The sequence below is a fragment of the Flavobacterium bizetiae genome, from assembly GCF_902804475.1.
In the GTDB taxonomy this organism is placed as follows: Bacteria; Bacteroidota; Bacteroidia; order Flavobacteriales; family Flavobacteriaceae; genus Flavobacterium; species Flavobacterium bizetiae.
The window spans coordinates 1-57,671 of sequence record NZ_CADCSU010000084.1 but is presented as its reverse complement, the minus strand read 5'-3'; the positions used below and the strand labels follow the sequence as shown (position 1 = coordinate 57,671).

48 protein-coding genes and 1 tRNA gene (1 of these 49 running past the window's edge) are annotated in these 57,671 nt (G+C 33.7%); 38 read left to right on the top strand and 11 right to left on the bottom strand.

Annotated elements, in window-relative coordinates; all coding sequences use genetic code 11:
* Positions 1-1,303, top strand: partial view of an amidohydrolase family protein gene (locus FLACOL7796_RS10340; RefSeq protein WP_173970716.1) — the 3' portion only. 5 nt of this gene lie to the left of the window's left edge; 1,303 of the gene's 1,308 nt are visible here — the last part of the coding sequence; its start codon lies beyond the left edge, outside the window; it ends in the stop codon at positions 1,301-1,303.
* Between the two features lie 339 nt (positions 1,304-1,642).
* Complete coding sequence (locus FLACOL7796_RS10335; protein ID WP_173970715.1) at positions 1,643-2,959, top strand: ammonium transporter; 1,317 nt, start codon at positions 1,643-1,645, stop codon at positions 2,957-2,959.
* A 437-nt stretch (positions 2,960-3,396) separates the two neighbouring features.
* Here the strand turns inward: FLACOL7796_RS10335 and FLACOL7796_RS10330 are convergent, their stop codons facing one another.
* The 3 genes from FLACOL7796_RS10330 to FLACOL7796_RS10320 form a co-directional block, all read right to left on the bottom strand.
* Positions 3,397-5,490: a protein-disulfide reductase DsbD family protein gene (locus tag FLACOL7796_RS10330; protein ID WP_173970714.1), complete on the bottom strand. Its 2,094-nt coding sequence runs from the start codon at positions 5,488-5,490 to the stop codon at positions 3,397-3,399.
* Positions 5,480-6,799 carry a tRNA lysidine(34) synthetase TilS gene (gene tilS, locus FLACOL7796_RS10325; protein WP_173970713.1) on the bottom strand — a complete coding sequence of 440 codons (1,320 nt, stop codon included), beginning with the start codon at positions 6,797-6,799 and terminating at the stop codon, positions 5,480-5,482. The genes FLACOL7796_RS10330 and tilS overlap by 11 nt, the downstream gene beginning before the upstream one ends.
* 263 nt (positions 6,800-7,062) lie before the next feature.
* Complete coding sequence (locus FLACOL7796_RS10320; RefSeq protein ID WP_173970712.1) at positions 7,063-8,349, bottom strand: anthranilate synthase component I family protein; 1,287 nt, start codon at positions 8,347-8,349, stop codon at positions 7,063-7,065.
* 186 nt (positions 8,350-8,535) lie between these two features.
* On the opposite strand from FLACOL7796_RS10320, the gene FLACOL7796_RS10315 reads away from it, so the two are divergent.
* Positions 8,536-9,435: a DUF4349 domain-containing protein gene (locus FLACOL7796_RS10315; protein ID WP_173970711.1), complete on the top strand. Its 900-nt coding sequence runs from the start codon at positions 8,536-8,538 to the stop codon at positions 9,433-9,435.
* Between the two features lie 209 nt (positions 9,436-9,644).
* On the top strand, positions 9,645-10,019 hold the full coding sequence (locus tag FLACOL7796_RS10310) for a DoxX family membrane protein (protein ID WP_173970710.1): 375 nt from the start codon (positions 9,645-9,647) through the stop codon (positions 10,017-10,019).
* Positions 10,020-10,106: 87 nt separating this feature from the next.
* Here the strand turns inward: FLACOL7796_RS10310 and FLACOL7796_RS10305 are convergent, their stop codons facing one another.
* The 3 genes from FLACOL7796_RS10305 to FLACOL7796_RS10295 form a co-directional block, all read right to left on the bottom strand.
* On the bottom strand, positions 10,107-10,649 hold the full coding sequence (locus FLACOL7796_RS10305; RefSeq protein ID WP_173970709.1) for a lipocalin family protein: 543 nt from the start codon (positions 10,647-10,649) through the stop codon (positions 10,107-10,109).
* Positions 10,650-11,122: 473 nt separating this feature from the next.
* Positions 11,123-12,526 (bottom strand): dihydrolipoyl dehydrogenase, encoded by a 1,404-nt coding sequence (gene lpdA, locus FLACOL7796_RS10300; protein ID WP_173970708.1) that lies wholly within the window; start codon positions 12,524-12,526, stop codon positions 11,123-11,125.
* Between the two features lie 229 nt (positions 12,527-12,755).
* Positions 12,756-13,211 (bottom strand): Lrp/AsnC family transcriptional regulator, encoded by a 456-nt coding sequence (locus tag FLACOL7796_RS10295; RefSeq protein WP_173970707.1) that lies wholly within the window; start codon positions 13,209-13,211, stop codon positions 12,756-12,758.
* Between the two features lie 451 nt (positions 13,212-13,662).
* Here FLACOL7796_RS10295 and FLACOL7796_RS10290 point away from each other — a divergent pair, with 451 nt between their 5' ends.
* Positions 13,663-14,865 carry an aminotransferase class I/II-fold pyridoxal phosphate-dependent enzyme gene (locus FLACOL7796_RS10290; RefSeq protein WP_173970706.1) on the top strand — a complete coding sequence of 401 codons (1,203 nt, stop codon included), beginning with the start codon at positions 13,663-13,665 and terminating at the stop codon, positions 14,863-14,865.
* Positions 14,866-15,092: 227 nt separating this feature from the next.
* On the opposite strand, the gene FLACOL7796_RS10285 is transcribed toward FLACOL7796_RS10290, so the two are convergent.
* Entirely contained in the window at positions 15,093-17,027 is a 1,935-nt protein-coding gene (locus FLACOL7796_RS10285; RefSeq protein ID WP_173970705.1) for an amino acid permease, read from the bottom strand.
* Between the two features lie 286 nt (positions 17,028-17,313).
* On the opposite strand from FLACOL7796_RS10285, the gene gndA reads away from it, so the two are divergent.
* From gndA to pgl, 3 genes are all read left to right on the top strand, one after another.
* Positions 17,314-18,720 carry an NADP-dependent phosphogluconate dehydrogenase gene (gene gndA, locus FLACOL7796_RS10280; RefSeq protein ID WP_173970704.1) on the top strand — a complete coding sequence of 469 codons (1,407 nt, stop codon included), beginning with the start codon at positions 17,314-17,316 and terminating at the stop codon, positions 18,718-18,720.
* A gap of 39 nt (positions 18,721-18,759) precedes the next feature.
* Positions 18,760-20,271 carry a glucose-6-phosphate dehydrogenase gene (gene zwf / locus FLACOL7796_RS10275; RefSeq protein WP_173970703.1) on the top strand — a complete coding sequence of 504 codons (1,512 nt, stop codon included), beginning with the start codon at positions 18,760-18,762 and terminating at the stop codon, positions 20,269-20,271.
* A 77-nt stretch (positions 20,272-20,348) separates the two neighbouring features.
* Complete coding sequence (gene pgl / locus FLACOL7796_RS10270; protein WP_173970702.1) at positions 20,349-21,068, top strand: 6-phosphogluconolactonase; 720 nt, start codon at positions 20,349-20,351, stop codon at positions 21,066-21,068.
* A gap of 261 nt (positions 21,069-21,329) precedes the next feature.
* On the opposite strand, the gene FLACOL7796_RS10265 is transcribed toward pgl, so the two are convergent.
* On the bottom strand, positions 21,330-24,236 hold the full coding sequence (locus tag FLACOL7796_RS10265; protein ID WP_173970701.1) for an FAD-binding and (Fe-S)-binding domain-containing protein: 2,907 nt from the start codon (positions 24,234-24,236) through the stop codon (positions 21,330-21,332).
* Between the two features lie 140 nt (positions 24,237-24,376).
* Between FLACOL7796_RS10265 and FLACOL7796_RS10260 the strand changes: the two genes are divergently transcribed.
* Positions 24,377-24,925 (top strand): hypothetical protein, encoded by a 549-nt coding sequence (locus FLACOL7796_RS10260; protein WP_173970700.1) that lies wholly within the window; start codon positions 24,377-24,379, stop codon positions 24,923-24,925.
* 238 nt (positions 24,926-25,163) lie between these two features.
* On the opposite strand, the gene FLACOL7796_RS10255 is transcribed toward FLACOL7796_RS10260, so the two are convergent.
* The 3 genes from FLACOL7796_RS10255 to FLACOL7796_RS10245 form a co-directional block, all read right to left on the bottom strand.
* Positions 25,164-25,517 carry a hypothetical protein gene (locus tag FLACOL7796_RS10255; RefSeq protein ID WP_173970699.1) on the bottom strand — a complete coding sequence of 118 codons (354 nt, stop codon included), beginning with the start codon at positions 25,515-25,517 and terminating at the stop codon, positions 25,164-25,166.
* Between the two features lie 608 nt (positions 25,518-26,125).
* On the bottom strand, positions 26,126-27,082 hold the full coding sequence (locus FLACOL7796_RS10250; RefSeq protein WP_173970698.1) for a DUF3137 domain-containing protein: 957 nt from the start codon (positions 27,080-27,082) through the stop codon (positions 26,126-26,128).
* Positions 27,082-27,639, bottom strand: coding sequence for a LemA family protein (locus FLACOL7796_RS10245; protein WP_173970697.1), 558 nt, complete (start codon positions 27,637-27,639; stop codon positions 27,082-27,084). The genes FLACOL7796_RS10250 and FLACOL7796_RS10245 overlap by 1 nt, the downstream gene beginning before the upstream one ends.
* Positions 27,640-28,055: 416 nt before the next feature.
* Here FLACOL7796_RS10245 and FLACOL7796_RS10240 point away from each other — a divergent pair, with 416 nt between their 5' ends.
* The 29 genes from FLACOL7796_RS10240 to FLACOL7796_RS10100 form a co-directional block, all read left to right on the top strand.
* On the top strand, positions 28,056-29,627 hold the full coding sequence (locus FLACOL7796_RS10240; protein ID WP_173970696.1) for a glycoside hydrolase family 10 protein: 1,572 nt from the start codon (positions 28,056-28,058) through the stop codon (positions 29,625-29,627).
* Positions 29,614-30,882: an MFS transporter gene (locus tag FLACOL7796_RS10235; RefSeq protein ID WP_173970695.1), complete on the top strand. Its 1,269-nt coding sequence runs from the start codon at positions 29,614-29,616 to the stop codon at positions 30,880-30,882. Before FLACOL7796_RS10240 ends, FLACOL7796_RS10235 begins: the two co-directional genes overlap by 14 nt.
* 21 nt (positions 30,883-30,903) lie before the next feature.
* Positions 30,904-31,245 (top strand): hypothetical protein, encoded by a 342-nt coding sequence (locus tag FLACOL7796_RS10230; protein ID WP_173970694.1) that lies wholly within the window; start codon positions 30,904-30,906, stop codon positions 31,243-31,245.
* 193 nt (positions 31,246-31,438) lie between these two features.
* Positions 31,439-31,888: a GNAT family N-acetyltransferase gene (locus tag FLACOL7796_RS10225; protein ID WP_173970693.1), complete on the top strand. Its 450-nt coding sequence runs from the start codon at positions 31,439-31,441 to the stop codon at positions 31,886-31,888.
* Between the two features lie 10 nt (positions 31,889-31,898).
* Positions 31,899-33,506 carry a glycoside hydrolase family 3 protein gene (locus FLACOL7796_RS10220; protein WP_394367908.1) on the top strand — a complete coding sequence of 536 codons (1,608 nt, stop codon included), beginning with the start codon at positions 31,899-31,901 and terminating at the stop codon, positions 33,504-33,506.
* Positions 33,507-33,631: 125 nt separating this feature from the next.
* Complete coding sequence (locus FLACOL7796_RS10215) at positions 33,632-34,270, top strand: peroxiredoxin (protein WP_089048990.1); 639 nt, start codon at positions 33,632-33,634, stop codon at positions 34,268-34,270.
* 171 nt (positions 34,271-34,441) lie between these two features.
* Positions 34,442-34,750 carry a thioredoxin family protein gene (locus FLACOL7796_RS10210; RefSeq protein WP_007805605.1) on the top strand — a complete coding sequence of 103 codons (309 nt, stop codon included), beginning with the start codon at positions 34,442-34,444 and terminating at the stop codon, positions 34,748-34,750.
* A 114-nt stretch (positions 34,751-34,864) separates the two neighbouring features.
* Positions 34,865-35,122 carry a DUF6952 family protein gene (locus tag FLACOL7796_RS10205; RefSeq protein ID WP_017495510.1) on the top strand — a complete coding sequence of 86 codons (258 nt, stop codon included), beginning with the start codon at positions 34,865-34,867 and terminating at the stop codon, positions 35,120-35,122.
* A 329-nt stretch (positions 35,123-35,451) separates the two neighbouring features.
* Entirely contained in the window at positions 35,452-35,949 is a 498-nt protein-coding gene (gene tpx, locus FLACOL7796_RS10200) for a thiol peroxidase (protein ID WP_173970691.1), read from the top strand.
* Positions 35,950-35,958: 9 nt separating this feature from the next.
* Positions 35,959-36,333: a diacylglycerol kinase family protein gene (locus FLACOL7796_RS10195; RefSeq protein ID WP_173970690.1), complete on the top strand. Its 375-nt coding sequence runs from the start codon at positions 35,959-35,961 to the stop codon at positions 36,331-36,333.
* Positions 36,334-36,350: 17 nt separating this feature from the next.
* Positions 36,351-38,798 carry a DNA translocase FtsK gene (locus tag FLACOL7796_RS10190; protein WP_173970689.1) on the top strand — a complete coding sequence of 816 codons (2,448 nt, stop codon included), beginning with the start codon at positions 36,351-36,353 and terminating at the stop codon, positions 38,796-38,798.
* 5 nt (positions 38,799-38,803) lie between these two features.
* Positions 38,804-39,496, top strand: coding sequence for a LolA family protein (locus tag FLACOL7796_RS10185; protein WP_394367907.1), 693 nt, complete (start codon positions 38,804-38,806; stop codon positions 39,494-39,496).
* An 8-nt stretch (positions 39,497-39,504) separates the two neighbouring features.
* Complete coding sequence (locus FLACOL7796_RS10180) at positions 39,505-40,959, top strand: LptF/LptG family permease (protein ID WP_173970688.1); 1,455 nt, start codon at positions 39,505-39,507, stop codon at positions 40,957-40,959.
* A 2-nt stretch (positions 40,960-40,961) separates the two neighbouring features.
* Positions 40,962-42,095, top strand: coding sequence for a 3,4-dihydroxy-2-butanone-4-phosphate synthase (gene ribB / locus FLACOL7796_RS10175; protein ID WP_173970687.1), 1,134 nt, complete (start codon positions 40,962-40,964; stop codon positions 42,093-42,095).
* A 1-nt stretch (position 42,096) separates the two neighbouring features.
* Complete coding sequence (locus FLACOL7796_RS10170; protein ID WP_173970686.1) at positions 42,097-42,495, top strand: acyl-CoA thioesterase; 399 nt, start codon at positions 42,097-42,099, stop codon at positions 42,493-42,495.
* Between the two features lie 139 nt (positions 42,496-42,634).
* Positions 42,635-42,719 (top strand) — tRNA-Ser (locus FLACOL7796_RS10165).
* A gap of 272 nt (positions 42,720-42,991) precedes the next feature.
* The gene (locus FLACOL7796_RS10160) at positions 42,992-44,236 is read left to right on the top strand and encodes a site-specific integrase (protein ID WP_173970685.1); all 1,245 of its coding nucleotides are present in this window, start codon (positions 42,992-42,994) and stop codon (positions 44,234-44,236) included.
* 52 nt (positions 44,237-44,288) lie between these two features.
* On the top strand, positions 44,289-45,068 hold the full coding sequence (locus tag FLACOL7796_RS10155; RefSeq protein ID WP_173970684.1) for a hypothetical protein: 780 nt from the start codon (positions 44,289-44,291) through the stop codon (positions 45,066-45,068).
* 85 nt (positions 45,069-45,153) lie between these two features.
* Positions 45,154-45,423: a MerR family transcriptional regulator gene (locus FLACOL7796_RS10150; RefSeq protein ID WP_173970683.1), complete on the top strand. Its 270-nt coding sequence runs from the start codon at positions 45,154-45,156 to the stop codon at positions 45,421-45,423.
* A 199-nt stretch (positions 45,424-45,622) separates the two neighbouring features.
* The gene (locus FLACOL7796_RS10145; RefSeq protein WP_173970682.1) at positions 45,623-46,042 is read left to right on the top strand and encodes a hypothetical protein; all 420 of its coding nucleotides are present in this window, start codon (positions 45,623-45,625) and stop codon (positions 46,040-46,042) included.
* Between the two features lie 637 nt (positions 46,043-46,679).
* On the top strand, positions 46,680-47,378 hold the full coding sequence (locus FLACOL7796_RS10140) for a hypothetical protein (protein ID WP_173970681.1): 699 nt from the start codon (positions 46,680-46,682) through the stop codon (positions 47,376-47,378).
* A 609-nt stretch (positions 47,379-47,987) separates the two neighbouring features.
* The gene (locus tag FLACOL7796_RS10135; protein ID WP_173970680.1) at positions 47,988-49,715 is read left to right on the top strand and encodes a type I restriction-modification system subunit M; all 1,728 of its coding nucleotides are present in this window, start codon (positions 47,988-47,990) and stop codon (positions 49,713-49,715) included.
* Positions 49,715-50,896: a PD-(D/E)XK nuclease family protein gene (locus tag FLACOL7796_RS10130; RefSeq protein WP_173970679.1), complete on the top strand. Its 1,182-nt coding sequence runs from the start codon at positions 49,715-49,717 to the stop codon at positions 50,894-50,896. The genes FLACOL7796_RS10135 and FLACOL7796_RS10130 overlap by 1 nt, the downstream gene beginning before the upstream one ends.
* Before the next feature lie 8 nt (positions 50,897-50,904).
* Positions 50,905-52,203, top strand: coding sequence for a restriction endonuclease subunit S (locus FLACOL7796_RS10125; RefSeq protein ID WP_173970678.1), 1,299 nt, complete (start codon positions 50,905-50,907; stop codon positions 52,201-52,203).
* A 10-nt stretch (positions 52,204-52,213) separates the two neighbouring features.
* Positions 52,214-52,405, top strand: a complete 192-nt coding sequence (locus FLACOL7796_RS10120; RefSeq protein ID WP_173970677.1) for a hypothetical protein — start codon at positions 52,214-52,216, stop codon at positions 52,403-52,405.
* A 317-nt stretch (positions 52,406-52,722) separates the two neighbouring features.
* Positions 52,723-53,250, top strand: a complete 528-nt coding sequence (locus tag FLACOL7796_RS10115; RefSeq protein WP_173970676.1) for a hypothetical protein — start codon at positions 52,723-52,725, stop codon at positions 53,248-53,250.
* A gap of 3 nt (positions 53,251-53,253) precedes the next feature.
* The gene (locus tag FLACOL7796_RS10110; RefSeq protein WP_173970675.1) at positions 53,254-53,916 is read left to right on the top strand and encodes a hypothetical protein; all 663 of its coding nucleotides are present in this window, start codon (positions 53,254-53,256) and stop codon (positions 53,914-53,916) included.
* Positions 53,889-56,921, top strand: a complete 3,033-nt coding sequence (locus FLACOL7796_RS10105) for a type I restriction endonuclease subunit R (RefSeq protein WP_173970674.1) — start codon at positions 53,889-53,891, stop codon at positions 56,919-56,921. Before FLACOL7796_RS10110 ends, FLACOL7796_RS10105 begins: the two co-directional genes overlap by 28 nt.
* 30 nt (positions 56,922-56,951) lie before the next feature.
* Positions 56,952-57,671, top strand: a 720-nt coding sequence (locus FLACOL7796_RS10100; protein WP_173970673.1) for a hypothetical protein, incomplete at its 3' end; no start/stop codon positions are given.

The window sequence follows — 57,671 nt, the reverse complement described above, 5'->3', positions numbered from 1 at the left end:
ACATAAAAACATCTATATAATGCTGCTGGCAGTTTGTGCTTCGGTACAAATAAAAGCACAACAAATACCGGCACCAAAACAAACTAAATCAGTTTTAATTTTAAATGCCACTGCGCATTTAGGAAATGGGACTGTTATCCAGAATAGTGCGATTGGTTTTAAAGACGGAAAAATTACGCTGGTGGCCGATGCAACAACAATACGACTTGCCGCCAATGCTTATGATACTACAATTGATGCCAGCGGAAAACATGTTTACCCTGGATTTATTGTTCCTAACGCAACATTAGGTTTGGTAGAAATTGATGCTGTAAAATCATCAGACGATCAGGAAGAAATTGGTAGTTTTAACCCGAATGTGAGAAGTATTATTGCTTACAACTCAGAATCAAAAGTAGTAGAAACAGTACGTCCAAACGGTATTTTAATTGCACAAATTACGCCACGAGGAGGCCGAATTTCAGGAACATCTTCAGTTGTACAATTAGATGCCTGGAGCTGGCAAGATGCTATTTTAAAAGAAAACGACGGAATTCATCTTAATTTTCCATCGAACTTTAAAAGATCAGGATCGTGGTTTGAACCGGGAATAATCGAAGCCAACAAAGATTATCCTAAACAAGTTGAAGAAGTATCGGCATTTCTTGTCAACTCAAAAGCATACAATCAGGCTCCTGCAAAAGAAAGAAACGTAGTTTTAGAAGCTACAAAAGGACTTTTTGACGGAACTCAAACACTTTATATTCATGCTGATGAAGAGAAACAAATTGTAGATGCAATACAATTGGCTGTTGACAACCAGATCAAAAAAATTGTTATTGTTGGCGGATTCGAAGCATACAAATCAGCTGATGTGTTGCAAAAATATAATGTGGGTGTTTTACTAAGACGCGTTCATGATATGCCAACAAGTGATGACGAAGATGTAAATCTTCCCTACAAAATGGCTAAAATACTTACAGATAAAGGTATTGTGGTGGGTCTTGAAAACAGCGGAGATCACGAGCGCATGAGTGTTAGAAATCTTCCGTTTCTGGCAGGAACTTGCGCTGCTTTTGGCTTAGACAAAGAAAAAGCATTACAACTTATTACTTCTAATACTGCAAAATTATTAGGTATTGATGCTACTTGTGGTACATTAGAATCAGGCAAAGATGCTACTTTATTTATTTCTGAAGGGGATGCACTTGATATGAGAACCAATAAATTAACCACTGCGTTTATTCAGGGAAGATCGATTAACTTAGAAACTTTCCAAACGAAATTAAACGATAAATTTAAAGCGAAATACAACCAGAAATAAACCAACACTTTTTGATAAAAAAGGCACCAATTGAGAAATTCAGTTGGTGCCTTTTTATTTTAAAATTATCATAGTTTCGATTAAATCTTTAATTTTTTAAACGCAACTACTCTTAAAATTACAATTATTCTTTCATTTTTCTGTTAACAAAATCTTTTTCCAGGCAAATCTTAGTGTTTCTCATTAATAAATTACAAATTTTAAGTTCATTTTAACAAATACACGTAAAATACAGGGGGTTAAATTTTAAAATTAACAAAAATTAAGCATTGCACTCTATTTTTTATAGGGCTGTCGATTGATTTTTTAATTTTATAAAAGATTTAAAACCAAATAACTATGCGAAAAATTATTTTAAGTGTGATCCTAATCACTATTTTGGTACTAACCTTTATATCAAACTTTATTCTGAGCGATAACCCTATTCCGGCAGAAGCTGTAAAGTTTGACACAGGAGATACAGCTTGGATGATCGTAGCAACTGCATTTGTATTGCTTATGACACCAGGACTAGGATTTTTCTACGGAGGAATGGTAGGTAAGAAAAACGTTATCAGTACAATGCTTCAAAGTTTCATGGCAATGGTAATTGTTACTATTTTATGGGTTGTTGTTGCTTTCGGATTGGCTTTTGGGCCTACTATTGGAGGAATCATCGGAAATCCATCTACTAATTTATTCTTTGAAGGTGTTGGCACTAATACCGCATGGAGTCTTGCCCCAACTATTCCCTTTATGTTATTTGCATTGTTTCAGGCAAAATTTGCCATCATTACACCTGCATTAATTACGGGTGCATTTGCAGAGCGTGTACGTTTCTGGGCTTATTTACTATTCATGGTTTTATTTATCATCTTTATATATTCTCCTTTGGCACACATGACCTGGCATCCTGATGGAGTTTTCTTTAAAATGGGAGTATTAGATTTCGCCGGAGGAACTGTGGTGCATATGAGCGCTGGTTGGGCTGCATTGGCCGGAGCAATCTTCTTAGGAAAAAGAAAAGTTCAAAAAGTAAATCCTGCCAGAATTACCTATGTACTATTAGGTACAGGTTTACTGTGGTTCGGATGGTTTGGTTTCAACGCAGGTTCTGCACTTGGAGCAAACGGTTTAGCTGTTCAGGCTTTAGGAACTACAACTGTTGCCGCTGCTGCAGCTGCTATGGCATGGGTTTTCCTTGATAAAATAATCGGACATAAATTATCAGCACTTGGTGCATGTATCGGAGCTGTGGTAGGCCTTGTTGCTATTACACCTGCCGCAGGCTTCGTTAGCATTCCTCACGCAATTTTCATCGGAGCATTCTCTGCAATTGTCAGTAACCTTGTAGTAAGTAAATTTCCTAAAGGTAAAATTGATGATGCTTTAGATGTTTTTGCCTGTCACGGTGTTGGTGGTATGGTAGGAATGTTGCTAACTGGTGTTTTTGCTTCTAAAGCGATCAACCCGGCTGTTGGAGATAATCAAGGTTTGATTTTCGGAACTCCAACTTTATTCATCAACCAATTAACTGCTTTAGTAGTGGTTTCAATCTTCGCTTTTGTAGGTTCTTATATTTTATTCTTTGTTGTAAATAAAATTACACCACTAAGAGTTACTGAAGAAAAAGAAGAATTAGGATTAGACATTTCTCAACACGGAGAATTTTTATAAAAAACAAACCAAAACCAAAACCTAGCCAAAATTAAAAAAGCGCTCTGAGTCTGACTCAGAGTGCTTTTTTTTGCTTTAATTATTTTTAAGGAAAGAAGATAGATTAAAAAGAATAGAGTATAGAGTATAGATTCTAAAATGACAAACTAAACGAAAACATGGTTATGGAAATGATTGTCCTAGCCCCGATAGAAGTGGAAATCTTTTATTTTTTTCCTTTAAAAAATAAAAGATTGGAACCTATAGCGAGATTAGCTCCTGAAAAAAACTATTCTCATTATTCCTAAGACCAAAAAAGCACTCTGAGTCTGACTTAGAGTGCTTTTTATTTTGAATTAATTTCAACCTTAATATTATTTAGATTTTAGAATTCAGTTTTTAGATTCCTTAACTTCTTTATGCTATTCTCTAGATTCTATCTTCTTAAAAAAAAAGGATTATTTAAAATTTCCAATTCCTTCTTTCAGCCAATGCAAATATTCATCTGCATTTACATAACTTATAGTAGGTTTTGAAGTGTTTAAATTATTGCCTTCCAAATCTGTTATAATGTACAATGGCTGCGTGTTGGTTTTATATTTTGAAATCATAAAATCAGTCCATTTATCGCCAACTGTAATGATCTTATCGCCAGATTTAGTTACAAATTGTTCCTCTTTTGGCAACTCGCGTTTATCATCTACATAAAGAGAAATCAACACAACATCGTTTTTCAGGATTGGTAAAATCGTTGGCTCAGACCAAACATTGTTCTCCATTTTTCTGCAATTCACGCAAGCATACCCGGTAAAATCAAGCATGATTGGTTTATTGATTGATTTTGCATAGGCCAGACCATCTTCATAATCATGAAAAACCATGATACCGTGTGGGCCTAATTCTGCTCCGTCAGGCAATCCTTTTATAGCTTCGGCACCTCCTAATGAATTAGCAGAACCTCCTACTCCAAACGGGCTTTCGCTATATTGTGGCGGTGGCGGGAAAGCGCTAATTAATTTTAATGGTGCTCCCCAAAGTCCTGGAATTAAATACACTGTAAAGACTAATGTAAGTAATCCTAAATACAATCTTCCAACTGAAATATGTTGCAGCGGACTATCGTGTGGCAATGAAATTTTACCAAATAAATATAAAGTCAGAGCTGCAAAAATAGCGATCCAGATCGCGATGAAAACTTCTCTTTCAAGAAAATGCAATTGTAAAACTAAATCTGCATTTGATAAAAATTTAAATGCTAAAGCCAATTCTAAAAATCCTAAAACTACTTTTACAGTATTTAACCATCCACCCGATTTTGGTAATGAATTTAACCAGCCCGGGAACATTGCAAATAACATAAATGGTAATGCTAATGCTAAAGAAAACCCTAACATTCCGACAACCGGAGCAATCCCTCCGTTTGAAGCCGCTTCTACCAATAAAGTCCCTACAATTGGCCCCGTACAAGAAAATGATACAATTGCCAAAGCTAAAGCCATAAATAGTATTCCTATTATTCCGCCTCTGTCTGCTTGCTGATCTACTTTATTTCCCCATGAATTTGGCAGCATAATTTCGAATGCACCCAAAAATGAAGTAGCAAAAATGATCAATATAATAAAGAAGATTAAGTTAAACCAAACATCTGTAGACAAAGCATTTAATGCATCTGCACCAAATATTTTAGTTACAATTAATCCTAAAATAACATAAATAGCGATAATCGAAAGTCCGTAAAAAATAGCATTACGAATACCTTTTGCTCTGCTTTTACTTTGCTTGGTAAAGAAACTTACCGTCATTGGGATCATCGGGAAAACACAAGGCGTAAGCAACGCTGCAAATCCTGAGATAAAAGCAATAAAAAAGATCGACCATAAACTTCTTGCCGGAGCTGGCCCAGGCATATCTTCTTTTGATGGAGTTTGAGCAACAACATCTTTTATTGTTTCAACCTTAGCTGGTTCAATTGTTGGTTTTACAGTATCAACTGTCAGACCAACTACTTTAGTTTCATCTTTCTTTACTTCTGCTACACTTGCAACGGCATCCATTTTAAATGTTGAGGGAATTGCAATAGAGAATTTCTTATTCGAATTGATACAAACTTCTTTACAAACCTGAAAATCGAACTCAACATCAACCGTTTTTAAGTTCGGATTAATGATCGTGATTTCCTGCTCGATATGTGCTCTACCTTCAAAGAACGTTTCATTTACACCAAAAACATCATTAAAGGCTGTTCTGGTTTTACCTTCTTTAGCCTTTCCAACTAAAGTATAATTACCTTTTTGATTTTTAAATGTAATCTCAAGCGCAAGAGGCCCACCATCTGGTGTAAATTGCGAATACATATGCCAGTCTTTTTCAATTGTTCCATCAAAGATTAAAACAGCATTAGTTGCTGATTTTTTTTCAATTTTTGAAGTCCATTTTACTGGCTCTAGGATTTGTGCATTTCCTTTTGCAAAAGCAAAAAACAGGAAAATTATGATGATTTTATTCCAAACACTTTTCGACATTATTGTTTGATGGTATTGATTAAAGTTCATTGTGCAATTCTATTTTAAGTATTTTTCTTGTAGTATTTTCAATTTTAAAACGTTCATCCTGTCTGACACCAATCACCCAGACAATCTGATTGGCTGAGGATAAAATCCATATTTTTTCTTTTTCGATCAGCGATAATTTCTCATCTTTAAAAAGTTTACTCACTTTTTTTGATTTTCCATTCATCCCAAATGGCTGAAAAATATCCCCCGTATTCCATTTACGTAAAACCAAAGGAAACTGGATTTTTTCAGCGTCCACAAATATAGCCTTATTATCATGTACTGTGATGTGACTTATGTTACAAAGCCTCAATTTTAAGGGAAAATTAACTTCTGTATCACTTACTCCAATCTCAAATTCTTCCTTTTCTAATCTTTGAGAAAGTGGGCTTAAAATCAAAGTATCGCGGTTTTTTAACACTCTAAATTCAGCCGAAAACACCTGTTTTCCAGATTGTCCATCAACCAGATCATAAATATCGTTCCAGGCCAAAAAACCAAATTCATTGAGCCACTGGTAGAGGTAAGATTTATAATTAGGTAATTTTTTAAGTTGATTTAAATCAAAATGAATATCCTCACCTTCTTCTTTTGCCACTTGCTGATAAATCATAATCGACGCATCCTCGGCCATTTCCTGAGATTCCCGCAAATAGGACTGTGTTTTCTGCAAAGCATTCAAAAAATTAGGATTGATTTCTTTCAGTATCGGCACTAAATCATGACGAATTTTATTTCGAAGATATTTGTTCGATGCATTGCTGCTGTCTTCTCGCCAGTCGATATTGTTTTCCTGCGCATATTTCAGGATTTTGTCTCTTGAAAAAGGCAAAAGCGGACGAATAATTCGATCGTTTTCTTCCGGAATTCCGGTTAATCCTTCTAATCCCGTTCCCCTAGTTAAGTTGATAATAAAGGTTTCCAGATTATCATCAGCGTGATGCGCCGTTAGAATATAATCGAATTTTTCTTCTTCTAAAAGTTCGTAAAACCAACTGTAACGTAATTCACGCGCTGCAACTTGCGTCGATAATTTGTAATCTTTGGCAAATGCTTCGGTATCAAATTGAGTGGTAAAAATAGGAATGTTATTTCTATCACAATAATCCTGAATAAAACTCTGATCACCAAAACTTTCTAATCCGCGAAGTTGGAAATTGCAATGCAAAACCGCAATTTGACAAGGCAATTGCTGTAATAAATGCAATAAAACCATGCTATCTAAACCTCCGCTAACTGCCAGAAATAGTTTTTTATCTCCCAGAAATGGAAATCTTGAAGCGATGTGATTTTGAAATTTTGAAAACATTCGATAAAAGTAAAAAATTAAATTCGATCTATTTTTAAATGAATTGTTAAGCGTAATATTTTTTTGCCACGAATTATTTTTTCACACAGATTTAGCGGATCTATTTTTCTGCCACTGATTAAAAGATTTACGCAGATTTTTTAAATCATTTTTTTGCCACGAATTACACAAATTACCGCAAATTATTTTTAATAAAATCTGCTTTGATCTGCAGAATCTGCGTGAAACAAAATCCTTTTAATCCTATAATCTGTAGCTAACTTTTACTGCAAAACTTCGTGCATTGCTTTGGCTTTCAACAAACATTCTTCGTATTCGTTTTCAGGAATTGATAACGATGTAATAGCGCTTCCCACAGAAAATGAAACATATTTATTTTCCTGATTGTACAAAATACTTCTGATCACAACATTAAAATCAAAATCACCTTCCGGAGTAAAATAACCGATAGATCCGCTATATAAACCGCGTTTGGTTTCTTCCAGATTCTCGATAATATTCATAACCGAAATCTTTGGAGCCCCGGTCATACTTCCCATTGGGAAAGTGGTTCTTAAAACATCGATTGGAGAATATTGCGGATCTAATTTTGAACTTACCGTAGAGATCATCTGGTGAACCTGCAAAAACGAATAGATTCTGCAAAGCTCTGTCACTTCTACAGAACCTTTTTGCGCCGTATGCGATAAATCATTGCGAACCAAATCTGTAATCATAATATTTTCAGCGCGTTCTTTTGCATCCGATTCTAAAAACTGTTTTGACTTTTGGTCTTCAACAGGATCTAAAAATCGTTTTGAGGTTCCTTTTATAGGCTGCGAAATCAAAGTTTCTCCTACTCTTTTAAGATATCGTTCTGGCGACGCCGAGAGTAAAAATTGTTTATGATTTTTAAAGAAAACCGAAAACGGCGCTTGTGATATTTTATTTAGTTTCTGAAATTTTTCCAATGGATTTATAATTGCATTTTCAGCATAAAATTCCATACAAAAATTAGCCTCGTACATATCTCCTTTATGAATATGGTCAAGCATTTTTGTGACTTTTTCTACATATAAATCTTTTGAAATTCGCTGTTTGACTTCGATTTCACTCAAAGTTTCAAAAGAATTATTTTCAGTCTGAACAATTTCTTGAAAATCATCTTGAGCCTCATCATCACAAAGTAATAAATACTGAATTTCAAGCTGATTTCCCTTCAATAAAAAAATCTTTTTTGGCTGAAAGAAAAACAAATCCGGAAAATCTAATCCATCAAAATTAGATGATTTTAATTGCTCTACATCATTTTTTAAGTCGTAGGAAAGATAGCCAAAAAGCCAGTCTTTAGTAGTTTGCTGATATTGTTTAAGATCATCAAAAGCGTTGTGAAAATCGGTTTTTAAAGATGTAAAAGCATCCACAGCCAGCACACAATCAAAGCTTGAATATTCTTGAGGATACGAATTGCTATCCAAAAAAATAACCTCGCGAAATTGTTGCGACCAGCTTAAAAGTTGTTGTTTAAAATGCTCTGGATTTGAAATATGTTTATGAATAGAAACTCTCAAAAAGGTATAATTTTTAGATTTCAAAATTACGACAAAAAAAATCCTTCGATAAAATAATACTCAAAAAATTATTGGCACACTTTTTAGTATACCGAAATAAGACTTATTATTTAAATAGCTTTTTAACATAAAAGCATTATTAATAAAACCAAAAACTTTATTTATTAATCAAATTTTAAAACCTTTATGAAAACAATTGCAAAATTAGGACTGACCTTTGTAGTAATCATCGCATTACTATTTTCTTGTAAAAAAGCTGATAACTCGTCGTACGGAGAATCGGCAGATATGAAAGTTTCAGCAGATAGTACTGCTGTTTCATCTTCGGCTGCGGTAGTCGATAAAAACAGTAAGCAGAAATTTATTCGAACTGCTGATATTAAATTCAAGGTAAAAAATGTCGTCAAGTCTACTTATGCAATTGAAAATGCTACGCAAAAATTTGGAGGTTTTGTTACTTATACTAATTTGCAAAGCAACATTCATGAACAGATTAAAACCAAAATCAGTCAGGACAGCACCCTTGAAACTACTAAATACACGGTAGAAAATAGTATTACGATCCGCGTTCCTAATACTCAATTGGATACAGTGATTAAAACAATTGCCAAACAAATTGATTTTCTTGATTTTAGAGTAATTAAAGCCGATGATGTTTCACTGAAATTATTAGCAAATCAGCTTTCGCAAAAAAGAAGCGCATCAACCGAAAAAAGAGTTGAGAAAGCAATAGATGCTAAAGGCAAAAAAATAAATGATATTATGGAGGCGGAAAATACTTTGGCCAACCAAAAAGAAGCTTCTGACAATCGTGCAATTGATAATTTATCATTGCAGGATCAGGTAAATTTTAGCACAATAACTTTGCAGCTTTATCAAAACGAAACCATTAGACACGAAACAATGGCCGGCGAGAAAAACAGCAATGCTTACAAACCCAATTTAGGTTTACAAATTCTGGATTCCCTTAAAAGTGGCTGGTATATTCTGGAATCAATTTTCGTGTTTTTAATTAATCTTTGGCCTTTTATAATCCTTGGTTTTGGTGGATTCTTCCTTTACAAAAAATACGGAAAGAAACAATAAAACTGTTAATAAAATAGCAATTTCATAACAAAAAAATCATTATATTTGATATAGCATTATATTAATCCCAAAATAGGATTATAAAGATTGTAAAATTCTCAGTAGAATAGCTTTAAAAATTGATTTTCATTTTATTAGAGGATTCAGATTCTAACGTTTTCCACAAAATAAATTATACTTTTTTAACCTATTTTAAAACCCTAAGTGTTATGAAAATTGCTACTATTATTGTCCGCGTTTTAATTGGTCTTTTATTACTCTTTGCTTCTATCAGTTACTTTTTTCACTTAGCTCCTGAACCGGAAACAACAGGGAATTTTAAAGCTTTTAATGTTGGTTTAATGGCTTCTAAGTATATAATGCCTTTAGCAAAGTCAATCGAATTACTTTGCGGAATTGCTTTTGTAACCGGGCGTTACGTAACATTGGCTAATATTTTGATCTTACCCATTACGGTAAACATTTTGTTTATCAATTATTTTTTAGCTCCCGAAGGTTTACCAATTGCGGTTTTATTGTTCCTGGCTAACTTATTTTTGATTTACAGATATTGGGATAATTATAAAAGTGTTTTTACCAGATAATCTATTTTCTTTTAAAAATAAACAAACCCGGTACTCAAAAAGTATCGGGTTTGTCCTTTAATAAAAATTTCAACCTTAAAATCCCTATCAATTTGCTTTATCGTGTTTTACCCAAACCAGATCTGAAATTTCGAATCCAATTTCGCGGGCTTTTATCAGAAAATCTGCTTTTACACTTTCCGGGATCGTAGTTTCTCTTGAAAGTATCCACATGTATTTTAAGTTTTCTCCAACTACAAGCGCGTATTTATAATTGTCTTCAATCGCAATTACATTATATCCGGCATAAAAAGGACCAAAAAATGAGACTTTAAGCATACCAATATTATCTTTTTTGACAAATTTGGCTTTTCCTATACTTTCCTCCCATTTGTCTTTTTTGACATTGTAGCCCTTATTATCCACTTTTATGGTTCCGTTATCGTTTAGAGAATATTCGGCGGTGACATTGTTAAGACCTTTTTCATATTTAAAATCAAGTCTGGCAATCTCATACCATTTTCCTAAGTATTTTGCTTTATCAAAATTAGTGATTGCTTTTGCTTTTTCGGGAATTGTTGCTCCACAGGAATAAAGCGCAAGGGCTACTCCTGCTCCAACTAAAACCGGAGCTATATATCTACTTTTCATAATATCATCTTTTAGATCTATAAAGATAACACGAGATCAGGAAAACTATTTTACAGAATTATTATTTGATTTTATATTTTCTAACTATTGAAAATTTATTCTAAACTACAAAGACTTAAAAACAAAGCTTAACTCAATCTTGTCTTTTCGATTGGTAATGATAAAATAAATCTTTTTTTTCAGGGGCTAATCCCGCACCCGAGCCTGAAAGTGCGAATTGGCGAAGCAATTCGTTCCCATCTTTTTGTAGCGAACACCGCCACAAAGGGATTTCCTCTTCTATCGCGGCTAGGGCAATCATTTTCAGTAGAATACTTTCGCCTAATTGTCATTTCTAGGCACGAGACTTATTCGATACAATATTAAAGATGTTTTTCTTCACTTAATGCTATTACCTATAATCATTACATAATAAAAAAACCGCCAATCCTGAAATCTCAGAATTGGCGGTTTTTAAAATGATTTATCGCAAATTATACGTGTAATGCTCTATTATCTGTAGCGGCTAATGCTGCTTCTTTTACCGCTTCCGCGAAAGTTGGATGCGCATGGCTCATTCTTGAGATATCTTCAGCAGATGCTTTAAATTCCATTGCTGTAACAGCTTCTGCAATTAAATCTGCAGTACGTGCTCCAATCATGTGAACTCCTAAAACTTCGTCTGTTTTAGCATCAGCAATGATTTTTACAAATCCGTCAAGATCTCCACTTGCTCTTGCACGACCTAAAGCTTTGAATGGGAAGCTTCCCACTTTATATTCCGTTCCTGAAGCTTTTACCTGCTCTTCAGTTTGTCCAACTGCAGCAACTTCTGGCCAAGTGTATACTACACCAGGAATTAAATTATAATCGATATGTGGTTTTTGACCTGCTAAGATTTCAGCAACCATAGTTCCTTCTTCTTCTGCTTTGTGCGCTAACATTGCTCCACGAACAACATCACCAATTGCATAGATATTAGGAACATTAGTTTGTAAATGATCGTTTACTTCAACTTGTCCTCTGTCTGAAATTTTCACTCCGGCTTTATCAGCGTTTAATCCGTCTGTGTAAGGACGACGACCAACAGAAACTAATGAATAATCTCCTTCAAGAGTAATAGTTTCTCCTTTTGCATTCTCAGCCTGAACTGTAACAGCATCGCCGTTTCTTTCTACTGATTTTACTTTGTGAGAAACGTAGAATTTCATTCCTTGTTTTTTCAATACTTTAGTGAGTTCTTTAGACAATGAACTATCCATTCCAGGAATGATTCTGTCCATGAATTCTACTACAGAAACTTGCGCTCCTAAACGTAGGTAAACTTGTCCAAGCTCGATTCCGATAACTCCACCGCCAATAATTACTAAGTGTTTTGGAACTTCTTTTAAAGCCAAAGCTTCTGTAGAAGTGATAATTCTTTCTTTATCAATTTTAATAAATGGCAAAGAAGATGGTTTTGAACCTGTAGCAATTACAGCATATTTAGTTTCGATAGTTTCTGATGTTCCGTCAGCTTTTGCAACTGCAATGTGCGTTGCGTCTACGAAAGAACCTAAACCGTTGAAAACTGTAATTTTATTTTTATCCATTAAGTAGTTGATTCCACCTACGGTTTGATCTACAACTGCTTGTTTGCGAGCAATCATTTTTTCTAAATTGATTTTTACATCTCCAGAAACTTCGATTCCGTGATCTGCAAAATGAGCAATTTCGGCATAATGATGAGAAGAAGATAATAATGCTTTTGAAGGAATACAACCTACGTTAAGGCAGGTTCCGCCAAGAGAATTATACTTTTCTACAATTGCTGTTTTGAAACCTAATTGTGCGCAACGAATTGCTGATACATATCCGCCAGGACCTGAACCTATAATGACTACGTCAAATGAACTCATAGTTTGTAAATTTTATTTTTAGCGATACAAAATTAAGGAATAAAGTTTTGTTTAAAGTTTAAATCTCAATGTTTTTTGTGTGAAAGTTTAGTGAAAGTTTTTTTGTTTTAGAATGCGAATTTTAACGCAAAGTTCGCAAAAGTTTGTTTTTTTTAGTTTCGCAAAGACGCAGAGTCGCAAAGTTTAAACAACCTTTGTCTCTCTTTTCCTTAGCACCTTTAAACCTTCCTCAAAAAATCACCGTCGAATTCTTCACTTCACTAATCATAAACATACTTTGTGTGCTTCCTATATGTTGCAATGAGGTCAGTTTTGTTACCAAAAATTCACGATAAGCTTCCATATCTTTTACTAATACTTTGAGAATATAATCGTAATCACCGCTTACGTGATGGCATTCTAATACTTCGTTGAGTTTGATGACTTCGCTTTCAAATTTGGTTAAGAACTCTTTGGTATGCTGAATGAGTTTTAAATGACAGAAAACGACAAATCCCTTATCGATTTTGGTTTTATCGACTAATGCTACATAGTTTTTGATTATGCCTTCGCGCTCTAACTTTTTGATGCGTTCGTAAACTGCCGTTACCGAAAGGTTGAGTTTTAAGGACAATTCTTTGGTTGTTTTTTTACTGTCGGTTTGTAGTAAAATAAGGAGTTTTTTATCTGTGGCGTCTAAAGTCATGGTTCCGGTTTATTGTTGAAGTGAAAGAAAATCTATTGAATTGTACTTTCTACATCAAATTTAGATTAAAAATCCTTACAAATACTTTTTTGTAGTTTTAAAATCTAATTACAAGCTATATGGTTGATTAATTTTCTTAATAAACGTTATTTTGAATAGAATTTATTTTGTAAACGACGCTCCTAGCCCAGATTGTAGTGAAAAGCCCGGAGTAAAAAATGGCTAAAGTTTCTTGTTCTAAAAAAGTGACCAACGGAAGCTCTTTTTAGAACATTAGAAACTTGCCTTTTTTACGTCTCGATAGCTATCGAGATGAAACGGAAAGCTGGAATAGCTTCAAATTTAAATTCCAAAAATAAATTCCAAATTCCAATGGCAATGACAATTTTAATAACAAAAACAATAAATACTAACCAGAGGAGATTGTTTCGTTCCTCGCAATGACATAAAAATGAAAGACTTTAACCCAGCAGATAAGATTCAGGATTTACAATACTTTGGTGAATTTGGAGGAGTGAATCCTTCAATTTCTGATTCTTCAACTTATACTTTTTTATCGGCAAAAACGATGTTTGATACTTTTGAGGGAAATATGGAGGGTTGCTATTTGTATTCGCGCCATTCTTCGCCTAGTAACTTATATCTGGATCAGGCTTTGGCCGCTATGGAAGGAACGGAAACGGCAAACGTATCGGCTTCGGGAATGGGAGCAATTACGCCTACTCTATTGCAGCTTTGTGGTGCGGGCGATCACATTGTTTCGAGCCGAACAATTTATGGCGGAACTTATGCTTTTTTGAAAAATTTTACGCCACGATTTGGGATCGAAACGAGCTTTGTAGACATTACAAAACTAGATGTTGTAGAAGCGGCAATTACACCAAAAACCAAGGTTTTGTATTGCGAAACGGTAAGTAATCCTTTATTGGAAGTGGCGGATATTGCGGGTTTGGCTCAACTTGCTAAAAAGCATAATCTGAAATTGGTGGTCGATAATACGTTTTCACCTTTGTCGGTTTCGCCTGCAAAATTAGGGGCTGATATTGTGATTCATAGTTTGACAAAATACATCAACGGAAGCAGCGATACGGTTGGTGGGGTGACTTGCGCATCGAAAGAATTTATTAATTCACTGAAAAATGTAAACTCGGGAGCAAGTATGCTTTTGGGACCAACGATGGATAGTTTGCGATCTGCGAGTGTGATGAAAAACCTGCGTACGCTGCATATTCGTATCAAACAACACAGTCATAATGCACATTTTCTGGCGGATCACTTTGAAAAAGACGGACTTAAAACGGTTTATCCGGGCTTGAAGAGTCACCCGAGTCATGAACTGTACAAAACGATGATAAATCCGGAATATGGTTTTGGAGGAATGCTGACAATTGACGTTGGTACTTTGGCTAAAGCCAATGAATTGATGGAATTGATGCAAACCCGAAACTTAGGTTATTTGGCCGTAAGTCTTGGGTTTTATAAAACATTGTTTAGCGCGCCTGGAACTTCGACTTCGAGCGAGATTCCGATAGAAGAGCAACACGAAATGGGATTAACGGATGGCTTGATTCGTTTTTCGATTGGATTGGATAATGATATCGAGCGTACTTATAAAATGATGAAGGCTTGTATGGTGGAGCTTGGGGTTTTATAACGATTAATTTCGAGAAGATTCACTGAGAATTTAATAAAATTGTTTCACGCAGATTTTGAAAGATCCAGGCCGATATAAACGGATTTTATTTATTATTATCTAAATTAAATTTGCTGAAATCTGCAAGATCTGCGTGAAACTAAATTCGTTTTTTAAGTTCTTAGTAAAATAAAAAAGCCGTTCTGAAATAATTTTCAAAACGGCTTTTTCTATTTATATTTTATAATTTAAATCTTCTCAACGAAGTTTAGTTTACTGTTTTTTCTACTGTATGTAAAGTAAATAAATAATCCGATTAATAACCAGATAGTGAAGTAGATCCAGTTCCAAACACTTAGTTCGGCCATCATGTAAAGACAGCAAATAAGTCCTAAAAGCGGAATTAAAGAAAGATTTTTTCTAAATGCCCAAACGGCTAAACCAACTAAGACCACTAAGAATATCCACATTGGGATTTTGTGTTTGAATAAACTAAAACCTGTTTCATATTTTAATGAATCGCTGATAGGCAATCCTTTTACAACCTCGGCATATTTTACATCGTCGTCCTGATATTGACTTAGCAAATGCTCTAAATCGGCAGTTTCGGCAGTTTTATTATGAACATCGATACTTTCTAAATAATTGAAAACTTTTGCTGATTCTTCTTTATTTAATGATGTAATAATTGTTGTTGCATCATAGGTTTGAGCATCATTATTAATGAAAGCCATTGTTGCTTTATTATTGAAAGCAAAAGCATAATACAATCCTGCAATCATTAAAACCGGCAAAATAAATTTTGAATTTATATAAGGCGTTTTGAATTTTCCTCTTGGAATTTCAGGTTTGTTTTGTAAAACTAAAACTCCTGCACAAACCAATACAAAGGCAAATAATGTTCCGATACTACATAAATCTGTTACCATTGTCAGGTTTAGAAACAAAGCCGGTACCGCTACCACAAAACCGGTTACAATTGTAGCAAAAGATGGTGTTTTGAATTTTGGATGTACTCTGGAGAATTTCTTTGGTAATAAACCATCTCGGCTCATACTCATCCAGATACGTGGCTGTCCCATTTGAAATACCAAAAGAACACTCGCCATTGCTACTACAGCACTTACTGCTATAATACCTGACATCCATTTTAATTTTAATTTATCGAAAACAAATGCCAGAGGATCTCCAACATTTAATTCGTTATAACGTACCATTCCGGTTAAAACCAAAGCAATGGCAATGTATAAAATAGTACAAATAATAATCGCCCACATCATACCTCGTGGTAAATCACGCTGCGGATTTTTACATTCTTCGGCAGTTGTTGAGATGGCGTCGAAACCAATATAGGCAAAGAAAACGGCCGAAACTCCTTTTAAGACTCCGCTAACTCCATTTGGTGCAAACGGATCCCAATTGGCTGTGTCTACATAAAACACACCCACTGCAATTACTAAAAGTACGATACAAAGTTTTACAATTACCATTAAGTTACTCGCATTACGCGATTCTTTCATACCTCTGTAAACCAAAGCGGTAATTAATATAATGATAAACAATGCAGGTAAATCGGCAACGAAATGAAAAGAACCAATAGTTGGCGCTGTGGTCCAGGCAGTATAGGCTTCTTGTAAACCTCTACCTAAATTATCGTATGATTTTCCGCCTTGCATTAATGCTGTGGCATCTTTAAATCCGTTTGAAGCGGTTAGATAATCCATCTGGATCCATTGCGGGAGATGAATTCCGCCACTCTGGAGCAGTGTCGTAAAATAATCACTCCATGATATGGCGACCGTTATATTACCCACGGCATATTCCATGATTAAAGCCCAACCAATTATCCATGCGATTAATTCTCCAAAAGCAACATAGGAGTACGTGTAAGCACTTCCTGAAACCGGAACCATTGAGGCAAATTCGGCGTAAGCAAATGCGGCAAAACTACAGGCTAAAGCAGTAAACAAAAACAAAAAAATCACCGCTGGACCACCGTCTGCACTGGCTTTTCCGATAGTACTAAAAATTCCTGCACCAACAATTGCAGCAATTCCAAATGCAGTTAAATCTTTAGTAGTTAAATGCTTTCCCAATGCATTATGACCATCTGCTTCGTTTTTTGCAACTTGTTTCAGAATATCTTGTACCGTTTTTTTTCGGAATAAACCTGATAATGCCATATATGGTTTTGCTTTTAAATTAATTTAAATCGGTGTTTGCTGTTTTATTTTGCAAATAATGCAAAAATTATCCTGATTTCAAATATATAAAACCATTTTGTTTTCTCTTTAGTTATTCTCATAAAATTAAATCTAAACAATATAATAATTAAAGATTTTTCTTTATAACATAATTTACCTCAATAGCCTCAAAGTTAAAATATCATTTCCTTACTTCGAAATCAGGACTAATCCTCAATAATATAAATTTTAAACCTTATTTTTGAATATTCTAAATGTATAAAAAATGGCAAATAACGATTCTAAAAAATATAAATTAGGAATGATTGGATTAGGCACGATGGGCCGAAACCTTTTATTGAATATGGCAGACAAAGGTTTTTCTGTTACAGGATATGACAAAGACCAAAAAATGATTGCGAAACTTGAAGATGAAGGTAAAAATCATAATCTGGAAGGTTTTGATAATATCGAAAATTTCATTGACAGTTTGCAAACACCGCGCACGCTAATTTTATTAGTGCCTGCCGGACCAATTGTTGATAGTGTTATTGCTGAATTGAAACCGCTTCTAAGCAAAGGCGATATCATTATTGATAGTGGAAACTCTCATTTTAGTGATACTAACCGAAGAGTAGCAGAATTAGAAAATGATGGATTACATTTCTTTGGGATGGGTATTTCCGGTGGTGAAGAAGGTGCAAGATTTGGACCTAGTATGATGCCTGGCGGAGACAAAAATGCCTACAATGTTATGAAAGACATCTTTGAAGCCATTGCTGCAAAAGTAAACAATGATCCGTGTGTAACTTATATTGGTCCTGGTGCATCGGGACATTTTGTAAAAATGGTGCACAATGGAATTGAATATGCTATTATGCAGCTTCTTGCCGAAACGTACGGAATTCTTAAAAATGGTTTGGGATACTCGAATCAGGAAATTCACAATGTATTTAAAAAATGGAATGAAGGAAGACTTCAATCTTTTTTATTAGAAATTACGACTGATATTTTCCCTGTTAAAGATACAGAAACACCAAACGATCTTCTGGATATGATCAAAGATGAAGCGAGATCAAAAGGTACCGGAAAATGGACTTCAGAGGTTTCAATGGAACTGCAATTACCTGTCCCTACCATTAATGAAGCGGTTACCAATCGTGATTTATCTAAATACAAAGCGCTGAGAGTTTCCCTGGAAGAGGCTTTTGGTAAAAAAGATTCTAAAATTGATATTTCAATTGATGATCTTGAAAATGCATTCTATTTTTCTATGATTTCTGCTTACGCGCAAGGTTTGCATTTGCTTGTACAAGCTTCTAAAGAATACAAGTACGAATTGAAATTAAACCAAATTGCCAAAATTTGGCGTGGAGGATGTATCATTAGAGCCAAATTCTTAGAAGATATTTATCAGGCTTATGATAAAAATAACTCATTAGAACATTTGTTTGGAGATGCCGGCATTCAAAAAATCATCAAATCTACTCTGGCAGGTACGCGTAAAACAGTTGCTGCTTGTGTGAGTTCTGGTATTGGCATTCCTGCTTTTGCTTCGACTCTTACTTATTTTGACACTATTACAAGCGCTCGAATGCCTTCGAACTTAATTCAGGCACAGAGAGATTTCTTTGGAGCTCATACTTTTGAACGCATTGATAAAGAAGGTGTTTTTCATGCCAAATGGAACTAACCAGCATCAATGTTTTAATACACCAATGACAATATAAATATGAAAACTAAAGCCAAGTTAAACCCCACTATTTTTGTAATTTTTGGAGGAACAGGTGATTTAAATAAAAGAAAATTAGCTCCGGCACTTTATAATTTGTTTATCGAAGGTTATATGCCGGATCAATTTGCCATCATTGGCACAGGGAGAACAGAGTATACTGATCAAGGCTATAAAGACGCGCTGGAAGACGCTGTTTGCGCATTTTCACGCACCGGAAAAGTCAAAGAAAAATGGGATCGTTTTGGCAATACTTTACATTATTGTGCGACGGATTTTGATCAGCCTCAAACTTTTGAAAATTTAAAATCCTGTATCGAAAAATACCAAAAGGAATATGGAGAAGGTACACAGGTAATTTTTTACTTAGCCGTAGCGCCTAGCTTTTTTCCTGTAATTGCCGAGAGCTTAAAAAAATACAAATTAACTGAAAACGAAGACAATAGCCGAATTATAATCGAAAAGCCTTTTGGCTACGATTTAGAAACGGCAAAAGATTTAAACTCTTTGTTAAGTACCATTTTTACTGAAAAACAAATCTATCGTATAGATCACTATTTAGGAAAAGAAACGGTGCAAAACATGATGGCTTTCCGTTTTGCAAATGCTATGTTTGAACCTTTATGGAACAGGCAATATATTGATCATATCCAAATTTCGGTAACAGAACAATTGGGAGTACAAGATCGCGGTGGCTATTATGAAGGAGCCGGAGCGCTGAGAGACATGATTCAAAATCACCTTTTACAACTGCTTTGTTTAGTTGGAATGGAAGCTCCTATAAGTTTTGATGCGACCGAAATTAGAAATCGTAAAGTAGAAGTTCTAAAAGCTGTTCGTCCGTTTTCTCAGGAGGATATTCGTTTTAACACTGTTCGCGGTCAATATAGCAAAGGATGGGTCGAGGGCCAGGAAGTACTTGGATATCGCCAGGAAAAAAATGTTGACCCGGAATCTAATACAGAAACTTTTGCAGCGGCTAAATTTCATATCGATAACTGGAGATGGCAAGGCGTTCCTTTCTATTTAAGAACAGGAAAGCGATTAAACCAAACTTCGTCTTTAATCACTATTCAATTTAAAGATGTGCCTCATCAGATTTTTTCGGGAAGTGCAACCGAAAACTGGCAGCAAAACCGCTTAATAATCAGCATTCAGCCTGAGATGAGTATTCGTATGCAAGTATTGGCTAAAAGACCTGGTCTGAATATGGTTCTAAATCCTGTAGACATGATTTTTGACTATAAAGGCACTTATAAAAATGACAGTCCGGAGGCTTACGAAACCTTACTCTTAGATGCTATAATGGGCGATCAAACATTATTTATGCGTGGCGATCAGGTAGAAGCTGCCTGGGAATTGGTAATGCCAATTCTGAACTCCTGGGAAAGCAAAAAATCGATTAACTTCCCTAATTATCATGCTGACAGCTGGGGGCCTGAAAAAGCGGAAGCATTGATTGCAAGAGATGGCTTTCACTGGTTTAATCTGCCATTAAAGGAAAAAGAATAATACAAATGTAATCAAGCGAAGTACAAATGAATTAAAAATTTTTTGTGCTTCGTTATTACTTATTTAGAATAAAAAACATGAACTTACGTATATACAAAACAACCGAAGAATTAACGCTGGATTTAGCCAATTACATTATTGAAATTGCACAAAAAGCAATAGAGAAAAACGACCGTTTTAATTTTGTGCTTACCGGAGGAAATTCACCAAAAGCACTTTATACTTTTCTGGCTACTGAATACCGAAATAAAATCGACTGGAACAAGGTGTTTTTCTTTTTTGGTGACGAACGCAATGTTCCTGCAAACGATGAAAATTATAATGGTTTGATGGCTAAAAAATCTTTTTTTGATATTTTAGAAACGCCGGAAGATCATATTTTTTATGTCAATACTACTTTAGATCCACAAGCTGCGGCCGCGGATTATAAAAACAGAATCGACAAACATTTTAACAATAATGATCTTGTTTTTGATTTGATTCTTTTAGGTATGGGAGATGACGCACACACCGCTTCTATTTTCCCGCACACTACTTTGGTTGGTAATACTGAAGCTACTGTAGCATCAGTATTTGTAGAAAAATTAAACACACATCGTATTAGTCTAACGGCTCCATTAATCAATAAAGCATTAAATGTGGCGTTTTTGGTTTTTGGAGAAAACAAAGCCGAAGCATTAAAACATGTAATTAAAGACGAGCAAAAAGAGGTTCACAACTACCCTTCTCAATTGATAAATCCTATTGACGGAAAATTGACTTGGTTTGTTGATGAAGCAGCTTCAAGATTGCTGTAAGACAAGATATTTAAATAGATTTTTGCCCGCGGATTTTACAGATTTAACTGTTTTACGCGGGTTTTTCTTTTTTTTTTTCGCCACGAATTTCACAAATTAGCACTAATTATTTTTTGCCACAGATTAAAATGATTAGCACAGATTAAAAATTTAAATTAAATCTGCCAAAATCTGCGTGAAACAAAAAAATCCGTACCAATCTGCGCTTTCACGAGGTGAATCCGTCTAATCCGTGTGCCATTCTCAGTCCAATAATAAATCTTATCGCAAACAGCTTCTCAAAATACTCACCGGATGCTGTGCTTCTCTACTGGTTCCGTCAAAAATTTGATGACGACAACTTGTTCCTGCTGCGGCAATTTTTACATTTTCGGCAGTGGCACGCACTTTTGGGAATAGAGTATCTTCACCCATTTGCATGCTTACCTGATAATGTTCTTTTTCATAACCAAAAGATCCCGCCATTCCACAACAACCCGAATTGTAAATCGTAACGGTATTATTGGTTGGTAAATTCAGCATCGCAAAAGTCGCTTCAACCGAACTCAATGATTTCTGGTGGCAATGTCCGTGAATTTTGATTTCTTTCTTTTCTTCTGAAAATGAATCCGGTTTTATTTTTCCGTCTATGATTTCTTTTTTAAAGAATTCCTCGATTGTAAAGGCACTTTGGGCTACTTTTTCAGCAGCTTCTTTATCATCTGCCAAACGCAAATATTCGTCTCTAAACGTCAAAATTGCCGAAGGTTCGATACCTATTAATGGCGCTTTGGCGGAAATTAAATCTTTGAAAATATTTACGTTGATATTTGCAATTTTCTTGGCTTCTTCCAGAAAACCTTTCGATAAATACGTTCTTGCGCTTTCTTCGTGATCTACGATTACAACTTCATAACCTAATTTGGTTAACAATTCAAAAGCATCGATTCCGATATTCACATCATAATAATTCGTGAATTCGTCATTAAACAAATACACTTTTCCATTTGGAAAATTATTATTTCGTGATTTATTATTCTCATACCATTTCCTGAAAGTTCTTTTCGCCAAAAGCGGAACTTGTCTTTCAGGCGCAATTCCCATACTTTTCTTCACCAGCGATTGATTCGAAATAAAATTGGTAATCGACGGAAACAAACTTCCCATTTTATTCAGTTTTGCGTTGTGCGCAAAAATCTTATTTCGGGTCGAGAATCCGTTTGCTTTTTGGTATTGGTATAAAAATTCAGCTTTTAGGGTTGCAACATCCACATTACTCGGACATTCGCTGGCGCAGGCTTTACAGCTCACGCATAACTCAAAAACTTCGTATAATTCTTTCTGGTCAAATTTATTTTCTTTTTCAGAATACGTCAAATATTCACGTAACGCATTGGCTCTCGCACGTGTTGTTTCTTTTTCATTTTTGGTCGCTCTATAACTCGGACACATCGCTCCTCCTGCCGAAGGTAATTTTCTACAATCTCCAGATCCGTTGCATTTTTCGGCAGCGCGCAAAATTCCTAAACTATCTGAGAAATCCTGAAAGGTTTTAATATCCGGTTCTACCCTTCCCGAAACTACACGATGGTTTTCGTCCATTTTCAAAGCGTTTACGATCTTCCCGATATTCAAAACCGAATTCGGGTCAAAGGCCAATTTGATTCTTTTCAGCAATTCATAATTCGTCTCACCAATCATAAAGGGAATAAACTCTCCGCGTACAATTCCGTCGCCGTGTTCACCACTTAGCGAACCTCTATATTTCTTTACCAAAATCGCCACATCGGTTGCGATGGTTCTAAATAATTTTAAGTCAGATGTTTTCTTCAAATTCAAAACCGGACGCAAATGCAGTTCTCCCGCTCCGGCATGCGCATAATAAATCGCGCCTTGTCCGTGACGCAGCATCATGGCTGAAAACTCTTCGATATAAGCTGGTAAATCACTCAATTCAACGGCTGTATCTTCTATAGAATCTGCTGCTTTATCATCCCCTACAATACTTCCCAGAAGTCCGAGTCCGGCTTTTCTAAGTTCGTTTACTTTCTCGATATCCGTTCCATAGATTTTCACAAGCGCATAACCAAAATTATTTTTCTCCAAATCAGCCACCAAAGCATTTGCCTGATTTTCGGCATCTTCAGGATCGTTCGAAACCACTTCAAACATCATAATGGCTTTCGGTTCGCCAACCAAAAAGAATCTGTTTTTGATGTGTTCGCGACTTGTTTTCGTACAATCCAAAATCGTATCGTCGATCATTTCTGCTGTATACAAATGATGTTTCATTGCCACTACAACAGATTCCAGCGATTCCTGAATACTATGATAATGCGCCACCACCATAATATTATGCCCTGGCGGTAAATCGTCAACTTTTAAGGTGATTTCGGTTGTAAAAACCAGAGTTCCTTCACTTCCGCAAAGCAATTTCCCCACATTTATTGTAGGTTCTGTTCCGCCAAACAAATCCGATTTTAATAAAATATCAACCGCGTAACCGGTATTTCTTCTGTGAATCTCCGGTTTTGGAAACTCCTTTATAATCTCGTCCTGCGTTGACTTAACAGAGAGTTCGTCGTAAAGACTTTTATATATTTTATTCTCTAAAGTATCTCCTTTGGTTTTCTCGATAAATTCAGCCGAAGTCAGTTCATTAAAACACACCTGCGAACCATCGCTCAAAAGTCCTTTTATTTCTACAATTTTATCACGTGTAACACCATACCGAATTGAGGTTGTGCCCGATGAATTGTTCCCCACCATTCCGCCAATCATACAGCGATTTGTTGTCGAAGTATTAGGCCCAAAAAATACACCATAAGGTTTTAAAAACAAATTCAGTTCATCGCGAATCACACCGGGCTGCACGGTAACCGTTTTTTTAACCGGATCAAAATTCAGGATTTTAGTAAAGTTTTTCGAAACATCCACCACAATTCCCTCACCAACTGTTTGTCCGGCAAGCGAAGTTCCGGCCGTTCTTGGTGTAATCGAAATATGATGCTGCGCCGCAAACCTGATCAGCTTACTAATATCTTCGATCGTTTTAGGCACGGCAACCGCTTTGGGTCTAATTCTATATACCGAAGCATCTGTAGAATAAAGCGTTTTATGAAGATCATCATATAAAAGTGTGCCTTCGAGCGTGCCGGCTAATTGCTCTAAATCCTTAAGTATTGACATTATTGCTTTGTTTTGAATTACAAAAATAGTTATTTTTTAAGGTTCAAAGGTGCATAGTGACAAAGGTTCAAAGGTTTTCTTTTTCGAAAGTTGAGATTTGGAATTTAAAATATATATTTGAGTTATAAACCCATAAATCTATGAAACCGGACAGAATTTACTTTTTAGCAAATCCGTACCCAGATGGATACTCTCAAAAGCATCAAGTTTCTTTAAAACCCATTTCAAAGATTTTGAAGAATAGTATTCTAATTTTTCTTTTATTATTTATAAGCTGTAAAGAATCTGAAAGAGAAAAAATAACTAACACTAATGCTAATCGCAGTATTACAAAAAAAACTATTTCGAACAAATGGTACGGAACTTATTCATTCGCACTAAATGAAGATAGTGAAGATTGGAGAGATGCACATTACCTATCGATAGTAATTAATAAAGATTCTGTACTATATTCCGCTGAAGGGTATCAATTGTATCACTCTTATAAGCTTTCTGCTATTGAAAACAACAATACTTTAAAATTAACTTTTAAGAAAAGCTATGATAATACTGATAGTTGGGCTTTAGAAAAAACTAAAGATTTTGGTGTTTTAACTCTAAAAAACAGTACTTATATCTGGAAAAGTCCATTTATTGATACCTGTTTTAACGATGCAAAAGCAAAAAAATATATTTTGAAGAAAACTTAAAATGAGTTAGTATATAAAAAAAACTCCTATCCTTTTTTCAGAATAAATCTAAAAATTTTGAATTTCAATTAGAAGCTATTTCCTGCACCCGAGCCTGAAAGTGCGAACTGGCGAAGTAATCCATTCCTATCTTTTCTGGTAAGCTCACCACAAAAGGATTTCCACTTCTATCCTGGCTAGGGCAATGGGTTTGATGAGAAGATTTGGAATGAAAAATGTGATTTAAGCTAGACAAACATTATTTCAATTCATTGTACTTTGCAAAAAAAACGTCTAGCTTTTCAGGATCTATTTTAAACTCTTTATTGATAACATTATTATTTAACATTGCAAAAAACAGATCTGATCTACCAATAATTTTAGCATTAGAAAACTTCTTATTTTCTGCAACAAAAGTAATTACACTACTAAATTTACCATCACCTAAAGAAGTAATATCTCCAATAATCAATTCGTTATTGTTTAAATCCAAAACCAAAAAATGATTTCCATCTTTTTGATAATTAAAAGCTTCCCTTTTCTCTAGCAAAATTTTATCAGGTTTAAATTCCACTTCATTAAATATTCTTTCTATCTTTTCCTGAGCCGCCATATTAATTGTGATTAAAAACAGTATAACGAAATGAAAGCGTATTATTTTCATATTTTAAATTATAATTTTATTGTACTTGAAAATCTCAAATCAAGCGTGATAATCTTATTCTACTACATTCAATTTGCTTTTTTTTTCTCTAAAGTAATTCATTAAAAATGAAACAAAACCAGAAAACAAATTAAGCAAAATCATAAATAAACAGAACTGAAAGCCGAATAAATTCTTCCCTATAATCAAATCTAATTTAGTAGATATAATCTGTTGATGATTATAAAATTGCCAATTCTCATAGTTACTATATTCATAATAGTTACTATTAATTACTTTTAAAAGCCAGCAGCTTATTATAAAAATAAATATCGAAACAAATATTGATACATAATTATTTATGTAAAAAATAATGCCCGAAAAAATCACATTTGCAAGAGTAACAAAAAGCAACGCCGGTACAAAAAACATTGCAAATATAGCTGGAGAACGAAAAAAAGCGAATATCGAAATTATCAAAATGATACTGCTTGAAATTATAAATTGCACACCAATTTGTCTCATTTTCTCATAGATCTTAATAGTATAAACACAACTAATTATTTTAAATTTAAAAATTACTCTTTCCCCCAGATCCTCGTATTCAAATCCAATTCATGAACAATATCATGCATAAACTGAACAATCGAAAGATCATCGGTAAGTAAATCAGGTACTAAAAGCGAAGTATGAATAGGCGCTTCAAAATAATTGTTGCTTAACGGGAAAGCGATATACATTTTAGAGCTTATAAATGAGATCGAAATCGTTTCGTCAGATTTACTGTTTAGATTCAAAATTCTTTCCATCATGGCGGGCGTTAAGATATATCTCGCCTCAATTTGATTTCTCGAATAAGTAACAAACTGATTGTCGAAATCGGTATTTTCTAACTGTACAATTTCAGTATTTCCAAAACTAAAAATATTTTTAGAAAACCATGCACCAACTGTATTTCCAAAACTTTTTGGTCTTATAACTGTCGACACGCTAAAGTTTTTATTAAAATCGGCTACAAAAATAATCCCCTTAAAAATGGTATGCCATTCCGTACGTGTTCCGTTTTTGGTTTGCGTTTCGGTTTTATATTCGGCGTGAACTTCGGCAAACGAGAAAGAAGTTTTATCGACAATTCCCGTTATTAAATCCTGTGTTTTATAGCGATCCGGTTCTGTTGTAAAGAGATCAGAACTTATAAATTCACCTTCCGAAAGTCCGCTTTGAGGTACAAAAGTTAGACTTTCATTGATCTTTTTTAATGCTGTTGCCACAACATTGTTTTTATAGGCTATTTTGTATTTTTGGGCATCACCATCGATCTGAAAAAGCATTACAATCCCAACTATGATCGGAATCAAACTCAGTATTATAGCCACAGTTGCGGCTCCTACAATCAAACCACCCACGATAACTAGTGCTGCAATACCAAATACGGTATAACAAACGCTATAAGTCGACGCTATTTTTTTTCGGTCGATTTCTAATGTATTCAAAACTTCCTGAAAGGCCGGATTATTACTAATTTCTGAATCCATTAACTATTAAAAAGCTCTTTTGCACTAATATTTTTACGCTCTTCTTCGGCTGTTGCCAAAACTGCAATTGGGGTATAACTAAGCATTCCAGCAAATAAATTACCAGGAAACATCATAATAGCATTATTAAAATCAGTTACCACGGCATTATACGTTCGTCTGGCAGCGGCAATTTGTTCTTCGCTTTCTGTCCAGGTGGTTTGCAAATTTGTAAAACTTGCGTTTGCTTTTAAATCAGGATAATTTTCAACATTTACCATTAAACCTCTTACTGTAGTGCTCAATTCAGCATCAAGACTCGCTTTTTCGGTATCGCTAACAGAACCAGAAGTTGCTTTGGCACGAAGCTCAACGATTTTGGCTAAAGTACTTTGTTCGTAATTAGTATATTGCTTTACAATTTCAACCAGATTCGGAATTAAATCAAAACGTTTTTTCAGCATCACATCAATTGCCGAAAAAGCATTCGTCACCTGATTTCTTTTTCCAATAAGGGAATTATAATAAAATATCCATAAAAAGATAAACAGGATAAGTATAGGTAAAATAACAAACATGAATTTTAGTTTTAATTGGTTGAGTTCAAATATAAATAAAAAACAAAATGATTCTTTGTTATTTTTCTACGTTGAGTATCAAATTTAGCAAACCAACAAAAAACTTTGCTACTTCCTATTTAGACCTAAAAGCTCCACTTGACAAATTTGATTTTTCAGCTTCAAAAACTTTTCGGCACCACATTTGCTTGCATTTTTTCTTTATATAATATAAAATACTGAAACCCAAATAGAGAAATTCACGCTTAAATTTTCGTTTATAAACTGAATCTCTATTTTTTCGGTACAGCAACTATGATAAAAAACATAAGCTATTATATGAAAACCAAATAAATACCGTTCAAATTATAATTTATTAATTATTTATTATAGTCCGCTAAAAAAACTATTTTTGGTTTCTGTTAAAAAAGATTGAAATGCATAAAAATCAGCAAGTACTTTTCTCTATCCTATTTTTATTTTTCTTTGGATTAATTTCTAATGCACAAGAAAAAATAATTTACCCTAAAAACGAATTTAGAGGTGTATGGATCGCAACGGTTGTTAACATCGACTGGCCCAAAACAGCCATTGACGGAGTCGAAAAAGAAAAAGCTGATTATCTTGAAATTTTAGACGCTTACAAAAAACTAAATTACAACGCGGTAATCGTTCAGATTAGAAGTGTTGGTGACTCTTTCTATCCATCTGAATTTGCGCCCTGGTCACGCTTTTTAACAGGTAAAGAAGGCGTAGCGCCAAACCCATACTACGATACATTAGCGTGGATGATTGAAGAAGCGCATAAAAGAGGCTTTGAATTTCATGCCTGGCTGAATCCGTACCGTGCTACTTTCGATTTAAACAAAAATCTTTTAAGCCCAAATCACGACATTTTTAAACATCCGGAATGGATGATTGAATATGCCGGAAAAATATATTACGACCCTGCATTGCCTGAAGTTCAGCAGCATTTGACCAAGGTTGTAAAAGAGGTTGTCGACAAATACGACATCGACGCCATTCACTTTGATGATTATTTTTATCCGTATACCGTTCCCGGAAAAGTATTTAACGACAACGCTTCGTACAGAAAATATGGCGCAGGCTTGACCCTTGCCGATTGGCGTCGTGCGAATGTAAGCAGTTTTGTACACACTATTTCCACTACAATAAAAGCCAGCAAACCGTGGGTACAATTCGGAATCAGTCCGTTTGGGGTTTGGCGTAATAAATCTATGGATCCAAAAGGTTCTGAAACGCAATCGACATCTAATTATGATGATTTATATGCTGATCCTGTTTTATGGATGGATCAAAAATGGATCGATTATATCTTGCCTCAACTCTATTGGAGTATGAATAACCCGAGAGCTTCTTACTCAAAATTGGTAAAATGGTGGTCAGAAAACTCTAATAATACTGCTCTTTATATTGGTCACGCTTCATATAAAATTAGAGGCGATAGTGACAAAAGCTGGAACTTTGTAAACGAGATCCCAACCCAGATTGATTTTGCAAGAAGTTTCAAAAAAGTAGGCGGAAGCGCTTATTTCAGTTCTAAATGGTTCATGAACAAAAATGCTGATATTGTTCGCATTTTAGAAGAAAATCAATATAAATATCCTGCGCTTCCTGCCCCGGTTCCTAACTTGAAACACATTGTTATTGATATTCCGGTAGTAAACGAATATCAAAAAGACAGTGTACATTATGCTTTTAATATTAAAGCTCCGCTGAATACAAAAGTACGCTATATGGTGATTTATGGTGGTGAAAGTACTTCGAAAATAGACATTAACGATCCTAGCAAAATAATCGACAAGATTTTGGTTTATGAAAACGAAGGCACAATTCAGTTTTCTATCCCGGCCGAAAAAATGAATCAATATAAAGCTTGCGCTGTAACATTTATTGATTATTTTGCGAACGAAAGTACCCCAACTACGATCGACTTAAAAAAGACATTTAAACTTTATTCACCTGCTCAGCCTAATGAAAACAGATAATAAACCCTGGTTTTGGATTCCGCTTCTTAATTTTGCATCTGGCCTGCCGTATGCTGTAATCATCTCAGTTTCTGTCATTATGTACAAAAATCTGGGTATTTCTAATGAAGATATTGGCGTCTATACCAGTTTATTATACCTGCCTTGGGTGATAAAACCATTATGGAGTCCGTTTATAGAATTGCACGGAACCAAGAGAAAATGGTTTTTATCGATGCAATTGTTAATTTCAATTGCCTTTTTGCTCGTAGGATTTACCATTCCCGCCAGTGGCTTTTTTATCATGACTTTAGCCATTTTCTGGGTTGCTGCTTTTGCTTCGGCCTCTAATGATATAGCCAGCGATGGTTTTTATTTACTAGTTTTACCCGAAGACAAACAATCTTTCTTCCTGGGCATCAGAAGTACTTTTTACAGACTTTCATTACTTGCAGGAAACGGATTGATTGTACTTTTTGCAGGTTATCTCGAACACAAATACTCAGATAATACTAAAGCGTGGTCGTACACCATGATTGCTGTTGGTTTATTAATGACTTTTATAACGGTTTATAATTTCATCTTTACACCAAAAAATGAAATCAATGCTGTAGCTAACAATAAAGAAGCGCATCAGAATCAAAACTTCGCTACCGTATTTATTAGTTTCTTCAAGAAAAAACGAATCGGATTAATTTTAGCTTTTATCCTTGTTTTCAGATTAGGAGAATCTCAGTTGCTTAAAATGTTGAGTCCGTTTTTACTGGACGCAAAAGAATTGGGCGGAATGGGATTAGACACCGAAGCCGTTGGAATAATCTACGGAACTTTTGGTGTTGGAGCTTTGACTCTGGGTGGAATTTTAGGCGGAATAGCTATTTCAAGACAAGGTCTTACCAAATGGATGCTTCCGATGTTTCTGGCAATGCACCTACCTATTATTGGTTTTATTCTACTAGCCTTTTTTCATCCCACATCCATTTATTACATTTATGCCGTAGTAATTTTAGAACAATTTGGTTACGGTTTTGGTTTTACTGCCTTTATGATGTATTTAATTCATGTGGCCGAAGGAGAATCAAAAACATCTCATTATGCAATTGCAACTGGTTTTATGGCATTAGGTATGATGCTTCCGGGAATGCTCAGTGGTTATATTCAGAAATATCTAGGCTATGATAACTTCTTTATTTGGGTTCTTATCGCTACAATACCGGGTTTAATACTTTCCCGATTTTTAGAATTCCCAAAAGATTTTGGTAAAAAAACCCAATAACAGCTATACAATAGAACGCCCATGGAAATCAATGAAAACATCCAGGTTGACCGAAACCTGAAAGCAATTGAATTTGAAAAAGCAGGAGAAATTGAGAAAGCAATTGCGTTATACGAAGAAAATGTTACCGATGGTTTTAAAGGAAATCATCCTTACGACCGACTAGCGACAATCTACAAAAATCAAATAGATCTCGACAATGAGATTCGGGTATTAGAAAAAGCCATTATCGTTTACGAAGAAATCACACTCGAAGATCGTCTGGAAGGTTTACCAAAACTTTTCCGTTTTAAAAACCGACTCGAAAAAGCGATTGAAACCAAAAAACAATTGGCCAAGCAAAAAAAAGCAAAACTGAAATAACACATTCTTTTAAACACATAGACACATAGATTTCTTGTGTGAAAAGAATAAAAAAGAGAAACTCGTTTCTCAACACATAGTCCCGAAGCTTCGGGATGTATTTTAGTAAAGTGAAATGCCTTTTCCAAGAATTAAATACTATGTTTCTATGTGTTAGAAAATTAAACGATACTAATCTTAAGCATTCTAAATCATGATTACCATAAAGCGCACCAACTCTGACGACATCGATTTTATAAATCTGGTTGTTTTACTAGATAAAGATTTAGCAATTAGAGATGGAGAAGATCATGCGTTTTACAATCAGTTTAATAAAACCGATACTATAAAACATGTTCTCGTGTATTACGAAAATGACATTGCTGTTGGTTGTGGCGCCTTTAGAGAAAAAGAAAGCGGCACAACCGAAATTAAACGAATGTTCGTTCATCACGATTACAGAAAAAAAGGCATTGCTTCTGCCATCTTAGCGGCATTAGAAATCTGGGCAAAAGAAAGCGGCTATACACATACTATTCTTGAAACCGGAAAAAACCAGCCCGAAGCCATAAACTTATATCAAAAATTAAATTATACTATAATTCCAAATTATCCGCCTTACCAAAAGATGGATAATAGTGTTTGTATGAAAAAGACTTTATAACAAAATGAAAATGACAGCTCAAGCATTAAAACAAAAAGTGGGACAATTCTTTTTTCCTGCCGTTTTTATCAACGATACCGAAGAAAATATTCAGGAAACAGAACGATTAATAAAAGAACACAACATTGGGGGACTTACCTTTTTTCACAGCCGTGCCAGTGCTGCAACAAATTACGAAAGCAAAAAAAAAATTGTTTTTAATGACGACAGTTATCAAAAAATAAAGGACCTTATTGTTCGTTACCAAAAAGCCGCTTCTACTCCACTTTTAATTAGTATTGATGCCGAATGGGGTCTAGCCATGCGTATCGAAAAAACACCACAATATCCGTACGCTATTACACTTGGCGCTTTGCCTGAAAACAAATCGGCTTTGGTGTACGAAGTGGGTAAACAAATTGGTTTAGACCTTAAAGCTGCCGGAATTCATTATAACTTATCGCCTTTGGCAGATATCAACAACAACCCGAATAATCCGGTTATTGGGTATCGTTCTTTTGGTGAGAACAAAGAAAAAGTCGCTAATTTTTCGATTGAATATCTAAAGGGAATGTCTGAAGTTGGCGTTTTAGGCTGTCTGAAACACTTTCCCGGACACGGAAACACCAATGTCGATTCGCATTTAGGATTACCCGTTTTAAACGAAACACTCGAAGAATTATTAGAAAACGAATTATATCCTTTCATTAAAGGAATCGAAAATAATGTCGACTCTATTATGATCGGACATCTTGCCGTTCCGAGTTTAAACGACGGAAAAAATACATCGGCAACCTTATCAAAACCTATTATCGAGAATCTTTTGCGCAAACAATTGGGTTACGAGGGATTGGTAATTTCGGATGCGCTGAACATGCACAGCGTTTCTAAATTGTATAAAACCAAAGGACAATTAGAATGGGAAGCCTTCAACGCCGGAAACGATGTTTTATGTTTCGCCGAAAATGTTCCCCAGGGAATTGAAGCTATCCTTGAGAATGCAACACCTGAGCGTATCGAAGAAAGCTTTAACAGAATCATGAAAGCCAAAGAAAAAGTTGGGATTCTTTCTGGCGACACTTTTACTTCAGGAGAATTGGATTTCGAGAAAACTGCCGCATTAAATCTTGAAATTGCTCAAAATTCGATCACAAAGATTATCGATAATTCGAATACCGAACTTTCTTTTCAGGCCCAAAAAGACAATCAGTTAGCCAAACTAAGTTTGTATAAAGGTGTTGGGAATACTTTCTTTGAAACCCTGAATTCAAAACTCGAATCTCCTGAATTTGCTTTCGAGAGTTTAGAAAATTCAAATGTTGAATCGCTGAAAAACGAATTGCAAAATTTCGAAACGATTATTATTTCATTATTTGTTCCAAAAGCAAAACCAATGAACAATTTCGAGATCGACAACGAAGTTTTAGAATTGCTTTCAAAACTATTGCAAAGCAAAAAATGTATCGTTTACGTTTTCGGAAATCCTTATGTATTGCCTATTATTCCTTACTTAACAAAGGCTTCAGGACTAATTCAGGTGTATCAGGATTTTAATGAATTTCAAAAAAATGCAGGAATTCAATTTTTAGAAAATATTCCTTGCAAGGGAATTCTTCCGGTAAATATTGACATCCAATAACTTATAAATTAAAATAACTAAAAACTATCAACTTATAAATATTAATAATCACATCTTATTGTAACTACCCTTACTTATGCCCTACTTTTGCATCAGAAATAAATTTTTAACGTAAAACGAAAAATATGTCTTTAGTAGGAAAAAAATTCCCAAGTATTGCAGTAGATGCTATCTCAGAAATGGGTGATAATTTAAAAATCAACATCTTTGAAGAAGCAGTAAACAATAACAAAAAAGTAGTATTGTTTTGGTACCCAAAAGATTTCACTTTTGTATGTCCAACTGAATTACACGCCTTTCAAGCTGCATTACCAGAATTTGAAAAAAGAAATACTATCGTAATAGGAGCTTCATGCGACACAAACGAAGTACACTTTGCCTGGTTAAACACTCCAAAAAACAATGGTGGAATCGAAGGTGTAACTTACCCAATCCTAGCTGATACAAACCGTAACTTAGCAAACATTTTAGGTATCCTTGATATCGAATCTACAAGCTACAGCGAAGAGACTGATTCAGTAGTTATCGAAGGTTCAAACGTAACTTACAGAGCTACTTACCTTATCGACGAGACTGGAAAAATCTTCCACGAAAGTGTTAACGATATGCCATTAGGTCGTAACGTAAACGAATACTTACGTATGGTTGATGCTTATACTCACATTCAGGAAAAAGGAGAAGTTTGTCCTGCAAACTGGGAAGCTGGAAAAGAAGCAATGAGCGCAGACAGAATCAGTACAGCTGAATACTTAAGCGCAAACTAAGAAATAGAATACCACATTTTTTTAAAATTCCAAATCCCAAATCCCAATTTGAGGATTTGGAGTTTTTCTCTCACAAGAATCCAATCACATTTCAATATTTATTTTTTTAAGTTTCAATCACACGATTTGGAATTTGAAACTTGTAATCTTGGAATTTAAATACAAAAAATTATGTTAATCGACTTAAACGAAGATACGTTAGCAGATTTAGTTGCTAAAAACGAAAAAGTAGTAGTACAATATTCAGCTTCATGGTGTGGAAATTGCCGTATTATGAAACCAAAATTCAAAAAATTAGCCACAGAGAATGAAGCTATCACTTTTGTTTTGGTTGATGCTGAAAATTCTCCGGAATCAAGAAAATTAGCCAATGTAAGCAACTTGCCAACATTTGCAACTTTTGTAAACGGACAATTAGTTGGAGAAACTCAAACCAATAAACAAGAAGTTTTAATCGATTTGGTAAACGCAATTGCTTAATTTTAGATCGTTAGACTTGCTTAGATTTTTAGATATCTTAGATATTGAAGATTTAAACAAAGTCTAAAAAGTCTAAAAAGTCTAAGCAAGTCTAAAAATCTAAGAAATCTCAACATGAAATTACCCGTAATAAAGCAATTGACCCAATTTATCGAAGAAAACGATCAGGATTATATTATCGAAACGATCGAAGTTCTTGAAGCAATGACAGAAATCCCGTCTCTAAAAGACGAAGAATTAGATGTAATTGGCGAATTAATATCCAATATGTATGGCGCACTGGAAGTACACAAAATGGTAGTTCAGGGCACAGACAAAAAAGAAGCTTTAAATGCGTTCATGAAACGTGTTTTGGGCTCTATCGATAAATAATCGAGCACTACAAATTAAAAAAACATGACCTAAGAAACGCTTTCATTCCAAGAGGGCGTTTTTTTTATTTTCAGTTTTTAGCACAAACAAAGTCATTGCGAGGAACCAAGCAACCACACGAACAATAATCAAACTTTACAAAATAAAAATGCAAACTATAGTGAGATTGCTTTGTTCCTCGCAAAGACAAAACATCACATTGATAACATAAATACTCCAATTATTCGTTATCTTATTACTAGCTTAATTGTAGTGACAACCCGCAACAAATACTTTTAGATTCAAATATTAATCCTTACTTTTGAACCTCATTAATTTAAACAAACATCATGGCTTCAATAACATTAGGAGGAAATCCGGTACATACTTCAGGTGAATTACCAGCAGTTGGTTCTCAACTAGCTGATTTCAAATTAGTACAAAACGATCTATCTGTTGCTTCACTGAGTAACTTTGCTGGAAAAAAATTAGTTTTAAACATTTTTCCAAGTGTTGATACAGGAACTTGCGCAACATCTGTTAGAAAATTCAACCAAAGTGCAAGCGGTTTAGAAAACACAACTGTATTATGTATTTCTAGAGATTTACCATTCGCTCAAAAACGTTTTTGTGGAGCTGAAGGATTAGAAAATGTAGTAAACTTATCTGATTTTCAAGCTGGAGCTTTTGGTAAAGCAAACGGTTTAGAAATCGTTGACGGACCTTTAGCAGGTTTACATTCAAGAGCAATTATTGTTGTGGATGAAAACGGAAAAATTACTCATACAGAACAAGTTGCTGAAATCGCAAACGAGCCAAATTACGAAGCAGCTTTAGCAGCACTATAATACCTATAAATGGAATTTCAAAAAGATAATACTTTTGTTACTGGCCGTTTAAAAAGCATGACGTATGCGTTTAACGGAGCTGTAAAATTGATTCGAACAGAACACAGTATAATGGTGCAATTCTCATTGGGAATTGCAATGACCATTGCTGGATTCTATTTTCATATTTCACAAACCGAATGGCTGTGTCAAACACTTGCAATTGGTTTGGTTTTAAGTGTTGAAGGCTTGAATACAGCAGTTGAAAAAATTGCTGATTTTATTCATCCGGATTACAGCAAACGAATCGGATTTATTAAAGATATTGCTGCAGGAGCGGTATTTTTTGCCGCAATGACAGCAATAGCAATAGGCTTGATCATTTATATCCCAAAATTTACATAGGCAACAGGAACGCAAGAATGGCAAAAACAACCAAAAAGGAAACTGTAGACAAAAAAAACGCACCAAAAACTGAGACCCTAAGGTCCTGGAGACCCAACAAACAACAACGTTTTGTTTTGGGTTGCCTTTTGGTACTATTTTCTATCGCATTATTAGTTGCATTTATTTCTTTTTATGTAAATGGACAATGGCAAACAGACCAAAGTGCGGTAAGCCAGCTTGGCGATCGCTCTGAAGTAGTACAAAACTGGCTCGGAAAATTCGGGGCCTTTCTTGCTGATCTCATCGTATATAAAGGTTTCGGAATTGCATCTTTTATATTAGTGCGCCTTTTTTTCTTAACAGGAATGTTTCTAGCCCTGGAACTTTCGACCAAAAAGCTAAAAGGCATTTGGTTCTGGGATTTATTTGCCATTATTATTGTTTCGGTCCTATTTGGATTTTTCGCCACGTCGGCCCCTGAACTAGGGGGAACAATTGGATATGAACTGAATTTATTTCTTCAGGATTACATCGGAAAAACAGGAACTTTACTGACCCTTCTTTTTGGATTAATCATTTATCTGATTTTTAAAATTAAATTATCTCCGGAGAAAATTCAATCTTATTTTGATTCTACTAAAAAAGAATTCAAATCAGAATTAGGCTCTCTAAAACCACAACAAGCAGAAAGCGCTTATAATTTGGAAGAATTTGCAATTGAGGAAGATCCTGAATTAGATAATATTCATTTAAAATCTAATGATAGCCAATTCGAAATCAACAAAGAAGCCTTAAAGCCTACCATCAATCATTCCTCTGAAATTGATTTGAATCCGGTTGTAAAACCAGTTCAAATGGATATCAAACCAACAAGTGTTGCCCCTATCCTGCACACGGAAGAGTTTGTTATCGAAAAAGCAGAAGAAGAAGATATTATTGAAGAAAACCTGGCCTCTCGCCTTGTGGCTGATTTTGGTTTATTCGATCCTACTTTGGATTTATCGAATTATAAATTCCCAACCATCGATTTATTAAAAGAATACTCCACTGGTGGAATTACGATCAATCAGGAAGAATTAGAAGAAAACAAAAACAAAATTGTAGATACGCTTCGTAACTACAAAATAGAAATTGCCCAGATTAAGGCAACGGTTGGTCCATCGGTAACCCTATACGAAATTGTACCCGAAGCAGGTATTCGAATCTCTAAAATTAAGAGTTTAGAAGATGATATTGCCCTATCACTTTCGGCATTAGGAATTCGTATTATTGCGCCAATTCCAGGAAAAGGAACTATTGGTATCGAGGTTCCAAACAAGAACCCTACAATGGTTTCGATGAAAAGCGTTATTGGTTCTGCCAAATTCCAGGAAGCCGAAATGGAATTACCAATTGCTTTAGGAAAAACAATTTCAAACGAAACCTTCGTTGTCGACTTAGCCAAAATGCCTCACTTACTTATGGCCGGAGCTACAGGACAAGGAAAATCTGTTGGATTGAATGCTGTTTTAACTTCGCTTTTATACAAAAAACACCCAGCCGAAGTAAAATTTGTTTTGGTTGATCCTAAAAAAGTAGAGCTTACATTATTCAATAAAATTGAAAGACATTATCTAGCCAAACTTCCAGATACTGACGACGCTATTATTACTGACAATGCAAAAGTGGTCAATACCTTAAATTCACTTTGTGTTGAAATGGATAATCGTTATTCATTACTAAAAGATGCAATGGTTCGTAATATTAAGGAATACAACGAGAAATTCAGAGCAAGAAAATTAAATCCTGAGGCGGGACATCGCTTCTTACCTTATATTATATTGGTAGTCGATGAGTTCGCCGATTTGATTATGACCGCCGGAAAAGAAGTCGAAATTCCTATTGCCCGTTTGGCTCAATTGGCGCGTGCCATTGGTATTCACTTAATTATTGCCACTCAAAGACCATCTGTAAACGTTATTACAGGTTTAATTAAGGCGAATTTCCCTGCCAGAATTGCTTTTAGAGTAACATCAAAAATTGACTCGAGAACGATTCTTGACACCCAGGGAGCCGATCAGTTAATTGGTCGTGGAGATTTATTATATACCAACGGAAATGATGTGGTTCGTGTACAATGTGCATTTATCGACACGCCTGAGGTAGAAAAAATTACGGATTTTATTGGTTCTCAAAAAGCATATGCCACAGCTTATTTGCTTCCGGAGTTTATTGGAGAAGAAACTGGCATTAATCTTGATATGGATATTTCCGAAAGAGACACCTTATTTAGAGAAGCTGCTGAGATTATTGTCAATGCGCAACAAGGTTCGGCTTCATTATTGCAAAGAAAATTAAAATTAGGTTACAACAGGGCCGGTCGTTTGATCGATCAGCTGGAAGCAGCTGGAATTGTTGGACCATTTGAAGGCAGTAAAGCAAGAAGTGTAAACATATCTGACTTAAGTGCTCTTGATCAATTTTTTAATAATGAACAAAATTAATCCCCATGAGAACAAAAATTCAGGAAATCCAAAACAATTCTATTACTAAGATGACGAAAAAGTGCTTTCAAATGGCAGCTATTTTGCTTTTGAGCTTCACTTCTATTCAGGCTCAGGATAAAAAAGCCAAAGATTTATTGAACGAAGTAACGGCTAAAATAAAGAGTTACGACAATATTGTTATTGATTTTAAATATTCTTTGAATAACGCCAAAGAAAACATCAACCAGGACAGTAAAGGAAACGTAACGATGAAAGGCAATCAATATGTATTGAATTTTATGGGTGTTACTAAAATTTTTGATGGTCAGAAAACATATACAATTGTTCCTGAAGACGAAGAAGTTACCGTTTCTAAAGTAAACGAAAAAGACGATGCTGCAATTACGCCTTCAAAAATGCTTACGTTTTTTAATTCCGGATACAAATACAACATGGATATTGTACAAAACGTAAAAGGAAGAAAAATTCAATACATAAAATTAGCTCCTACAAGCGCAAAAGATCAAAGAAAAGAAATCCTTTTAGGTATTGATGTTCAGACAAAACACATCTATAATTTAATTGAAACTGGTAAAAATGGAACAAAAACCACTTTAACCGTTAATTCTTTTAAAACCAATCAGCCTTTATCAAAAAATCAATTTACATTTGTAGCGAGCAAATATCCAAAATACTACATCAACAAATTAGATTAATTACAAGGTTGAAAATTTTAGACAAATACTTACTAAAAACATTCCTGATTACATTTACTACGGTATTTGTAATCCTTTTTTTTATATTCATACTTCAAACTGTCTGGCTCTTTATATCTGAGCTTGCAGGAAAAGATCTGGATTTAATTCTGGTTGTAAAATTCCTGTTATTCTCGATGCCGCGTATCATTCCGCTGGTTTTACCACTGTCGGTTTTATTGGCCTCGATTATGACTTTTGGAAACTTAGCCGAAAACTACGAGTTTGCCGCTATGAAATCTTCAGGGATATCGCTTCAAAGAGCGATGAGAGGTTTAATTGTCTTTATTTTTGTTTTAAGCATCGTCGCGTTTTGGTTTGCCAATAACGTGATTCCATATGCTGAATATAAATTCATGAATTTCAGAAAAAATATCGCTCAGGCCAAGCCCGCAATGGCTATTGCCGAAGGTCAGTTTAGCGATGTTGGTTTTTATAACATAAAAGTTAATAAGAAATCAGGTGAAAACGGGAATATCTTAACTGGTGTTACCATTCACGAAAAACCTAATAATGTCGGTGAAAACAAAACTGTTATTAAGGCAAAAGATGGAAAACTGATCAGTAGCGAGAAATCCAGTATCTTAAAACTGGTTTTAAACGATGGCTATTATTATCAGGATGTCACACCTACAAAATATGAAGACCGTGCGAAGTTGCCTTTTGTAAAAGCAGCTTTTAAAAAGCAGGTCATTAATATTGATTTATCTGAACTAAACAAAGTCGACGAAGACAAAGAAAGTGTTGGGAGTACCAACGCAATGCTAAACGTAAACGAATTGCGTTATACTCTGGATTCTTTGAATAAAAATCTGGACAATGAAATTGTTTCTTTTTCAGAAAATATCAATCAGCGTGTTGGAATTAGAAAAGCACCAATTGCTGTAAAAGCAGATAAAAAGAAAAAGCCATTACCAAGCAATCCTTTATCTTTATATACCACAAAACAAAAATCAGATATCTTAAAGATGGCCAGTAGCAATGTTACCAGCAACATCTACTCGATTGAAACTACTCAAAAAGATCTAAAAGACAAACAACGCGACATCAATAAACATTTAACGGCTTTATACGAAAAGTTTGTTATCGCCTTTGCATGTTTTTTAATGTTTTTTATTGGAGCTCCATTAGGTGCTATTATTAGAAAAGGAGGACTTGGTTTACCAATTGTTTTCGCGGTTTTAATTTTTATTACTTTTCACTTTATCAATACTTTTGGTAAAAGACTCTCCCAGGAAGGCGGAATGTCTCCGTTTATGGGTTCATGGATGTCTTCTTTTGTATTATCGCCATTGGCTATATTATTAACCTATCGTGCTACAAACGACAACGGATTAATCAATTTTGATGCGATTACTACTCCAATTTCACAACTATTCCAAAAAATTTCCGAGCGGTTCTTTCCTGCTCAAAATCAAAAATAATTATGTCAACAACAAAAATACAACTCAATACCATTGAAGAAGCTATAGAAGATATTCGTCAAGGTAAAGTAATCATTGTAGTGGATGATGAAGATCGTGAAAATGAAGGTGATTTTTTGGCTGCAGCCGAAAAAGTAACACCGGAAATGATCAATTTCATGGCTACTCACGGACGTGGACTCATTTGCGCTCCACTAACTGAAAGCCGTTGTAAAGAATTAGATTTAAGACCAATGGTTACCAATAATACAGATCATATGGAAACTGCTTTTACAGTTTCTGTAGATTTGAAAGGACATGGAGTAACAACCGGAATTTCTGCCTCTGACAGATCTAAAACAGTATTAGCATTAACAGATCCTAATGTAAAGCCACACGAACTGGCAAGACCGGGGCACATTTTTCCTTTGGTTGCAAAACAAGGTGGTGTACTTAGAAGAACTGGTCATACAGAAGCCGCAATTGATTTTGCAAGATTAGCCGGATTTAAATCGGCTGGTGTAATTTGCGAAATTCTAAATGAAGACGGAACCATGTCGCGTTTACCAGAACTTGTAAAAGTGGCTAAGAAATTTAATTTAAAATTAGTTTCGATTGAAGATTTAGTAGCCTATAGAATGCAACACGATAGCCTTATCGTTAAAAAAGAAGATTTTGATATCCAGACCCGTTTTGGAACTTTTAGACTAAGAGCTTACGAACAAACGACAAATAAACAAATTCATATTGCTTTAACAAAAGGGACCTGGAATCTTGGAGAATCAATTTTGACAAGAATCCACTCTTCTCAGGTAAATAACGATTTATTAGGAACTTTAACCAACAATGCTGAACAACAATTAGACGGCATGTTTAAAGTTATCAATGAAAACGGAAAAGGTGCTGTAATTTTCATCAATCAGGATATGCAGGCGGTAAACTTGCTAAGCCGTATCTCTGAACTTAAAGCATTACAGGCTCAAGGGACAATGAAAGCGCCAAAAGTAATCATTGATAGTAAGGATTACGGAATTGGAGCTCAAATTTTGCATGATATCGATATTTCTAAAATTAGACTGGTATCAAACACAGAGCAAACTAAGCGTGTGGGAATGATTGGATACGGACTTGAAATTACAGAATACGTAAGTTATTAATATGGGAACTTTAGAAGAAAGAATTAAAAAATCAGAGACGCATATATTCAAAGCCGTTTTTCCGAGTACAACAAACCATTATGACACTTTGTTTGGCGGAACTGCGCTTCATCTTATGGACGAAGTAGCTTTTATTTGCGCCACGCGTTTTAGCCGTAAAAAAGTAGTTACCATATCAACTGGCCAAATTGACTTTAAAAAAGCAATTCCAGCGGGAACTTTAATCGAATTAGTTGCAAAAGTTGATAGCGTTGGAAGAACGAGTTGTAAAATTCATGTCGATATTTTTATGGAACAAATGTATTCGGAACTTCGCGAAACGGTAGTGTCAGGAACTTTTTCATTTGTTGCAGTGGATGAAAATAAAAAACCAACTCCAATTTTAGACGATTTAGATTAATTTTTAAAAAAAATAATTTTCAGGAATACTGATAATTAGACACTTAAAAATTAAATAAAAAAAAGCGCTAAAAAAGTTTTTATAATCGGAAAAGCGCACTATATTTGCACTCGCAATCAGCAAATGATCGCGACATACTGGAGAAATGGCAGAGCGGTCGAATGCGGCAGTCTTGAAAACTGTTGACTGTAACAGGTCCGGGGGTTCGAATCCCTCTTTCTCCGCTGAAAGCACCTCATTGAGGTGCTTTTTACATTTCCATACTTTCCCTACTTTACAAAATCCTATATTTTACAGCACTTACCAGTCGTTTTGATTTAAATCACTAAATGAGTTCATTTTCATTTTAACCTTTAAATCGTATCCGACAAGTACCCTATTTGGCACCCTGAGAATGAACCCTCAAACTAGGGTACCAAAAAGTTGACAATTGTTAACAATCACGGGGGCTTGGAAACTTTCAATAGTACGTTTGCAGTAATTTAAAAACGGAAATATGAAAAAACTAAAAGTGAGCTTCTATTTGAAAGGAGACAAAAAAAATCAAAGTGGAGAAACGGCAATCTATGCCAAAATTTATCTCGGAAATCTCTATTCAACATTTTCAACTTCTAAGTACATTTTACAGGAACGTTGGTCTAAAACCAACAGTCTTCGAAATGTGGTTAGAGTTGATTATGAAATTAACCTGAAGAATTATTTAAAATCTCTAGTTGATGGCATTGAAAGTAAGTATCATGAACTTATAAAGGCTAACATTGAGAATGTAGAAATAACTCCATTATATTTAAAAAATTATTGCTTTAACGAAAAACCAGAACACAAAATATCCTTATTAGAAATTGTTGCAAATCATAATGAGTATTTTAAAAAACAAGTAAACAAAGGTGACCGTGCTAAGGGTTCGTTAGAAAAATATGAACGAATGGTAAGTGTTATCCTTGATTATCTACAATCTAAACACAAAACAAAAGACATTCAATTTGATAAAATCAATAGACAATTTGTTTATGGTCTCGATGAGTTTTTAAGATTTGAAAGAATACATGGTAAGAATAAAGGCTTAGGAAATAATACTACTGTAAAATACCTTAGAAACATTTCTTCAATGATTAATCATGCAATAACAATTGGATTGGTAACTAATAATCCTTTTTCAATATATGATGGCAAATTAAAAGATATTGACACTACATTTTTGACACTGGAAGAATTGAGAACTATAGAAAACAAAAAGTTTTCAAATCGAAGATTGGATGTAACACGAGATATATTCTTATTCAGTTGCTATACTAGTTACGCTCCTATTGATGTGATGAACCTACGTCAAGGTAATTTCAACCTAGATAATGATTTAGACAGTTGGATTCAAACTAAAAGACAAAAGACAGGAGTAAAAACAAATGTTTTAGTTATTCCTCCACTGCAACGTATTATAGACAAATATAAAGATGACCCAGAGTGCGCAGAGGAAAATAGATTGGTACCAAATCGAAGTAACTCAAATATGAATGCTTATCTCAAGGAAATTGCTGATTTGTGTGATATTGATAAAAATCTGACATGGTATGTTGGAAGACATACTTTTGCTACAACAGTTGCTTTAGCAAATGGCATACCAATGGAAGTCATAAGTCAAATCATGGGACATAAGCGTATATCACAAACGCAACATTACGCACAGCTACTTGACGGTACCGTTAAAAAACATATGAAAAATTTAATACAAGAATTTGACTAAATAGATTTAAAATGTAAATTTGAAAGCCAACATTTGTTGGCTTTTACTATTTATGGAAAATACACACAGGTACACAATTAGCAACATAATTGGAATAATTGAACATACTTCAATGCCAACTAGTTATTTAGTAACCAAAAAAGCTGGAATCACTGGAGCCATAAACGACGATTCAATAGAAGAATACTATGAAGAATTATTTAATAATTTCCAAAACCTTTTAAATATTGAAAGACTTGAAAAATCCGACATTATTACAATTCATAATTATTTAACTGAAGCCAAAGTAGCAAAAGCAATTTTAGAAGAGAATTTTAAAGTTTATACACATAATTACAACAGTTCGCTTTATGAAAATTTGTTTTCCTACGAGAAAAATTTATATGCACATAACAAATTAGCATTTTCTCTGAAAATAGAAACATTATCCCTTATTGTCAATTCTTTAAACCAAGAGATAAGCTTTTTAAACTTTACTCCAACTACTGGTTCTAAAAAGGATTTAATTGACTTAAATACCGCATTCAAGACCGATAATTCAGAAAAAGCAACATTTAATTTAAGCAAAAAAGAATCGATAATGCTTATTTATATCCTTGAAAAATCAAATTTTCTCAATTTTCAAAATGAAGAGCAAAGGCGCAGATTTATTGAAGAAAATTTTTGTTTTACAGAAATGCGAGATAATAATGACAAAGGAAAATCACTTCCTATGAAAGATGTAAGTAGCGAAATATCAAAATTAAAAAGTTATAGTGATGCTGAATCAAACAATAAAGTTTTAAGAAAGTTAATAGACAAACTTGAATCTCTTGATTCATATAAGTTTTAATTTATAGTTGACAATTGTTAACTACTGAATTTAATTATCAACTTTTGGAATTTCCTTTGTAGTGTCAAAATTAAACAATGATATTATGAAAGAAACAAATGAAATCATCACACCAATTATTAAGCTATTAGAAGAACTCAAATCCAAAATGGAGACAATAGAAACTCCAAAAAGATTTTATCGAAATAAGCATCTTAAAATGCATTACGGACTAAGCGACAATACTATTATTAGCTATCGCGATAACAATATTCTACCATTTACAAAACTGGGAGAAATCTATTTTTATCCAGTTGATAAAATTGATGAGATACTCAATAATAATAGCAATTTCAGTCTCTTGAAAAGGATTTAACCTTCAAGAAATCTTCAATCTCAAACTCAAAATATCGAATTAGCTAATCGATTAAAGATTGAAAAAACTCCAGAGATTTTCTTCTCTAGCAAATCAATAAAAATTATAATTTTTAAAATCTATTAAAATATAGACAGGAAAAGAACTGTCTAATCTTAACGTATAACATTAAAAAAATAAAATAAATATGGCAAAAAATATGAAGAAAGTAAAATTAACAAATGAAGAATTGAACTATTTATACAATCTAATTTCGGAGATAAATAGCAAACTAGGATTGATTAGAAACGATGAAAGCTTTGAAGACGCAATGGAAGGAGGAATACGAGGTTTGCTTTTTTTTATTCTAGCATCCTTAACTTATCCTGAGTCTAAAGAATACTTATTACATGATGATGGTAAAAGGGAAGTTTTAAGTACTGTTCAATTCTCAAATGAGGAGAGATTTTTTATAATTAAAATACTTGAAGATGAAGAATTTAAAAATGAAAATCTATCTAAAGATATCATTCTAAAAATCTTAAAGAAATTTAAAAAAATACAACCTAAATTCATTGGTCATAAATCAGTTCAACAAGATATCAGTGAATTACCTCATTATCTATTCGATTCTGAATAGATAAAACAATTAAAAGTTTAACATAAACCTTTTATATCCAGCAATTGGGTACAAAACTTTCTATGAATTAAATTACGGAGGAGGGTGAGCGGAATTGGGGGGTGGCAATTGAACGTAGCCAAAACTTGTCTTTTAGTTGAGATATTGTTTTGACTAAAAAAAGCAAAGCTCCCCAACGTTGATATTATTCTTTTAGAAAGAAAAAATAAAATACTAAGCAGAATATTGAGTTGAAGTTTGTTTTCCTAAAATTAATTCTAACAAACTATGATTAGGTCAATCGCGTCGCAATTCAAGTACGTTGATGTTATTCTATTTTTAGTTGAATTAATTGAAATAATTGAAAACTAAATTGATTGTTATTTCTCTAGAAGAATAAAAAAAACAAATAAAGCCTGTTAGCTTGCTGAGCATGAATATAATAGTTAGCACTAGTTTTATTTTAATATTTATTCTTATTTATTATAGTAATAGTCTAATAGATAGAGTATCATCCAACATCCCCCTGCTTTAATAACAATACAACCATGCTCATTTAGCATCAGGTGGCTGTTGTCATAACATCATGCCCCTGCTTCCAAAACAGCAACACCTGCTGAAATAAAACAAGTAAAAAACATTTAAAATCAAATAAATTATGAAAGAAAAACAAAAGAAAAACTTCGTAAAAGTATCGTACAATTTACTAGCGACAACAAAACTATCTTCAACCCAAAAATTATTTGTATCCTACATCCTAGGATGGCAAAAGAATGGGAAAGTGTGTTTCGAAACTAATAACACTTTAGCTTCAAAATTCGGAAAAAAATACGGAGGTATCAGGTCAGTTTTAAGAGAGTTAAACAAGCATGATTTTTTCAAATCAGTTAAAAAAGATTATGATGAAAAAACAGGCACCTCTGGACATGAAATTACGGTTAACATTGATAAACTTGATGCTTTTTTAGCTGATGAAACATCAATTCAAAATATTAATTCAACTGAACAAGAAGTAAATCAGACTATTACATCAAAGGATTCTCAAAACGAGGATTCAAATGAAGAAGTTAGCGATTACAATATAGAAACCAACACAAGAAAACTAAGTGAAAGCATACTAACTAAACATCAATTGGGTGACACAATTTCAGTGTATGATATTTTAGGTCAACTAGGATATGAAGAACCAGATGATGTTCTTGATTTCATTCATAAAGCAAATTCAACTTCAATGGACTTTCAAAAATTCATCTCCATTTCTAAAAACCTTCATATCGAAAAACAACATCATGATTATAAAGGAATTATAATTTCGGATAAAGTCTTGACAAAAATCAACAAAATGATTCAAGTTTAAAAAAGTAAATTTTCTGGAAGATTAAGGCTGAAAAAGTTAATACCCATTTAACTCAATTAAGCCTTAATAAGCCAGTCAATAATTTTGAATTAAGATTTTTATCTCACCTTGAACCAATACCTACCCCCTCCTAACACTAATGACTACACCTTCCCCCGTTTCTTAATTCTAATTTATAGATATGCCTATGTTACCCGCCCGTCAGATACCCTAACACCATGTCTGAAAAAGCCAGGCACGAATGTCCGTTCAATTTTTTTTTTATTTTTTTGGCTGGATTTTTTTGAACAATTTATTGGTTAATGAATGTTCCACTATAGTTGAATTTGATTCCCTTTTGGTACTATAATAAGATAATTGCTCCTGCAAGCGTTATATCATGCAAATCAAAAAAGGCTGTTTTTAGCAATTATAAGCCGTTTTATTCAAGTACATTCAATTGTCCCTTATCACTCACGTCATTTTTCACAAAAAAATCCTATTTTTAATTCGTTATTTTAATTACTTTTAGCCAAAAGTTACATTGTTTAATGTAGATTTTAGTCATAAAATACATTAATCAATGTATTAAATTTAGCATTGAATACCATTATCTATCCAAATTAATAAATGAAAAACATTAAAGAATCAGCCAATTTTATTTGGTCAATTGCTGACCTATTAAGAGGTGATTACAAACAGAGTGATTACGGGAAAGTGATACTACCGCTAACCGTATTGAGAAGATTGGATTGTGTTTTGGAATCCTCAAAAGAAGCGGTTCTAAAAAAAAACGAACAATTAAAAAACACAGGAATTGAAGACTTTGATTTGCTACTTAACAAAGCTTCAGGGTATAAATTTCACAATAGAAGCAATTTTACTTTTGACAAATTAATTGCTGACCCAAATAATATTGCTTTAAATTTAAGAAACTACATCAACGGTTTTTCTGAAGATGCCAGAGAAATTATTGAACAATTTGAGTTTGAAAACCAAATAAATAAAATGGATGACAACAACTTGTTATTCATGGTCATCAAACGATTTCAAGAAATAGACCTACATCCAGACCGTATCTCTAGTATGGAAATGGGGTACATGTTTGAAGAATTAATCAGGAAATTTGCGGAGATTTCTAATGAAACCGCTGGAGAACATTTTACACCTCGTGAGGTTATCAAACTGATGGTTAATATCTTGTTCTTGAACGATAGAGATATTTTGACCAAAAAAGGAATAACTAAAACCATTTACGATTGCTGTGCTGGAACAGGTGGAATGTTATCTGTTGCCGAGGAGTATTTGAACGAACTTAATCCAGATGCTCGATTAGAAGTATTTGGACAAGAACTGAATCCAGAATCATACGCAATCTGTAAATCAGATTTATTGATTAAAGGACAAAATGCGTCCAACATTAAAAAAGGGAATAGCATCTCTGAAGATAAATTATCCAAAGAAAAGTTTGATTATTTAATTACCAACCCTCCATTTGGGGTAAAATGGGAAAAATTTGCAAAACCTGTAAAAACAGAACACGAACAATTAGGACATGGCGGACGTTTTGGTGCTGGATTACCTTCTGTAGGTGATGGTTCTTTTTTATTCTTAATGCACCTAATGAGCAAAATGAAACGTCCTGAAGATGGTGGTTCTCGTTTGGCATTAGTATTCAACGGTTCACCGCTCTTTTCTGGTTCTCCTAGTAAAACTAAAAATGAAACTAGTATTCGTCAATGGATTATAGAAAATGACCTATTGGAAGCTGTAATTGCATTGCCTAACCAATTGTTCTATAATACTGGAATTTCAACTTACGTTTGGGTGATATCCAATCACAAGCCTAAAGAACGAAAAGGAAAAGTTCAACTGATTAATGCGGTCGATTTCTCTAAAAAAATGAGTAAATCCTTAGGTAATAAACGAAATGAAATAACCAAAAAACAAATTGCTGAAATTACCGAAATCTATGGTGAGTTCAAAGCCAACGAATACTCTAAAATATTCGACAATAAAGCATTTGGGTATGCTAAAGTAACCGTAGAACGACCAGAACGCAATTCAAAAGGCGAGGTCATAACCGATAAAAAAGGAAATCCAAAAGCAGATTCCTCTTTACGTGATACTGAGAATATTCCGTTGACAATGGGTTTTCAAGAGTATATGCAAAAAGAAGTTTTACCACATGTTCCCGATGCTTGGATAGACGACAGTAAAACAAATATTGGTTATGAAGTGAATTTTACCAAATATTTCTATCAATACAAGCCATTACGTTCTTTTGATGAAATTCGAAAGGACATTATGGCAATTGAGAAAGAAACGGATGGTTTACTTAAAAAAGTTATTGGATAATGATTGATTTTGAAAAAGCTATTGAAGGCGTTGCTTTGAGATTAGGTACTTTGCCTGAACAAAAACCTAAAAATCTGTTTGATATTTTAGGTGTTCGCAATAAAGAAACTATCAATTCAAAGATATTAGGTTATTTCTTAGATGTGAATGAAACTCATGGACTACAATCCTTGTTTTTTGATAGTTTAAAGACAATCATTGAGGAAAAATCGTATTCAAGTACCGAATTTCTTGAATGTTTTAACGGTGAATTTAAAGTTATCAATGAAGATACTACCAATTTTGCCGAAAATGAAACAAAAAAACGAATTGATATTTCATTAATGGGGAATGATAAATGGGGAATTATTATCGAAAATAAACTTTACCATGATGTTGTAAATCCATTAAAAGCTTATTGGGAACATACTCAAAAAACGTGTGGTGATAGCATTATTGGTGTGCTTTTAACCCTTTTCAATCTTGATTTACAAGACGACAAACTGGAAATAGACGTTAAAGGTAGAAAAGTTACCTATCTAAACATTACGCACAAAGAATGGGTAGAAGAAATACAAAAACAACTTAATATAGGAGAAGTTCAAAACTTAGAAGGGCTTCTTTATTTAAAAGAATACATCAAAACAATTCAATCGCATTACAATTCAAAAATGGAAGAATCAACCTACAACGCACTTGCATTTTCCATAACCAAGCATCGAAAAGAAATTGAAGAGATTCAACATAAAATTGCACAAACCACTAAGTTTATCGACCAACAAATAAATGAAGCTTTTGCAATATTTGGTTATGAAAAAAAAGGTAATTGGTACACAAATATAGATGCAATATATCCAGTATATTTTTATGTAACCAATGCAACAGAAATTTTAATGCAAAACAAACTTTGGTTTACTTTAGAAGTTCGAAATGAAATAAATAAAAAGCTAAGAGAAAACAATAGCCAAAAAGCAATAGAACCCTATTTTCAGCCTATAACTGCTATGTATAAAAATGTGTGTGTAGGAAATCAAAGTGGAAAAAACCATACACATATAACCATAGCAACTATTGAAAATGCAATCAATGAAAATAACGATTTCAAAACTGTTTTAATAGAAATATTAGGTAATTGTTTCATGGGGGAAAAAGGTTTGGTAAAAGAAACTGAAAATTTTATACAATCTCACAATCTTTTATAAAGAAAATTATGAAGAAATACGATAATTATAAAGATTCTGGTATTGATTGGATTGGGAATATTCCTTCTGGTTGGTCATGTACTAAATTAAAATTTCATACAAAAAAAATAATTGATGGTGCGCATTTTACACCAACTTATATTGAGAAATCAAAAGATTCTATCCCTTTTTTAAGAGTAACAGATTTACATTCAAAAGAAATTTTACTTGATGAAGTAAAGTATATCCCATTATCTGAACATCAGGAATTGATTAAACGGTGTAATCCAGAAATAGGGGATTTATTACTGTCAAAAAACGGAACAATTGGTTTAATGAAGATTATTGATTGGGATTGGGAATTCAGTATTTTTGTTAGTTTATGCTTATTGAAATTTGAAAAAACTTTATTGAATAAATTCTTTTATTATTTTTTTGAAAGCAATATTGTAGACCGTCAATTATTTGAAAGCAGTCAAAAAACATCAGTTTCGAATTTGCATTTAGAAAAAATAAAAGAGCTAAGACTTACGTTACCCTCAATAAATGAACAACTTAACATATCAAACTACCTAGACCATAAAACTGCCCAAATTGACACTTTAATTGCTAAAAAAGAGCAGTTCATTAGTTTATTACAAGAAGAACGTACCGTTGTAATCAATCAAGCTGTTACCAAAGGTTTAGACCCAAAAGTAAAGATGAAAGATTCTGGTATTGAATGGCTAGGAGAAATACCTGAGCATTGGGAGTTGAAGAAGTTGAAGTATTTATGCCAAATCATAAGTGAAAAATCTTCTGACAAACCAGACTATGTGTTGGCTCTAGAAAATATTAAAAGTTGGACTGGCGAAATAGTTGGAAATCCTTATGAAAACAAAATGGAAGGAGACGTTAATTTATTCAAAGAAAATGATATTCTTTTTAACAAATTAAGACCTTATCTTGCTAAAGTTATAAAAACAGAAACTGATGGTGGATGTGTTGGTGAATTGTTAGTTCTAAGGGCTAATCATTTTTTAACACCTACTTTTTTATATTACAGAATGATTTCAGAGGCTATTATAACAATTGTAGACAACTCAACTTATGGTACAAAAATGCCTAGAGCAAGTTGGGACAAATTCATTAGTTTAATTGGGGTTGGATTCCCTACAATTGATGAGCAAAATCAAATTACAAATTACATAAGTCGTAAAATCTCTGATATTTCTTCGCTAATTTCAAAAGCGGAACAAGAAATCGAATTATTAAAAGAATACAAAACGGCTTTGATAAGCGAAGTGGTTACTGGTAAGGTTGATGTTAGGGATGTGATTTTAAATTAATTATTTTATTATGGATGTAAAAGAAAATCAAATATTAGAGTACATCAACAGTGAAGGATTTGTTTCAGTTACAAAAGACTCACCAGCTGATGAGCAAGCTTTCATTAGAAAGTTAAAAGCTTTTGGACTTCTTGATAATCATAAAAACATTCATCAATATCACCCGACGTCTATTTTTACAAACACTATAATTCATTATTAGTCTGGGAAGGTAAAATTGAAGAATATCAATTTGAAGACAAATCAGCAACTTCAATTGTAAATAATTTTAACGTCAATACTATTTCGCAATTCAATCAAAATTCGAATCAAATTAGCTTTGAACAGATTAATAATCCTATTTTCATTGAATCTTTAAAACAAGAATTGAGTGAGGAACAGCTTGAAATAATAAAAGGGCTCGTTCAAAGTAAATCTGACAAAAAAACTATTATCCAAACAATTGGAGGTTTTGGAAAAGATATTTTATCAAATATAATTGCGAATGTTTTAACTAATCCGAGTTTGTATGTATAGTCAATGAAAGATAAAGTTACCTTATCGGAATATATACATCCCAAAATGGATATTTTGTTTGTTGCATTAAATGCACCTGAGAACTCCAATATGAATAAGCATTGGTTTACTAATAATTTATCTTTTTGGAATTTACTATTTCGAGCAAGGCTCATTACTATACCAATATTAAATAAATTGGAAGCAGACGAAACTGTTTTTGGCAGTACTAAAATAAATTTCAAAAATTGGTCAATTGGAGTTACCGACCTTAACAGAAAAATTGTTGAAACAAATAGTAAAAATGTTGAAGTAAATTCTACAGATGTAAAACGAATTATGGAAATTTTAAAAACTAATCAAGTTTCAAAATTGTGTTTAATGCATAGTAATGTAGGAGTCGCTTTTAGGAATTTTGCTTCAGAAATTCATTTTAATAGTAATAGATACGGAAAAATCGGTCAATGGGAAAATACAGAAATATTTGAAGTTCCATTTCATAACGCTTCAATAGCAGACAAGGAAAAATATTACACAATGCTAACTCAGTAATACATGGAAGCATTAAGAAAAAGGGTAAATGATATTATTGAAATATGTTGGGAAAGTTTTTCAGCAAAAATTGGTTGTGGCTTAATTGTAATTAATAAGGAAGCTTCAATGCAATTGAACTTTGCTTACCTTCTTAAAAACACAATTGATTTAGCCATTCATCATGAAGATGAAAAAATTACTATTGAACTAGAAACTACTATACCCGTTAACGGTAAAACTAAAGAATGTGATATTGTAATTAAAATTGAAAAAGCTGATTCTACATTTTATCTTCCAATTGAAATGAAGTGTTATAAAAAATTAGCTTCAAGTGGTGGAAAGCGTGGAGCCTTAGATGTCTTTTTTAAAGATGTTCATACCGATATCGAGTTATTAGAATCCTATTCCAAAAAAGAAAACTTTTTGATGGGAATAATGTTAGTAATGACAGATTTTAGAACAGCAATATTTCCCAAAAAGAAGACTGGCAAATTTTGGGATTACGATATTTCTCATGGAAGTGAAATAAAAGGGACTATCATCAAGAACACAGCAATTGGAGGTTTTGAGGTAAATATTAAAATTGATGGCGATTACAGTTTCGACTGGAAGGAATACAATAATTTTTATTTTTTAAAATTAGAAACTAACTTACAATGGCAAAAGGAATACATACAGAACTAACCTTTGAAAGAGCAATTGAAGAATCTTTATTGCAAGACGGAGGTTATACAAAAGGTTATTCAGAAGATTTTGATGCACAAACTGGATTATTTCCTTCTTATATCATCAACTTTCTTAAAGAATCACAACCTATCTTATGGGCAAAAATTGCTAATATCCATAAAGACGAAGTAGATAAAAAAGTAATTCAACGATTAATCAAAGAAATAGATTTACGTGGTATTCTGGATGTTATCCGTAATGGCTTTGCTGATTATGGAGTAAAGTTTCAAATGGCATTTTTTAAGCCTGAAAGCACCTTAAATCCTGATGCCGAAATATTATACAATAAGAATAATTTATCCGTAACCAGACAGGTTTATTATGAGCGTGTAGGTAAAAACTCGCTTGATATGGTATTTGCTTTAAACGGGCTTCCAATTGCAACCGTTGAGCTTAAAAATCAATTTTCGGGACAATCTGTAGAAAATGCCAAAAAGCAGTATGTTTATGACCGAGAACCAAACGAACCAATTTTTTTATTCAAGAAAAGAAGTTTAGTTCATTTTGCAGTTGATGCTGATGAATGTTATATGACCACTAAGTTAGATGGGAATCGTACTCGTTATTTGCCCTTCAATTTAGGAAGTAATAATGGTGCTGGAAATCCATTGAACAAACATGGTTATCGTACATCATATTTATGGGACAAACTTGCTGATGGAAACGCTGGAGTTTGGACAAAAGACAGTTTCATGGACATCATCGGTAAATTCCTTCACCTAAGTGTTGAAGAATTTGAATTAAACGGAATTAAAAAGAAAAAGGAAAGCATCATTTTTCCAAGGTTTCACCAGATGCAAGTAGTTAGAAAAGCTACTGATGATGCTAAATTATATGGAGCGGGAAAAAATTACCTAATTCAACATTCAGCTGGTTCAGGGAAATCAAATTCAATAGCATGGTTAAGTTATCGATTATCAAGTTTACATGATGAAAACAATGCACGAATTTTTGATTCTGTTATTGTAATCACTGACCGTAAAGTATTAGATTCTCAATTACAAAATACTATTTATCAGTTTGAGCATAAAGATGGTGTTGTTAAAAAAATTGATAAAGACTCTCAACAACTAGCTGATGCTTTGACGGCTGGTTCCAATATTATCATTACTACCTTACAGAAATTTCCATTTATTTTAGAAAAAATTGGAGAAATTCCAGCTAGAAAATACGCTGTAATCATTGATGAAGCGCATTCTTCTCAAGGTGGTGAAGCTACTAAGAAAATGAAAGAAGTATTGTCTGCTAAATCACTAGAGCAAGCTGAAAAAGACGAAGCTTATACAGGTCTGGAAGAAGATGCTGAAGATGAAATCAGAAAATCAATGTTGGCTCGTGGAAAACAAGATAATTTAAGTTTCTTTGGATTTACAGCTACACCAAAACACAAGACGATTGAAGTATTTGGCACAAAAGGTAGCAATGGAAAACCAGAGCCATTTCATTTATATTCTATGAAACAAGCTATTGAAGAGGGTTTTATTTTGGATGTACTAAAAAACTACACAACTTACAAAACCTATTTCAAACTATCCAAAGAAATTGAGGATGACCCTAAAGTAAATAAGAAAAAAGCATCCAGAGCCATTGGACGTTTTATGTCATTACACCCGCATAACTTAGCGCAAAAAACAGAAGTAATGGTGGAACACTTCAGACAAGTTGTTTCAAAAAAAATTGGAGGAAAAGCAAAAGCGATGGTAGTGAGTAGCTCACGTTTACATGCTGTACGCTACAAAGAAGAATTTGACAAATACATAACAGAAAAAGGATATACTGATGTAAAAACCATTGTCGCCTTTTCTGGAAAAGTGATGCACGATGCTTCACCCGAAGGAGTAACAGAAGTTGAACTAAATGGTTTTTCGGAAAAAATGTTACCAGCTAAATTTGCATCTGATGAATATCAATTGTTATTAGTTGCTGACAAATATCAAACAGGTTTTGACCAGCCTTTGTTACATACGATGTATGTTGATAAAAAATTATCTGGAGTAAAAGCAGTACAAACACTATCAAGATTAAACAGAATGTGTGCTGGTAAAGAAGATACTTTCGTACTTGATTTTGCAAATGACAACGAAGATATTTTAAATTCATTTCAACCGTATTATGAATTAACATCTATCATTGAAAATTCTGACCCCAATCATTTGTACGACTTAAAAGCACAAATAGATGCATCACAAATCATTTGGCAATCTGAGGTTGATAATTTTTGTAATGTGTATTTTAAATCCGCTAAAACTCTAACTGTTTCAGACCAAAAGAAGTTGTACGCTTTTATAGACCCAGCCATTGACCGATTCAAAAAACTGCCAAAAGAAAAGTCAAAAGAAAACACCATTGGAACAGAAATAACACAAGAGGATTTGAAAAATACTTTGCAAGTATTCACAAGAACTTATTCTTTCTTGACTCAAATTATGCCGTTTTCTGATATTGATTTAGAGAAGTTATTTACTTATACACGCTATTTGATTAAGAAACTACCTCGAACCAATCAAGATGAAAAGTTTAAGTTAGGTGATGAAGTTTCACTAGAATATTATAGACTTCAAAAGATTGCAGAAAACAATATCGTAATGGAAGAACGAGGGGTTTATGAGTTAGAAGGCGGTGGTTCGGCTGGAATACGAATGAGTCAAGAGGAAGAAACTGCTTTGTCAGAAATCATAAATGTGCTAAACAAACGATTTGGAACAGAATTCAGTACTGCTGATAAACTTTATTTTGACCAAATCTATGAAGAATTAATTGCGGACGACAATCTAGCTCTTCAAGCCCAATCTAATACAATGGAAAATTTTAAATACGGTTTTGAAGATAAATTCATGGATACAACTATTAGCAGAATGGAGCAAAATCAGGATATTTTCACTAAAATGATGAATGATAAGGAATTCGGAAATATTGTCAGAGATTATATGTTGAAGAAAGTTTATCAACAGTTTAGAAAATAAGAAAACAAAAACATTATTGTAGAGGATAAAATGATAAATAAAGATATTCGTTTAGCAAAAGTTTTAAGAGAATTAAATGTTCCACTTGTAAGAGCCATTAGTTTTTTGAAATCTAAACATATAACCGTTGAACCAAATCCTAATTCAAAAATAAATATTTATGCATATAATTTATTAGTAGATGAATTTTGCAGTGATAATCTACTAAAAACAAACACGAGGTCAATATTGCTTGATGAAAAAGAAAATACTGACCCTGTTCAAACCTTTAGCTACCATACTAAACTAATTTTAAATGAACATAGGGAGTTCAGAATTTTTGAACAAAAAGAAAAAATTACGATATTAAAAGATAAATTAACTGGGATAACTTATGTTTCTAAAAAATTATCAAAATTAATTGGTGAGAATGTTCTAATGCAGGTTTCTTCATTAGAAAACTATGATAAACCTATGTTTAAGTATAGTGTTTTAAATGATTTTTTAGAAGATGAAGAATATGAATTTGGAATTGTAGATAAAAAAGACAAAGGTTTTGTTATTGAAAACTCTGAAGATTATACTTCATTTATTCCTTTATCATATGAGAAATTTATAATTAATGGGGGAAAAATAAAACTAACTGTTGAAAGGATAGATAAAGAAAAAAATCATTTGATTTTTCAATCAAAAGAAGCTTTCAATAGAGCATTGTTTACATCAGATAATAGCACAAAGAATGCAAATAATTTATTTACATTAGGAGAGAAG

Bases quoted from the DNA above. Each gene is read 5' to 3' on its own strand.
- FLACOL7796_RS10335 (WP_173970715.1), top strand. From the start codon at position 1,643: ATGCGAAAAATTATTTTAAGTGTGATCCTAATCACTATTTTGGTACTA.
- FLACOL7796_RS10330 (WP_173970714.1), bottom strand. From the start codon at position 5,490: ATGAACTTTAATCAATACCATCAAACAATAATGTCGAAAAGTGTTTGG.
- tilS (WP_173970713.1), bottom strand. From the start codon at position 6,799: ATGTTTTCAAAATTTCAAAATCACATCGCTTCAAGATTTCCATTTCTG.
- FLACOL7796_RS10315 (WP_173970711.1), top strand. From the start codon at position 8,536: ATGAAAACAATTGCAAAATTAGGACTGACCTTTGTAGTAATCATCGCA.
- FLACOL7796_RS10310 (WP_173970710.1), top strand. From the start codon at position 9,645: ATGAAAATTGCTACTATTATTGTCCGCGTTTTAATTGGTCTTTTATTA.
- FLACOL7796_RS10305 (WP_173970709.1), bottom strand. From the start codon at position 10,649: ATGAAAAGTAGATATATAGCTCCGGTTTTAGTTGGAGCAGGAGTAGCC.
- lpdA (WP_173970708.1), bottom strand. From the start codon at position 12,526: ATGAGTTCATTTGACGTAGTCATTATAGGTTCAGGTCCTGGCGGATAT.
- FLACOL7796_RS10295 (WP_173970707.1), bottom strand. From the start codon at position 13,211: ATGACTTTAGACGCCACAGATAAAAAACTCCTTATTTTACTACAAACC.
- FLACOL7796_RS10290 (WP_173970706.1), top strand. From the start codon at position 13,663: ATGAAAGACTTTAACCCAGCAGATAAGATTCAGGATTTACAATACTTT.
- FLACOL7796_RS10285 (WP_173970705.1), bottom strand. From the start codon at position 17,027: ATGGCATTATCAGGTTTATTCCGAAAAAAAACGGTACAAGATATTCTG.
- gndA (WP_173970704.1), top strand. From the start codon at position 17,314: ATGGCAAATAACGATTCTAAAAAATATAAATTAGGAATGATTGGATTA.
- zwf (WP_173970703.1), top strand. From the start codon at position 18,760: ATGAAAACTAAAGCCAAGTTAAACCCCACTATTTTTGTAATTTTTGGA.
- pgl (WP_173970702.1), top strand. From the start codon at position 20,349: ATGAACTTACGTATATACAAAACAACCGAAGAATTAACGCTGGATTTA.
- FLACOL7796_RS10265 (WP_173970701.1), bottom strand. From the start codon at position 24,236: ATGTCAATACTTAAGGATTTAGAGCAATTAGCCGGCACGCTCGAAGGC.
- FLACOL7796_RS10260 (WP_173970700.1), top strand. From the start codon at position 24,377: ATGAAACCGGACAGAATTTACTTTTTAGCAAATCCGTACCCAGATGGA.
- FLACOL7796_RS10255 (WP_173970699.1), bottom strand. From the start codon at position 25,517: ATGGCGGCTCAGGAAAAGATAGAAAGAATATTTAATGAAGTGGAATTT.
- FLACOL7796_RS10250 (WP_173970698.1), bottom strand. From the start codon at position 27,082: ATGGATTCAGAAATTAGTAATAATCCGGCCTTTCAGGAAGTTTTGAAT.
- FLACOL7796_RS10245 (WP_173970697.1), bottom strand. From the start codon at position 27,639: ATGTTTGTTATTTTACCTATACTTATCCTGTTTATCTTTTTATGGATA.
- FLACOL7796_RS10240 (WP_173970696.1), top strand. From the start codon at position 28,056: ATGCATAAAAATCAGCAAGTACTTTTCTCTATCCTATTTTTATTTTTC.
- FLACOL7796_RS10235 (WP_173970695.1), top strand. From the start codon at position 29,614: ATGAAAACAGATAATAAACCCTGGTTTTGGATTCCGCTTCTTAATTTT.
- FLACOL7796_RS10230 (WP_173970694.1), top strand. From the start codon at position 30,904: ATGGAAATCAATGAAAACATCCAGGTTGACCGAAACCTGAAAGCAATT.
- FLACOL7796_RS10225 (WP_173970693.1), top strand. From the start codon at position 31,439: ATGATTACCATAAAGCGCACCAACTCTGACGACATCGATTTTATAAAT.
- FLACOL7796_RS10220 (WP_394367908.1), top strand. From the start codon at position 31,899: ATGACAGCTCAAGCATTAAAACAAAAAGTGGGACAATTCTTTTTTCCT.
- FLACOL7796_RS10215 (WP_089048990.1), top strand. From the start codon at position 33,632: ATGTCTTTAGTAGGAAAAAAATTCCCAAGTATTGCAGTAGATGCTATC.
- FLACOL7796_RS10210 (WP_007805605.1), top strand. From the start codon at position 34,442: ATGTTAATCGACTTAAACGAAGATACGTTAGCAGATTTAGTTGCTAAA.
- FLACOL7796_RS10205 (WP_017495510.1), top strand. From the start codon at position 34,865: ATGAAATTACCCGTAATAAAGCAATTGACCCAATTTATCGAAGAAAAC.
- tpx (WP_173970691.1), top strand. From the start codon at position 35,452: ATGGCTTCAATAACATTAGGAGGAAATCCGGTACATACTTCAGGTGAA.
- FLACOL7796_RS10195 (WP_173970690.1), top strand. From the start codon at position 35,959: ATGGAATTTCAAAAAGATAATACTTTTGTTACTGGCCGTTTAAAAAGC.
- FLACOL7796_RS10190 (WP_173970689.1), top strand. From the start codon at position 36,351: ATGGCAAAAACAACCAAAAAGGAAACTGTAGACAAAAAAAACGCACCA.
- FLACOL7796_RS10185 (WP_394367907.1), top strand. From the start codon at position 38,804: ATGAGAACAAAAATTCAGGAAATCCAAAACAATTCTATTACTAAGATG.
- ribB (WP_173970687.1), top strand. From the start codon at position 40,962: ATGTCAACAACAAAAATACAACTCAATACCATTGAAGAAGCTATAGAA.
- FLACOL7796_RS10170 (WP_173970686.1), top strand. From the start codon at position 42,097: ATGGGAACTTTAGAAGAAAGAATTAAAAAATCAGAGACGCATATATTC.
- FLACOL7796_RS10160 (WP_173970685.1), top strand. From the start codon at position 42,992: ATGAAAAAACTAAAAGTGAGCTTCTATTTGAAAGGAGACAAAAAAAAT.
- FLACOL7796_RS10155 (WP_173970684.1), top strand. From the start codon at position 44,289: ATGGAAAATACACACAGGTACACAATTAGCAACATAATTGGAATAATT.
- FLACOL7796_RS10150 (WP_173970683.1), top strand. From the start codon at position 45,154: ATGAAAGAAACAAATGAAATCATCACACCAATTATTAAGCTATTAGAA.
- FLACOL7796_RS10145 (WP_173970682.1), top strand. From the start codon at position 45,623: ATGAAGAAAGTAAAATTAACAAATGAAGAATTGAACTATTTATACAAT.
- FLACOL7796_RS10140 (WP_173970681.1), top strand. From the start codon at position 46,680: ATGAAAGAAAAACAAAAGAAAAACTTCGTAAAAGTATCGTACAATTTA.
- FLACOL7796_RS10135 (WP_173970680.1), top strand. From the start codon at position 47,988: ATGAAAAACATTAAAGAATCAGCCAATTTTATTTGGTCAATTGCTGAC.
- FLACOL7796_RS10130 (WP_173970679.1), top strand. From the start codon at position 49,715: ATGATTGATTTTGAAAAAGCTATTGAAGGCGTTGCTTTGAGATTAGGT.
- FLACOL7796_RS10125 (WP_173970678.1), top strand. From the start codon at position 50,905: ATGAAGAAATACGATAATTATAAAGATTCTGGTATTGATTGGATTGGG.
- FLACOL7796_RS10120 (WP_173970677.1), top strand. From the start codon at position 52,214: ATGGATGTAAAAGAAAATCAAATATTAGAGTACATCAACAGTGAAGGA.
- FLACOL7796_RS10115 (WP_173970676.1), top strand. From the start codon at position 52,723: ATGAAAGATAAAGTTACCTTATCGGAATATATACATCCCAAAATGGAT.
- FLACOL7796_RS10110 (WP_173970675.1), top strand. From the start codon at position 53,254: ATGGAAGCATTAAGAAAAAGGGTAAATGATATTATTGAAATATGTTGG.
- FLACOL7796_RS10105 (WP_173970674.1), top strand. From the start codon at position 53,889: ATGGCAAAAGGAATACATACAGAACTAACCTTTGAAAGAGCAATTGAA.